We start from the raw sequence: 54,768 nt of genomic DNA on the forward strand, positions 1-54,768 counted from the left end.
ACCAGGTCGCCGTCGGCGATGCCGTGCCGGCGGGCCAGGTCGGGGTGGATCTCGGCGCGGGGTTCGGGCAGCGCGACGGTGAGCGCCTTCACCCGGCGGGTCTGGTTGCCGCTCTGGTACTGCTGCATGTTGCGGCCGGTGGTCAGCACGTACGGGTACTGCCGGTCAGGCATCTCGGCCGGGTCGCGGTGCTGCACGGGGATCAGCCGCGCCCTGCCGTCGGAGGTGGGGAAGCCGTCGGCGAACAGCCGCGGCGTGCCCGGGTGGTCCGGCGCCGGGCAGGGCCAGAACACGCCGTCCTCGGCCTCGATGCGCTCGTAGGTGATGCCCGCGTAGTCGGCGATGCCCCCCGCGCTGGCCCGGCGCAGCTCGTCGAAGACCGTGCGGGGATCGCTGCTCTCGTGCCGGCCGAGCCGCCTGCCGAGCTCGGCGAGCATCTCCAGGTCGGTCTTCACGTCCGGCGGCGGGGGCAGCGCACGCTTGCGGCGGATGACCCGGCCCTCGAGGTTGGTCATCGTGCCCTCCTCCTCGGCCCACTGGGCGGTCGGGAGGACGACGTCGGCGAGCTCGGCCGTCTCGGAGCGGAAGATGTCGGACACGACCAGGAAGTCGAGCGCCTCGAGCTTGGCCCGGACGTGGTTGCTGTGCGGGGCGCTGACGACGATGTTGCTGGCGAGCACGAGCAGCACCCGCAGCCGGTCGTCGGTGAGCATTTCGTACGCGGACTTGCCGGGCCCGGGCAGCTCGTCCGGGTCGACGCCCCACACCTTCGCGACGTGCGCCCGCGCCGCGGGGTCGTCGAGCTTGCGGTAGCCGGGAAGCTGGTCGGCCTTCTGCCCGTGCTCGCGGCCGCCCTGCCCGTTGCCCTGCCCGGTGATGGTGCCGTAGCCGGAGAACGGCCGGCCCACCAGACCCAGGGCCAGAGCGAGGTTCAGGTACGCCTGGGCCGTGTCCGTGCCGTTGCTGTGCTGCTCGGCGCCGCGGGCCGTGAGGATCATCGCCGGCCGCTCGGTGGCGAGCAGGCGCACGGTCTGGCGCAGCTTCGACTCCGGCACGCCGGTCATCCGCTCGACGCGCTCCGGCCAGTACGAGTTGGTCGCCTGCTTCACCGCCTCGAACCCCGTGGTGCGCGCGGCGACGTACTCGTCGTCCACATAGCCCTCGCGGATCGCGATGTGCAGCAACCCGTTGGCGAGCGCCAGATCCGTGCCCGGCAACGGCTGCAGGTGCAGGTACGCCCCCGCGGCGGTGTTCGTGCGGCGCGGGTCGACCACGATGTGCCGCGCGCCGTTCTCCCGCCCGGTGTCCAGGTACTGCATGCTCGGCGGCATCGCGTCCGCCGGGTTGGCGCCCACCAGCAGCACCGTCCGGGCCTGTGCCACGTCCTCGAGCGGGAACGGCAACCCGCGGTCCACACCCAGCGACCGGTTGGCCGCCGTGGCCGCGCTCGACATGCAGAACCGGCCGTTGTAGTCGATCGACGAGGAGCGCAGCGTGACCCGCGCGAACTTCCCGAGCGCGTACGCCTTCTCGTTGGTGAGCCCGCCTCCGCCGAACACGCCGACGCTGTCGCGGCCGGTGGCCCGCTGCGCGCTCGTGATCGCCGCGGCGATCAGGTCGAGTGCCTCGTCCCAGCTCGCCTCGCGCAGCGGGCTCGTGCGGTCGCCGGGCTCCTTGCGCACCAGCGGCGTGAGCAGCCGGTCCTGATGGTCGAGCAGGTCCGCGGCGGTGAAGCCCTTCGCGCACAGGCCGCCCTTGTTGACCGGGAAGTCGCGCGGCTCGAGCCGTACCCGGGGAATCTCCGGGGTCAGCGTCATGCCGCACTGCAGGGCGCAGTAGGGACAATGCGTATCGGTCGCCGTCACACCGCACATGCTCGGCGCCGTTTGTTTACCGCCGGGACCGGCGCCGTTGCGTCCGCGTACGAAAAATCCTACAAACGCCGTCGGGTGGTTGTGAGGGCCGCCTGCTCGTACCGGCTCAGGACCAGGTCCGTCACCGCCGGGTCGAGGCAGAGGGGGGCGGTCACGGCGTCGGCGCCCGCCTGGTGGAGGCGGCGGTAGAAGAGGCCGTCCGCCAGGAAGTAGGCCGCAACGGCGACGCGTCGTGCGCCGGCGCGCCGCAGATCGGCGACAACGTCGGGGACGCGCTCCCCGGGTCCCGAAACGTAGGCGACGCGGACGTTGTTACTGCAGCCGGGCACCGAGCCGACCCGCCCGCCGCGGCCCGCCGACGGGCCGGCCTGCCCACCGCGGTCGCCCCCGAGGCTTGCGCCAACCCGCTGGCCGCCGTGCGCCGACGGGCCGGCCTGCCTTCCGTGGTCGCTCACGAAGCCGGCGCCGACCCGCGCGCCGCCGCGCGCCGTCGAGCCGGCGTCCACAGGCCGATCCGCGTCGCGCACATGCCGGAAATCGTCGCCAATGCCTGTGGACAACCCCGCCCGACCCCGATCCGGCGGCGTACCGTCGCCACCCCCGACCCGGGGTGGGCGGGGGAGGTGGTGGCCCACGGTGGGCATTTCGAGTTTTTCGGACAAGAGGCGGGCCACGGATTCGACGTCGGCGCGCCAGGCGGGGTCGGAGGAGCCGGCGGCGGCGAGCACGACGGCGTCGGCGGGCGGCAGGTGCTTGAGCAGGCTGTCGAGGAGCACGTCGTCGGGGCCGAGCGGGCGGGTGACGGGGATGCCGGTGCCGGCCACGGCTTCGGCGATGTCGACGCGTACGTGGTAGCCGGCCGACAGCAGCAGCGGGACGACGACGGCGTCGGGCACGGCGGCGACTACCTCGGCGACCTTGGGCTCCTGCACGTCGACGTACGCGAGCCGGACGTCGAGGCCGGGGCGGCGGGCCGCCACGCGGGCGACCAGGTCGCGGATCTGGGCCTGGCCGGCGGGGCTGCGGGTGCCGTGCGCTACGGCGATGAGGGTGGGCATGGTGTCGGCCTTCCGGCTCGGCGTGATCGGTACGCCGCGTCGTTGCGGTCGAGGGGCGGCCGCCGCACGTCCTGGCGGCGGTAGAAGTCACGGCCGGCGAGCCACCAGGGCGGCCGGACGGTAAAAGGCGGGCGGAAGCAACGGGCGGGCAAGGACGGGCGGGCAAGGACGGGCGGGCAACTGGCGGGCGGGCATCGGGCAGACGCAAAGGCGGGCAGGCGGAAAGGCGAGCGGGCGGAAAGGCGAGCGGGCAGAGGGCGGCCAGGCAGAGGCGGGCGGAAAGAACGGGCGGGCGGAAAGGGCGAACGGTGGAGAGGCGGGCGGAGGGGCGAGCGCCCAGGAGGAGCGGGCAGCGCCGGGGCGGAGAGGTTCAGGAAGAGGGGTCGTCGAGGCGGAGGCGGTAGCCGCGCTTGATGACGGTTTCGATGTGGCGGCCGGAGCCCAGCGCGGTCCGCAGCCGCGCCACGGCGACGTCGACGGCGTGGCCGTCGTTGCCACGGGGCAGGGCGGCGATCAGCTGGTCCTTGGAGACGACGGCGCCGGGGCGGGCGGCCAGCGAGGTCAGAATGGCCATGGCGGCGGGGGCCAGGGTGTGCGGCACCGCGTCGATGAGGACGGCGTGACCCCGCAGCTCCAGGGTGGAGCCGGCCACGTTCAGCTTGACCGTACGGCGGGGAAGCTCGTCGGTGAGGGTCTTGATCAGCGCGCCCAGGCGGTAGCGCTCGGGCATGACGACCGGGATGCCGCGGTCGGTGAGCGGCGCGGCGGTGACGGGTCCGACGCAGGCGGCCAGGGTGTGGCCGGAGCCGAAGCGGTCGAGCACGGCGGGTCCGGCGTCGCCGGCCACGCGCAGGAAGGCCTTGACGGCGGGCGCGCTGGTGAACGTGACCGCGTCGATCTGGCCGCCCGCGATCTGATCGGCGAGACGGCGTACGGGGGTGACGTCCGGCGGCAGCACCCAGCGGTACACGGGCACCTCGACCACGGCCGCGCCCGCGGCGCGCAGGGCGGCGACGAACTCGGTCTGCGGCTCGCCGTGCTCCTGCACCACGATGCGGGCGCCGGCGATGCCCTCGGCGAGCAGCCGTTCGAGGATCTCGTCGGTCGACTCGGTCTTGGCGGCCCAGTCCTCGCTGAGCCCGGCCGCCCGGATGGCGCCGCACGGCTTCGGGCCGCGCGCGATGATCCGCGCCCGGCCGAGCACCTCGCGCAGCCGCTCGGCCAGCCCCCAGCCCTCGGCGGCCTCGAGCCAGCCGCGGAAGCCGAAGCCGGTCGTCGCGACGACCAGGTCGGGGCCGAGCCCGATGCAGGCGGCGGTGGCCGCGTGCAGCGCCTCGTCGTCGGCGAGCGGGACGATGGTGATCGCCGACGCGGTGACGACCCGGGCCCCGCGCCGCTCGAGCAGCGCGGTCATCTCGTCGCGCCGCCGTTCGGCGGTCACGGCGACGGTGAAACCCGTCAGCACGCCTTCGATCATCGGCACCTCCGTCCCGGAACGTTCCCCGTCAGGGTTCCGAGCCCGGGTTTCCGCCAAGGTCGTCTGCGTGTTTCCAAAGTGATAAGACGGTCAGCGCAGCGGGCCGCCGTCCGCCTCGTCCACGATCCGCCGCGCGGCGGCGAGCAGGTGGAACACCTCGATGCGCCCGTCGAGGAAGCCCATCCGGTAGTCGGCGCCGGTGTCCGGGTGCGTCGAACCCGCGTGGTCGCGGCACCCGGCTATGCCGTCGGCGCGCCCCCGGTCGTACGCCAGCAGTTGCTCGTCCACGCCCTCAGCTCTCGTCGCCCATGGCCCGGCGGATCGCGGCGAGCAGGTCCGCCTCGAACGCCTCGACCTCGCCGTCGGTCAGCCCCGCCCGGTAGTCGGGGTCGCCCGTGCGCGTCTCGTCGCGGCGCCCGGCCGCCCCGTCGGCGCGGCCCTCGCCGTACGCCCGCAGCGCGGAGTCAGCGCTGTCCATGTATCCTCCTCGAACGCCACGCCGCGCGTTCGAGCGCAGACACCGCGAACCAATCTCACACGCCGCCGCGGGGTCTCCAACCGCCCGATCCGGCCGGTCCGAAATCCTAAAGTCCCAGGTCAAGCCCGCGATCAGACATTTTGTCGGCGGCCTGCCTCACATTCGTGGCGGTCAGTTCGCCGATCGTCACCGAGAGTGAGGAAGCGTGGAGATCCTCGAGGGTCCGCAGGTCGTGGCGCTGCCGGAGCGGCACACCGCCGGCATCCGGGTGGTCACCCCGTTCCGGGGGATGTTCGCCGTCCGCGACCGGCTGATGGCGCAGCTGTACGACCGCGGCTGGTCCGGCCTCACCTTCCTGCGCCTGCACGTGGTGGACATGGACGGCGACATGGAGATCGAGGTCGGCGTGGTCACCGACGGGCCCGTCGAGGCCGACGGCCGGATCGTCCCCGGCACCCTGCCCGCGGGCGACTACGCCGTCCTGAGGTACGTCAACCACGGCCGCCGCGCGAACGGCACCCTGATCGACTGGGTGCACGCCCAGCGGCTCCGGCTCGACGTCGCCGACGACCCCGCGGGCGACCGTTTCGCCTGCCGCTACGAGGCCTACCTGACCGATCCGCGCACCGAGCGCCTGAAGACGCGCTGGCAGGTGGAGCTGGCCATCCGCCTGGCCCCGCCCGCGACGGCCGGCTGATCACAGCAGGCCGGAGCGGTTCCACAGGGGCTTGCCGGGACCGTCGACGAGGTCGAGCTCGGACAGGTACGCGACGACGCGCCCGGCCGACCAGCGCAGCGTCTCGCGGAAGTACGGGTTGGCGCGCGCGGCGGCGCGGCCCTCGGCGGGGCTCAGGCCGATCGACCGGTAGACGGCCGGGTGGATCAGGCGGGTGCCGCACAGGTACGCCGCCCGGCCGATCACCACCTTGTCGAACAGCAGCCGCCGGCGGCTCGCGGCGCGCACCTGGCGGGCCAGCTCCTCGCGGGCGTAGCGGACGTGCCGGGCCTCCTCGACCACGTGGATGCGCGACACCATCCGCACCAGCGGCTGCACCTGCGGGGACGCCATCGCCTCGCGCTGCAGGGTGTCCAGGATCTCCTCGCAGATGAGGATCGCCGCGAACATGCGCGGGCCGCTCGCCGTCGCGCCGATCCACCGGCCGAGGAACTCGTTGACGCCGTCGGGGCGGTACACCGGGGTGTCCAGCGCCGCGATCATGCGGCCGAACATGACCGAGTGTCGGCACTCGTCGGCGACCTCGGTGAGCCCGTACTGCGCGTGGGCACTGGTCGGGTCCTGGCCGTAGTACGACCGGATCAGCAGCTGCATGAGGATCGTCTCGAACCAGATGCCGAGCCCGGCGATGCTGGCCGCCTCGTACCGGGTCAGCGTGATCCGCTGCTGCTCGGTGAGCCGCTCCCAGACCGCGGTGCCGTACAGCGATGAGCGGTGCGGCGGGACGAAGTACAGGTCGGCGGCGAGCGGCGCCTCCCAGTCGATCTCGACCGACGGGTCGTACGAATGCTCGGCGGACGAGGACAGAAGCCGGGTTGCCACGCGGTCGCGGTCCATGATCAGCCTCCAACGACTTGACGTTACCTGAGGTAACAGTTACTGCTAGTACTATGAAGTCGGAGGAGACAGTGGTCAATACCGATGGCCGCCGCGGCCGCTGGGCCGGCCACCGCGAACAGCGCCGGGCCGAGCTCACCGAGGCGGCGATCGGCGCGATCCGGCAGCTGGGCCCCGAGGTGGGCATGGACGCGATCGCCGCGCACGCCGGGGTGAGCAAGCCGGTGCTCTACCGCTACTTCGCCGACAAGAGCGAGCTGTGGCTGGCGGTGGGCCAGCGCTCCGGCGAGCTGGTGCTCGACGCGATAGTCCCGGCGGTCGCGGCCGTACGGGAGGAGCGCGACGCCGTCGGCGCTGCCATCGACGCCTACCTGGCGCACATCGCGGCCGACACAAACCTCTACCAGTTCGTCGTGCACCAGCCCGACATCGCCCGGCACCGCGACGTGGTCGCCGACGTGGTCGACACGGTGGCCAGCGGGCTCGCGCGGATCTTCGGCGACCGGCTGCGCGCCCGCGGGCTCGACTCCGGCGCCGCGCTGCCGTGGGCGTACGGCGTCGTGGGTTACGTCCAGGCGGTCGGCGACTGGTGGCTGCGGCAGCAGCAGCCGATCAGCCGCGACGCGCTCGGCGAGTACCTGACGACTTTTCTGTGGAGCGGGGTATCCGGCATCAGGCACGCGGCCGACGTCCCGGGCGGACTGGCCGCATACCAGGAAGGCAGCACCAGTGATCGATGAGGAATATCGCGGGCCCGCGACGCTCACGGCCGGCGACCAGCGGCACGTGCTGCGGGTCCGCCTGTCCGCCCGGTTCGAGCCGGTCGAGGGCCGCTTCCGGTGGGCCGGGCGCACGTCGCCCGACGCCCGGCTGCTCGAGCGGACCCGGCACGGCCTGCGCGAGGCCGAGCTGAGCATCGCGGACGCGCCGCCGAGACGGGTACGGCTCAGCGAGCCCGACCCGTGGGGCGGGGTACGACTGTCGGGGACCGGCACGCCGCCGTGGTCGCGATGAGCCACTTCGACGTCCTCATCATCGGCGCGGGGCTGTCCGGCGTCGGGGCCGCGTGGCGCCTGCAGGAGTCGCTGCCGGGCAAGACGTACGCCGTGCTGGAGGCCCGCGACGCGATCGGCGGCACCTGGGACCTGTTCCGCTACCCGGGCGTCCGGTCGGACTCCGACATGTTCACGCTGAGCTACCCGTTCCGGCCGTGGACGGACACCCAGTCGCTCGCGTCCGGCGAGAAGATCCGCAAGTACATCCAGGACACCGCGGACGAGGCCGGCATCACCGCGCACATCCGGTTCGGCGCCAAGGTCGTCGCGGCGGACTGGTCGACGCCGGACTCGCGCTGGACCGTCCGGCTCGCCGACGGCAGCGAGCTGACCTGCTCCTTCCTGTACGCCTGTGCGGGCTACTACTCGTACGAGAGCGGCTACCAGCCCGACTTCCCGGGGCTGGCCGACTTCACCGGGCGGCTGGTGCATCCGCAGTCGTGGCCCGCCGACCTGGACTACCGGGGCAAGCGGGTCGTCGTCATCGGCAGCGGCGCGACCGCGGTGACGCTGGTGCCCGCGATGGCGCCGGACGCCGCGCACGTGACGATGCTGCAGCGCTCCCCCACGTACCTGACCGCGCTGCCGCCCCGCGACGTGATCGCCGACGCGCTGCGCCGGGTGCTGCCCGCCAAGCCCGCCAACACGATCGCGCGCGCCAAGAACATCCTGCTGACGCAGGGCTTCTACCAGCTCGCGCGGCGGCGCCCGCAGCGCGTGCGCAAGGTGCTGCGGGCGATGGCGGTGCGCGGGCTGGGCGACGCGGACTACGTGGACAAGCACTTCAAGCCCCGCTACGACCCGTGGGACCAGCGGCTCTGCGTGATCCCGGGCGGCGACCTGTACGAGGAGATCCGGGCCGGGCGGGCGTCGGTGGTCACCGACCACATCGACCGGTTCGTGCCCTCCGGCATCCGGCTGCGCTCCGGCGAGGTGCTCGAGGCGGACGTCGTGGTGTCGGCGACCGGGCTGCAGCTGGTGGCGATCGGCGGCATCGAGGTCTCGGTGGACGGCGAGGTCGTGAAGATCGGCGAGCGGGCCGCGTACCGGGGGCTGATGCTCAGCGGCGTGCCGAACCTCGCGTACTGCATCGGCTACGTCAACGCCTCGTGGACGCTGCGGGCCGACCTGTCGCACCGGTACGTCTGCCGGCTGCTGCGCCACATGGACCGGCACGGCTACGCGGTCGCGAGGCCGTCCGAGCCGGAGGTGCAGGGCCGCCCGCTGCTCGACCTGTCCTCCGGGTACGTGCAGCGCGCGCTCGACCTGTTCCCGCGCCAGGGCGACCGCGCGCCGTGGATCGTCCGGCAGAACTACCTGCGCGACGTCATCACGACCCCGCGCGCCGACGTCACCCGCGACATGACCTTCGAGGAGGTTCCGTCATGATCCCGTACCGGTTCCCCGGGCGCACCGCCGTGCTGACCGGCGCGGCCAGCGGCATCGGCGAGCAGCTGGCGTACGGGCTGGCCGCGCGCGGCAGCCACCTCGTGCTCGTCGACGTCGACGAGGCGCGGCTCAAGCCGGTGGTGGACCGCATCCGGGCCGCCCGTCCGGCGATCGACGTGACCCCGATCGTGGCCGATCTGGCCGACCGCGCGCAGGTGGAGGACCTCGCCGCCCGGGTGCGGGCCGGCCATCCGACGATCGGGCTGCTGATCAACAACGCGGGGATCGCGCTGGGCGGGCGCTTCGACCAGGTCACGGTCGAGGAGTTCGAGACCGTGATGAACGTGAACTTCCGCGCCCCGATGCTGCTGACCCACGCGCTGCTGCCCGCGCTGACCGCCGCGCCGGGCAGCCACCTGGTCAACGTGTCGAGCCTCTACGGGCTGATCTCCCCGTACGGGCAGAGCGCGTACGCGGCCAGCAAGTTCGCGCTGCGCGGGCTCAGCCAGGTGCTGCGCGCGGAGCTCGCCGAGAACGGCGTGGGCGTGACGACCGTGCACCCCGGCGGCATCCGTACGCGGATCGCCGAGAGCGCCCGGGTGGGCAGCGGCGTGCCCGCGGCCGACGTGGAACCGCAGCAACGCCTGTTCGCCAAGCTGCTCACGTTCCCGCCCGAGAAGGCCGCCGCGCAGATCCTCGACGCGGTGGCCCGGCGCAAGGCCCGCCTGCTGATCGCCTCCAGCGCCAAGGTGCCCGACCTGCTGGCCCGGCTGGCTCCGGTGGGCCACGCGCGGGTGGTGCAGCTGCTGGTCAACGGCCGGTCGTCGCGGTGAGCACGCTCGACGGCGTCCGCTACCGCGTGAGCGGCCCGGCGGACGCTCCGCCGGTGGTGATGCTGCACGGCATCGGGCGCAGCCTCGAGGACTGGGAACCGCAGCGCCCGCTGCTCGACGCCGACCACCGGGTGATCAACCTCGACCTGCCCGGCTTCGGCCTCTCCCGGCGCCTGAGCGGGCCCACCACCCTCGAGGGGCTCGCCGGCGCGGTGTGGGCCACGCTGGACGGGCTCGGCGTGACCCGGCCGGTGCACCTGATGGGCAACTCGCTCGGCGGCGCGGTGGCGATGCGGATGCTGACCGGCGCGCCCGCGCGGGTGTCCACGCTGACGCTGGCCAGCAGCGCCGGGTTCGGCAAGGAGGTCACGCTCGCGCTGCGCCTGCTCGCCGTGCCGGGGCTCGGCCGCCGCCTGCTGGCCCGCATCGACCCGCGCGCGGCCCGCCGCGTCGAACGGTCGCTGTTCTTCGACCGCGCCCACGTCACCGAGGAACGCGTCGCGATGGCCGTCGAGATCGCCCGGCAGCCCGACTTCGCCGCCGTCTACCTCGAGACCGCCCGCGCGCTCGGCGGCTTCCGCGGCATCGCGCCGCGCTGGCGCAGCGAGCTGCTGGCCCGCGTGGCCGAGCACCCGAAGCCCACGCTGCTCGTCTGGGGCGAGCGCGACCTGATCCTCCCGGCCGCCCACCTCGCGGCCGCGCGCGCGGCCCTGCCGTACGCGCGGTGGCACCTGTTCCCCGACACCGGGCACATGCCGCAGCTCGAGCGTCCCGAGGAGTTCGCCGCGCTGGTGCGGCCGCTACTGGCCCACGGAACGGGCGACGGCCCCGTGGAACAGCATCGTGACGTGGTTGGCGGCAATGCGCTCGGCGGTCAGCCGGGGTAGCGCGGCGCGGCCGAGCTCCAGCCCGCGCTCGCTGATGAACGGCCGCGACCCGTCGTCGGCGTCGTGCTCGGCGAGGATCGCGTGCACGGGCACGTCGAGCGCGGCGAGCAGCGGCAACGTCGGCTCGCCGGCGAGGGTGTCGACCGCGTCGTCGACGAGCCGGGCCTGGTCCACGCGGGGGCGGCCGGTGTCGTCGAGCAGGTAGCCGGCCCACTGCAGCAGCCGCGGCCGCAGGTCGGGACGGCCGGCGATCGAACGGCCCTCGACGCGGTCGGCGAAGGCTCCCGCGCCGGCGAACCGGCGCCCCAGCGGGCGCACGACGAGAGTCCACTGCGCGCGGACGACGGGTCGCCGCAACGTCCACCGCGGCTCGGGCGGCACGCCGCCGTCGAGCAGGACGATCTTCCGTACGCGGTCGCCCAGCTTCGCCGCGACCAGCGGCGCGAGGTAGCCGCCCATCGAGTGCCCGACGAGCACGACGTCGTCGAGCCCGCACTCGTCCGCCACCCGGACGACCTCGGTGGCGTGCCCGGCGAGACCCGGCGCGGCCCGGGCCGTCAGCGAGCCGCCGCGGCCCGGCAGGTCGGGCGCGATCACCGGCGACCCGGGCACCGCCTCGGCCAGCGCCCGCCACACCTCGGAGGTGTTGGTCAGCCCGTGCAGGGCCAGCACGGCCGGCCCGGCCGCGCCGGCGTTCCACTGCGCGCAGGTCAGTCCGGCGATCGTGCGGCGTTCCAGCTGAGTCACGCGGGCGAATCTACTTCGCGTCCGCTCGGACGCGGAAGCCGACCGTCCGGAATGGCTCCTAGGGTGGGGGCCATGACCGACTTTCCGTGGGAGCCGCCGATGGCCGGCACCGAGACCGAGCACCTGCTGGGCATGTGGGAACGGCTGCGCGCGACGTTCCGCTGGAAGGCCGACGGGCTGGACGCGGCCGGGCTGAACACCCGGATCGCCTCCTCGGCGCTGACGATCGGCGGGCTGCTCAAGCACCTCGCGCTGGTCGAGGACATCACGTTCGACGTCAAGTTCGGCGACGCGTCGCCGCCCGCCGACCCGTGGCAGCGGCTGACGTCGCCCGGCGCGGAGTTCACCTCGGCCGCGGACGACGACCCCGCCGACCTCTACGGCTGGTACGACGACGCCGTGGCGCGCTCGCGCGCCGCGATGGCCGCCGCGCTGGCCCGCGGCGGGCTCGACCAGCTCGCGCCGCGCGCCCTGCCGGACGGCCGCAGCCCGAGCCTGCGCCGGTACGCGTGCGACCAGATCGAGGAGTACGGCCGGCACACCGGGCACGCCGACCTGCTGCGCGAGGCGATCGACGGCCGCGTCGGCGAGGACCCGCCGGGCGACTGGCGCCCCGCGTCGGGACGGTTCTCGTTCAGACAGTGAGCCGCACGGTGACGGTGTCGCCGAGCTCGAGGCCCTCACCCCGGCGGACGGCCGTCTTGATCGGCACGAGGTAGCGCCCGTCCTTGGGCCACAGCGACGTCGTCCAGTCGGTGCGGCCGATCCGGGCGGTCACCGGGATCATCCCCCAGCCATAGCTGACCTGGGCCGAGGCCGACTCGAGCGCGGCGCACTCGTCCTCCGGCACGGTGACGAAGTGCCACGGCGCCGGTCCCCGCCAGAACCAGATCTCGCCCGCGAACTCCAACTCCATGAGCACACCCTAGGAGGCCCGTGTAAGGCAGTCAGGGATGGGTAACCGACCTCGCCCCCGGTGGGACCACGAGGAAGAGGAAGCGGTTTGCCGAAAATTGTTGACCACGACCAGCGGCGCCGAGAGATCGTCGACGCGTTCCTGACCGTGGTGGGGCGCGACGGACCGGCGGCGGCCACCAGCCGGGCCATCGCCGCCGAGCTGGGTGTGGGCGCCGGGGCCCTGTGGCACTACTTCGACAGCCTGGACGCGGTGTTCTCGGCCGCCTACCAGCGCGTGCTCGAACGCACCACCGCGCGCATCCTGGCCGCCACCGGCGACCGGCGCGGCCTGGCCGCGATCGACGCCACGATGTGCGAGATCCTGCCGCTGGTCCGCGGAACCCTCGCGGAGGCGCAGGTGGTCGTCGGCTTCTGGGGCCGGGTGGCGATCAACCGCCAGCTGCTGACCGGCCTGACCGACGTGGCCGTCCTCTGGGGCGACCAGCTGCGCCGCCACGTCGAGGAGGCCGTCGAGGACGGCGAGCTGGTGCCGCACGTGCCCACCGACAGCCTCGTCGAGGTGCTGCTCTGCCTCTCCATCGGCCACCAGGTGCACGCCGTCGTCGGCACTCCCCTGCCCGACGCCGACCGCCGCCTCGGCCTCGTCGCCGACTGCCTGGCCCCCTGGCGCGCCACCGCGGGCGTCCTTTCCGGACACCCGACCGGGCGATAGGCAATATGCCGGTAAAACGGATCCGTCATGAGAGCGGACAATAGCCGACCGGCGTCTCGCACATATGCCCTCGCGCGGGGCAGGTGTACGTTCGGCGATATTCGAGGATATCCAGCTGGCGGGGTACCGAGGGGGGACCATGACCGATCAGCAGGAGAAGAGACGCTCGCTCGACACCAAGCCCGTCGTGTTCATGTTCCAGCCGACCTCCTACGAGGTCGTCACCGGCGACCGCCTCAAGGAATGGGAACGGGACATGCGGTCCGAGGTGCTGGCCCGCCGCGGCGTGACCATCGACATCACGATCACGATCGACATCACGATCACGTCGGGCACGGCCACCTATTCGTTCAGCGGGCCGGGCGATTCGGGGCCCGACGACTGCGACGCCGACTGACGGCCGGAGCGTGTCCCATGGCGCGCCGGCATTCCGTCGCCATCCTGTCGCTGCCCGACGACCTGCACGCCCTGATGATCCAGGACCAGCTGATCAGCCGGGACGTGGACTGCGTGGTCGTCGAGACCAGCCGCCTCTGCCGGGGTGGTCTCGCCTGGTCCAACGCCGGTGACGGCAGCCCCGGCAGCCCGCCCACGATGCCCGGCAACCTCGGCGAGCTGGTCGACGTGCCGGGCCTCGACCTCGTCTGGTTCCGGCGCACGAACTATCCCCAGGAGCTGCCCGCCAACGATCTCGACCCGATACAGCTGGAAATAGTGAACAACGAATACAAGGCGACGATGTTCGGCGCCCTGGCGACCTCTTTCGGCGGCCGCTGGGTCAACGATCCCTTCGCCGGCTTCGGCGCCGAGAACAAATTGCTGCAATTGGACGCCGCGAGACGGGCGGGACTTCGCGTTCCGCGCACTCTGGTGAGCCACGATCCGGAACAGGTACGCGCATTCTGTGAATCGCTGCACGGCGAGGTCGTCGTCAAAACCGTCAAGGGCAGCGCGCGGCGCCCGCTCTACACCGTTCGCGCTTCCGCGGAACTGGTCGCCTCGGAGGAAGCGATCAGGCTCGCGCCGGCGATGTACCAGGAGTTGGTGCCGGGGCCCACGCACATCCGGGCGCATTGCTTCGGGGACCGCACGTACGCCTTCTCCATCGAGTCCGACGCGCTGGACTGGCGCGGCGACCTCAACGTGCCGATCGCGCCGGTCGACATCGACGACGACACCGCCGCCCGCCTGCGGACCGTGCTGGACATCCTCGGCCTGCGCATGGGCGTGTTCGACCTCAAACGCCTCGGCACCGGCGAGTACGTGTGGCTGGAGGTGAACCCGCAGGGCCAGTTCCTGTTCCTGGAAGGCTTGACCGGCGTGCGCCTCAGCGTCGCGTTCACCGACTTCCTCATGGCCGAGCTGGCGGCTCCCGCGCCCCCGGCGCGCCGGGCTGCTCAGGTGACGAAGATGCAGAACGGGTGGCCGGCCGGGTCGGCGTAGACGCGCAGGGGCTCGTCGGGGTCGGTGCTGCGGTCCAGCAGCAGCTCGGCGCCCAGGGAGAGGGCGCGTTCGTGCTGGCGGTCGAGCTCCTCGGTGGTCGCGACGGACGTGTCGAGGTGCAGCTGCTGGGGCACGGCGCCGTCGGGCCAGGTGGCGCGGGGCAGGGTGGGGACCTGCTGGAAGGCGAGCGCCGGGCGGCCGTCGGGGTGCCGCAGGTTCAGCCAGTCCTGGCCGCGCTCCTGCTCGTCGCCCGGGCGGTACTGCAGGCCGAGCAGCCGGCGGTAGAACTCGGCGAGCTCGCGCACGTCGACGGCGTCGAGCACCACCTGGACGAGCGTCGGATAGGTCGTCATGCCGCCCAGCCAACCACGTCAGCGGAAGATCGACGCGGCCCACTCCGGGTGATCCACGAACGGGTTCCGGTTGTGCTGGTAGGTGGCGTACACGATCTGGTTGCGGGTGCGTTCGGCGGCGTCCGGCGGGTCCGCGGCGTTCCACTGCAGCAGCGCGGAGACGCGGCCGATGCGCGGGGCGGAGCCGCCCGAGGTGGCGTCGTCGACCTCGAGGTCGGGGTGGGAGTCGCCGCCCTCGTAGCGCACCGCCATGTAGAACAGCATGCGCGCGACGTCGCCCTTGACGGCGTCGCGCGGCTCCCACGAGTCGCCGTCGGTGTAGTTGCCGGGAGCGCCGGTGGCCGCGGAGCCGCCGTCGTCGAAGTCCTTGTTGCCGCGCAGCGCGTTGACCGCGACGTCCTCGGGGCGCAGGTGGTGCAGGTCGGTGCCGGGGCCGGCCGCGGTGCCGAAGTCGCCGTGCGACTGCGCCCACACGTGCTCCCGGTTCCAGTTGCCGGCGGTGCCACCGTTCAGCGACTTGGACCGGCTCAGGCCGGAGTAGAACAGCTTCACGTTCGCCGGGTTGGCCGGGTCCTGGTCGGTGACCTTGAGGGCGGTCCAGACGGCGTCGTACGACAGCTTCGTCACGCCGGCGGAGACGATGCCGTGCAGCGCGTTCCTCAGGCTCTCGCCGGACTTGCCGAGCGCGGCGGCGTAGTAGACGTCGGTGCCGGACGAGCCGGTCGGCGTGGGCGTGGGCGCCGGGGTGGCGCCGGCGGTCATCGCGGTGGGCGACTTCAGGCCGGGGTGGGTGAAGTACGCGGTGAGCGTGCCGGCGACGGTGATCGGGTCGCCGACGAGCCCGGGGTTGCTCGCCAAGCCGAAGGCGGCCCGGTACGGGCTGGTCACCTGCACGTAGAGCATCCGGCCCGGCGAAGTCTCGGCCGCGCTGTCTGCGAGGGCGAGCGCCGTGTCGCCGGTGAAGTCGCCGAACCGTACGGTGCCGGTCGCGGTGGGCTCGCCGACGACGTAGCCGCGCACGGTGCCGGTGCCGCCCTGGCTGCTGATCGCCTGCGCGACGGTCAGCGTGGCGGCGGCGCGTGCGGGCACGGTCAGCAGGACGACGGCGAGGACCGGTGCGGCGAGCAGGGCGAGACGCTTCGTCCGGAGCATGGAGATCACTCTATGGGTGGCCGGTCGCCGCGCGGGCCATATCGAAGACGTCATACGCGCGGAGGGTCGGCCGAACGGATAATGCCTACACCGCAGATAGGATTGCTATGCTCGTGCGGTTTCCCGACCGGCCGCAACGACAGCGAGGCGCCGCGTGACAACCCTGACCGAGCGGGCCGCCGCCCTGCTGATCGCCGAGCACGCCTTCGCGCCGGCCACGCCGGGCTTCGTCGGCGCCGCCGTCGACCTGCCGCTGGCCGCGCCCGGCCTGAGCGACCCGATGCTCGCCACGCTCGCCGTGCGCCCGGCGCTGCGGCACGGCTTCCTGACCGCCCGCTCGCCGCGCGTCGCGGTCGTGAGCGGCCCGCCGTCGCCGGGCCTGGAGGCGAGCATCGCCCGGATGAGCGAGGACCTCGCGGTGCCGCTCCCCCTGCCCGCGGCCGACGAGGCGGGCGAGGGCGGCGTACGGGTGGCGCTCGAGGCGGGGCTCGACGGCGGCGGCCCGCTGGGGCTGACCCGCCGCTGGGCGCTGGCGCACACGCTCGCGCCGGTGCTGGCCGCGGCGTTCGCGAACTCGCCGCTGCGCGACGGCGAGCCGACCGGCTGGCGCAGCACCCGTCAGGCGCGCCACCGTCACCTGCCGGTGCTGCGCGCCGTCGCCGACCCGCGGGCCGCCTGGGCCGCGTACGTCCTCCAGGCGCCCGGCCTCGCGCCGCGGTTCCGCCTGACCGACCTCGCCCGGCACGTCGACGCGCTGCGGCCGCCGGTCGCCGCGCGCGGGCACCTCGAGATCGACGTGGCCGACCGGCAGCCCGGCGCCGGCTGGCGGGTCGTCGTCGCGGTGACGGCCGCGCTGCTCGACGACCCGCGGGCCGCCGCCGTGGCCGAACAGATCACCGCGCCGCTCGCCGCGGAGCCTCGGCTCTGGGAGCGGGCGGCCCGCGACGCGCTCACCGACCCGGTGCTGGCCGCCGCGGCGCGGGCGTGCTTCGTCGAGGCGTACGGCGTCCTCGCCCGGCACGGCGTGACGCGCGACCTGCGCGACGCGGTGGCGGAGTTCACCGACCGCTACGTGATGCGCGGCCGCTGCCCCGCCGACGACCTGCTCGACCGCGCGGGCGTCAGGCCCGTTCGCCGGTGATGTACTCCTCGAGGCTGTGCCGCTCGGTCTCGAGCTCGTCGATGCGGAACTTCACCACGTCGCCGATGCTCACCACGCCGCGCAGCGCCCCGTCCTCGATCACCGGCACGTGACGGAAGCGCCGCTCGGTCATCAGCCGCTCGACGTCGTGGACCGCGGCGTCGCGGGTCACCGACCGCACCTGGGCGGTGGCGATCGCCGCGACCGGCTCGGTCAGCACCGCGGCGCCCCGGTCGGCCAGCGCGCGGACGACGTCGCGCTCGCTGACGATGCCCTCGACCCGGCCGTCGCGCGCCACGACCACCGCGCCGATCCTGTGTTCGGCGAGGACGGCGAGCAGCTCCGTCACGTCCGCCTCCGGTGACACCGTCACCACTCGTTCGCCCTTGACCCGGAGAATGTCGCTGATCCGCATCGTCGCCTCTCCCGTCCGCACGCCGCTGGGGGCCTATGCCAACAAGGCGTCAATCGGGGCGTGATGTCAAGACCGGCCGGAGAGCCGGGCCGCCGCGACCTGCCCTTCACTCACCCCTCGAGGGGCTGTCCCTCGCGCGAGCTACCGCAAGTGTCCACCGGTGGGTGACGATTACGGGCCGTCGAGTCCCTAGCTTTTCTTCGCAGCTGCGGCACCCCGGCCGCGGCTGCTCGAAGGGAGTTCCATGCGGTTCGTCAAGCAGCTGCTGGCCGTGGGCGTGGTCGCCGCCGTCGGAGGGCGAGCCGTCGCCGCGGTGGACGGGAACGACTGGCTCACGCTGATCCTCGGCCTGCTCACCGCCGTGCTCGCCGTCGTGGTCTACGCGTGGGTGGTGCGGCGCACCGAACGCCGGGCGCCGGCGGAGGTCGCCCGCACGGGCGCGCCCGGCGGGTTGCTCCGGGGCGTGCTGCTCGGTGTCGGCATGGTCGCCGCGGTCATCGTCAACATCGCCCTGCTCGGCCACTACGACGTCGACGGCCTGGGCTCGGTGCCGGGCGCGCTGGGTGTGCTGGGCTTCGCTGCCGCCGCGGGCACGACCGAGGAGCTGCTGTTCCGTGGCGTTCTGTTCCGCATCGTCGAGGAGCGCACCGGCACCTGGATCGCGCTGCTGCTGACCGGCCTGGTCTTCGGCGCCATGCACCTGGCCAACCCCGACGCGACCCTGTGGGGCGCGACCGCCGTCGCCGTCGAGGCCGGGTTCATGCTCGCCGCCTGCTACGCCGCCACCCGCACCCTGTGGGTGCCGATCGGACTGCACCTGGGCTGGAACTTCGCCCTGGGCGGCGTCTTCGGCGCCCCGGTCTCCGGCACCGGCGCGCCGCAGGGCCTGCTCGACGCCACCCTGTCGGGCCCCGCCCTGGTGACCGGCGGCGCCTTCGGCCCGGAGGGCAGCCTCTATGCGCTGGGCGCCGGCATCGCGCTGACCGTGGTGTTCCTGTGGCTGGCCCACCGCCGCGGCACCCTGCTCCCCCGTCGCCGCGGGTCCGCAGCGCAGCCGCCCGCTACAGTCTTGCGGTGATCGACTTCCGGCGGATCCCGGACCGGTGGCGGCGGTGGGACGTCACCGTCCGGGATCTTCCGGCGGCGCTGTTGCTGGCGGTCGCGTCGGTGACGCCGGCGCTGGAGAAGTACGGGACGCAACTGGGCGACCTGCCACGCCGCCCCTTCGACGCGCTCGCCGTCGCGGTGATGCTGCTCGAGTGCTCCCCGCTGGTCGTGCGCCGCCGTCTGCCGGCCGTCTGCCTCCTGCTGGTGTGCCTCGGTTTCGCGATCGACCAGCTCCGCGGCTACCACCTGGTGGCGGGCACCGCGTTGCCGATCGCGCTGCTGAGCGCGGGCGCCCACCTGGAACGGCGGCGGCGGCTCGTCCTCCTGCTGATCTGCGCGGCGTACGTGCCGTTCACGCGCGGCCTGGACCGGCTCGGGTCGGGTGAGGGCGCCGCCGGGTACATGACGTTCCTGCTGGCCATGCTCCTGTTCTGGGGCGTCGGGGCGTGGCTGCGCCAGACTCGGCGGGCCGAGGAGGAACGCCGCAGGCGGCTGGCGGAGAGCACCCGTACGGCCGAGCGCGCCCGCATCGCCCGGGAGCTGCACGACGTGGTCACCCACCACGTGACGGCCATGGTGGTGCAGGCCGAGGCGGCGCGCTACCTGACCGCCGCGCCGGACCGGCTCGACCAGACCCTCACGGCCGTCACCGACACCGGCCGGCGGGCGATCTCGGACCTGAGGCAGATGCTCGACCTCCTCGACCCCGGCCACGGCACGCGGACGGGCACGCCCACGATCGACCACGTCCGGGGGCTGGTCGAGCAGACCCGGCGGGCCGGGCAGCCGGTGGAGCTCACCGAGGAGGGACAGCCGCAGGAGTCCGCGGGCAGCGCCGAGGCAGTGGCCGCGCGCGTGGTGCAGGAGGCCCTCACGAACGCGTTGAAGTACGACCACGGCGCGCGCGACCGTGGTCCACATCCGGTACGGCACAAAGGAGATCAGCGTGGAGGTCGGCAGCGACGGATCGGGGTCGGGTTCCGCGTCCCCCGGTGGCAGCGGGCGCGGCCTCGCCGGGCTCCGTGGGCGCGTCGAGGTGCTCGGCGGCGAGTTCTCCGCGGGCCGGCGGGCGGGCGGCCGCTTCGTCGTGCTGGCGCGCATCCCCACCGGGTCGTCCTCGTGACCACGCCCGTACGCGTGCTCGTCTGCGACGACCAGGCGCTGATCCGCACCGGCTTCGCCACGATCATCGACGCGCAGCCGGACCTCGAGGTGGTGGGCGAGTGCGGTGACGGCCGCGGCGCGGTGGACCTCGCCGCGCGGCTGCGGCCGGACGTCGTCGTGATGGACGTGCGGATGCCGGTGCTCGACGGCATCGAGGCGACCCGCCTGCTGGCCGGCGCCGGGGTGGACCATCCGGTCAAGGTGCTGGTGGTGACCACCTTCAACCTCGACGAGTACGTGTACGAGGCGCTGCGCGCGGGGGCGAGCGGGTTCCTGCTCAAGGACGCTCCCCCGGCGCAGCTGCTGCACGGCATCCGGACGGTGGCGAGCGGCGCCGCGCTGCTGGCGCCCGAGGTGACCCGGCAGCTCGTCGGCCGGTACGCGGCCCGGATCCGTCCCGCGGGCAACGCGTCCGCCACCGCCGCCCTCACGGCGCGCGAGCTGGAGGTGTTGCGCCTGATCGCGAACGGCCTCTCCAACAGCGAGATCGCCGCGACGCTCGTGATCAGCCACGAGACCGTGAAGACGTACGTGTCGCGCATCCTCGCCAAGCTCGACCTGCGTGACCGCGTGCAGGCGGTGGTGTACGCCTACCGCAACGGCCTGGTCGCCTGAGCACGGCTTGCGCGGCGCGCGCCGGCTCAGGGGTGCGAAGTGGCGTGGCGGGCGCGGTGGCGGCGGACGGCGGCGCGGTTGGCGCAGGCCGGGGAGCAGTACGCCTGCCTGCCGGTGCGGCTGAAGTCGGCGTACGGGCGGTGGCAGCCCTCGGCGGCGCAGCGGCCCAGGCGGTGCATGCCGCGGCCGGCCAGGTGCAGCGCGGTGCCGACGCTGATCAGCGTGCGCAGCACGGCGGCCAGCGGCTGGTCGGGGTCGCGGTAGTGCAGGTGCCAGCCGCTGCCGGCGTGGTCGGTGAGCCGGGGGTACGCGGACGCCGAGCGCAGCAGGTCGTTGAGGCGCGCGGCCCGCTGGGCTTCGGACGTGGCGTCGATCACGCCCAGCCATTCGGCCACGAACCCGGCCGTTGCCGGCACGTCGTCCGCGGTCACCGGCAGCTCGATGACCAGGTCGAACGCGTCGCACCGCGCCGCCAGGGCCTCCTCGGTGGCGGGCGGGTCGGTGACCAGCGAGAGGGCCAGCCGCACCGCGTCCTCGCCGTAAGGGTTGAGGTGCATGAAGGCATTACATCAGGATGGGCTGCGATCGGGAAGGGACGAACCCTTGGACTGGCAGCACATTCTCCTGCTCCTCACGGTGGCCGCGGCGGCGGGCTGGATCGACGCGGTCGTGGGTGGCGGCGGGCTCGTGCTCGTGCCGGCGCTCCTGCTGGGGCTGCCGGGCCTGCCGCCGGTGACCGCGCTCGGCACCAACAAGGTGGCGAGCATCTGCGGGACGACGTCGGCCGCGATCACGTACGCCCGCCGGACCACGATCGACTGGCGGATCGCGGGGCCGGCGGCAGCGCTGGCGGTGGTCTGCTCGGCCGCCGGCGCGGTGGCGGCCTCACACATCCCCGCTGCGGCCTTCCGTCCGGTCGTGATGCTGCTCCTGCTGCTGGTGCTGGCCTTCGTGGTGGCGCGCCCGTCGTTCGGCGTCGCGGCGAGCGAGCCGTCGCGGACATGGCGCCGACGGGTGGCCGCGGTCCTGCTGGCCGGCACGGTGATCGCCTTCTACGACGGCGTCTTCGGGCCAGGCACCGGCACGTTCCTCATCATCGCCTTCACCGCGCTGCTCAACCTCGACTTCGTCGCGAGCTCCGCCACTGCCAAGATCCTCAACGCCGGCACGAACCTCGGCGCGCTGCTGGTCTTCGCGGCCGGCGGCCACGTGCTGTGGAAGCTGGGGCTGGCCATGGCCGTCTGCAACATCGCGGGCGCCCGGTTCGGCGCCCGCACCGCCCTCCAGCGCGGCGCCGGCTTCGTCCGCGGCGTGCTGGTCGTGGTGGTCGTCGGGATGGTCGCCCGGCTGGCCTCGCTCTACGTCTGAGCGATGCATCTCGGCGTTTATGCCCCTTTGGTGAGAAGTGTTCGTAATAGTAGGGAGGGACAGGGGTATCGCAGGGAGACGGGGAGCGATATGAGCGTGCTGACGCTGACCGAGCCGATCGCGCAGGCGGGCACCGGCCGGCGGTCGTTCGACGACCTGAGCGTCCGGGTCAAGGTGCTGACGGCAGTCAGCATCGCGGCCCTCGTCGCCCTGATCGTCGGGATCATGAGCCTGGTCGCCCTCAGCAGCGTCAACTCCTCGGCGCAGCTCATGTACACGAGCAACGTCGCGAGCATCCGCGCGGTCGGGCAGATCCGGGCTACGGTCGCCGCCGTCCGCCTGGACACCGCCAACCAGGCGCTGTCGCTGGACGATGCGGGGACGCAGAAGTTCACCACGGCGTTCGAGACGGACACGCAGGCATTCGCCGCGGCCATGAAGGCGTACCGCGCCAGCATGCCCTCCGCCGATCCGGCCGCGATCGACCAGCTCCAGGCCGACTGGGACGACTACATGGAGGTGGCGCGCACGAAGCTGCTGCCCATCGGCGCGAGCAACAACGTCAAGCGGTGGGCGACCGTCCGCGACAACGAGGCGTTGCCGATCATCAACAAGATCGTCGCAGCGGTGGCAGCCCTGGACGAGGCGGAGACGGCGGACGCCGCGCACAACGCCGCCTCCGCCGAGTCCCGCTACAGCACCAACCGCTGGTGGGTGATCGCCGTCCTGGTGGTCGGCCTCGCGGTGGCCCTCGTCCTCGGGTTCTGGGTCGCCCGCCGGATCGTCCACTCGCTGACCAAGGTCACCGTCGTCTGCGACGGCCTCGCGGACGGCGACCTGACCCGGACGACCGGGCTGACCACCGCCGACGAGCCGGGCCGCATGGGCCGCTCGCTCGACTCCGCCATGGCCCGGCTGCGCAGCACGGTCGCGACGATCGAGGCCTCCGCGGCCTCGCTGTCGGGCGCCTCCGACCGGATGACCGACACCGCCACGCAGATCGCCGCCTCCGCCGAGGAGACCTCGGTGCAGGCGCAGGCCGTGTCCGCCGCGGCCGAGCAGGTGTCGCGCAGCGTCGACAGCGTCTCCGCCGGCGGCGAGCAGATGGGCGCGTCGATCAGGGAGATCTCGCAGAACGCGGCCGAGGCGGCCCGGGTCGCCGCCGAGGCGGTGTCGGTGACCGCGGTCACCTCGTCGACGATGGGCAAGCTGGGCGAGTCGTCCGCCGAGATCGGCAACGTCATCAAGACGATCACCGCGATCGCCGAGCAGACCAACCTGCTGGCGCTCAACGCCACGATCGAGGCCGCCCGGGCCGGCGACGCGGGCAAGGGCTTCGCGGTGGTGGCCTCCGAGGTCAAGGACCTGGCGCAGGAGACGGCCCGGGCCACCGAGGACATCTCCAAGCGGGTCGAGGCGATCCAGGCCGACACCAGCGGCGCGGTCGCCGCGATCGAGGAGATCTCGTCGGTCATCGAGCGGATCAGCGACTTCCAGACCACCATCGCCTCGGCGGTCGAGCAGCAGACGGCCACCACGGCCGAGATGAACCGCAGCGTCACCGAGGCCGCCCACGGCACCGGCGAGATCGCCGCCAACATCAGCGGCGTCGCCGAGGCGGCCCAGATGACCAGCCGCGGCGTCACCGAGACGCAGGAGGCCACGGCCGAGCTCGCCCGGATGTCCGCCGAACTGCGCAGCGTGGTCTCGGCCTTCCGCATCTGAGGCTCCGGGGAGCACAATTGCTCCGATCGCAAGGCGATCCCCGACAGTTCCCGCAGGCACTATTACGCGTTCGAGCGCGTAATAGTGCCTGCTGCAATGCGGCTTTTTCCTGCGAAGGTGCTGCGGTACCCGGAAAACGGGTGCGTCTTCGAGGGGGGAAAAGACATGAGTTCGATCGAGACCCGCCGGCGCCGGCTGCTCCGCTTCGCCACGCTCGCCGTGGCGGGGACGGCGCCGGCGCTCGTGCTGGCCGCTCCGGCGTACGCGGCAACCGGTGTCACCAGGGCCGGCGACACCATCACCGTCGACGCGCGGGCCAACCGCGCCAACGACATCCGCATCGACCGGGCGGGCAACACCTTCAGCATCCGCGACGACGGCGACGACCCGGTCGCCGGCCCGGGCTGCGTGCAGGCCGGCGCGGACGAGGTGCGGTGTTCGGCCACCGGCGTCCTCCGGCTGGTCGTCAACGCCAAGGACCGTGCGGACACCGTCTTCAACAACACGAGTACCCGCTCGGTCCTCGACGGCGGCGACGGGAACGACCTGCTGCGCGGCGGGCCCGGCAGCGACCGGATCCGGGGCGGCAACGGCGCCGACACCGAGTTCGGCAATGCCGGCAACGACCGGCTCGACGGCGGCAACGGCAACGACCGGCAGTCCGGCGGGTTCGGCAACGACGTCGTCGAGGGCGGCAACGGCTCGGACACGCAGCTCGGCGGGTTCGGCAACGACGAGCTGAGCGGCGGCAGCGGCAACGACACCCAGTCGGGCGGGTTCGGCAACGACGAGCTGCGCGGCGGCGGGGGCGCCGACGAGCAGAACGGCGAGGCGGGCTTCGACACGCTCGAGGGCGACGGGGGCAGCGACACCCAGTCCGGCGGCCCCGGCGCCGACGACCTCGACGGCGGCAACGGCTCCGACGAGCAGAACGGCGACGCGGGCGTCGACACCCTGACCGGTGGCAACGGCAACGACACCCAGCTCGGCGGCGACGGCAACGACCGGATCACCGGCAACGCCGGCGACGACCGGCAGTCCGGCGGGGCGGGCAACGACCGCGTCACCGGCGGCCAGGGCCGCGACACGCTCGCGGGCAACGCCGGCAACGACACGCTGAACAGCCGCGACGGCGTGCGCGCCAACGACCGCAACAACGGCGGAGCAGGCACGGACACGTGCTTCTCCGACCGCGGCGACCTGCGGATCAGCTGCGAGCTGCCGTAGCGGTTACGACCGGGAAGGGGTGGGCTGCCATAGGGCGTCCCACCCCTTTTCACAGTCCGGTCGCCGACAATTCCCGCGCGCATTCTTACGCGTTCGAACCCGGTCATTGTCGCTGTGGGCGGGGCCCATTCTCCTGCGAAGGTCTCCCTATCCACTTCCGAGGGGGGAAACAAATGAGCTCCACCGAGAACCGACGCCGCAGGATGCTTCGCCTCGCCACGCTGGCCGCGGCCGGCGCCGCGCCCGCGCTGATCCTCGCCGCGCCGGCGTACGCCGTCACCGGTGTCGCCAAGGCCGGCAACGCGATCGTCGTGAACTCCAGCGCCAACCGGGCCAACAACGTCTCGATCAACCGGGTGGGCGCGTTCTTCTTCGTCCGGGACACGGGCGACACCATGACAGCCGGGCCCGGCTGCGTGCTGGTCAACCCGAACCTGGTGCGGTGCACCGCCAACAACGTCGTCCGGCTCGTCGTCGACACCGGCAACCTCAACGACCGCATCGCCAACAACACGCCCACGCCCTCCACCCAGCGCGGCGGAACCGGCAATGACGTGCTGATCGGCGGCTCCGGCAACGACCGCCTCGACGGCCAGGCGGGCAACGACCGGCTCTTCGGCCTCGCCGGCGGCGACGTGCTGATCGGCGGGATCGGCAACGACCAGTCCACCGGGGGCGCCGGCAACGACGTCTTCTCCGACAGCGCCGGCAACGACGTGCAGTCGGGCAACGCCGGCAACGACAACCTCAGCGGCGGCAACGGCAACGACCGGCAGTCCGGCGACGCCGGCAACGACTTCCTCAGCGGCGGCAACGGTAACGACCGGCAGTCCGGCGGCAACGGCAACGACGTCCTCGTCGGCGGGAACGGCAACGACAACCAGTCCGGCGGCAACGGCAACGACAACCTCAGCGGCGGCAACGGCAACGACACCCAGTCGGGCGACGCCGGCAACGACATCCTGGCCGGCGGCGCGGGCAACGACCGCCAGTCCGGCGGCACGGGCAACGACCGCGAGTCCGGCGGCCCGGGCAACGACACGATCACGGGCAACCTGGGCGCGGACAACCTGTTCGGCGAGGCCGGCAACGACCTGCTCAACAGCCGCGACCTGGTGCGGGCCAACGACCGCAACTTCGGCGGCGCCGGCACCGACCGCTGCATCTCCGACCCGGGCGACCTGCGCAACAGCTGCGAGCTGTGACAGACCCTCCCTCCCTGCAGGGGTGGAGCGCCCACCGGCGCTCCACCCCGTTACTTCGCGCGGGACCGCAGCGAGTCGAGGTCGATCACCGACACCGACCGCCGGCTGGTGGCGATGACGCCCTGGCGGCGTAGCGCGCGCAACGCCTTGGTCACCGACTCGCGCGACGAGCCGGTCCACGCCGCGAGCTCGTCCTGGGTGAGCGGCAGCGTGATCCGTACGCCCTGGTCGGCGTCGGCCCCGAAGCGGTCCGCCAGCTCCGCCAGGCGCAGCGCGACCCGGCCCAGCGTGTCGTAGGTGCCGAACTCCACGCGCTTGCGGTCCGCGTCGCGCAGCCGGGACACGATCATCCGGACGATCCGCATCGCCGCCTCCGGGTGCGCGTGCAGGAACTGCAGGAAGGAGCCGACGCTGATCACGTACGTCTCCAGCGGTTCCACGGCTGACACCGACGCCGAGCGGGGAGCGCCGTCGAGCGCCGACATCTCGCCCAGCAGCGCGCCCGGCCCGCGGATCGCCAGCAGCACCTCGCCGCCCTGCGCGGTCAGCGAGAACACCTTGGCCCGGCCGCTGAGCACGAGCACCACGGTCGTCGACCGGTCGCCCTCGCTGAACAGCGTCGCCCCGGCCGGCCAGCGGCGCCGCCGCCCCATGCCGAACAGGTCCGCGCGGTCGCCGGCCGCCAGCCCGGTGAGGAACTCCCCGGGGTCCGTGCGGATCAGGAGACCATCCTCATGTGCCACGGGTCCTCCCCACTGAGGCCGTGCAGGACGTAGGCGCCGACCGGCTGCACCCGGCCCTTGACGGACAGGTCGCCCAGCGGCGTGACCAGCGCGTCCTCGCCGATCCGGTCGCGGGTGGACGCGCCGATCACCACCTGGCCCGGCGCGGCCTGGGTCTGCAGCCGGGCGGCCACGTTGACCGCGTCGCCCATCGCGTTGAAGTTGCGCAGCGCCTCTCCCCCGATGTTGCCGACCAGCGCCTCGCCGGTGTTGACGCCCACCCGGAACCGGGGCCACTGCGGGCACGTGGCCGCGATCCGGTCCACCTCGCGCTGCAGGGTCAGCGCCGCCCTTGCCGCGCGCAGCGCGTGGTCGGCCTGCCGGGCGGGCGCGTTGAACAGCGCCATCAGCGCGTCGCCGACGAACTGCACGACCGTGCCGTTCTCGCCGAGCACGGCGGCGGTGGCGACGTCGAAGTAGCGGTTGAGCATGTCGACGATCTCGCCGGGCGACGACCGCTCCGAGAACGTCGTGAACCCGCGCAGGTCGGCGAAGAGCGAGGTCACCTCGATGACGGCGCCGCCCAGCGCCGCCTGGCTCGGGTCGGCGACCAGCGCGGTCGCGACGTCGGGCGACATGTACTGCCGGAACAGCACGTCGAGCTGCCGATAGAGCCGGGCGTTCTCGAGCGCGATCGCGATCTGGGCGCCCAGCGAGGCGAGCAGCGCGGCGTCGCGGTCGGGCACGGGATCGCCGCGGCCCGCGATCAGCACCCCGGCCGGATGCCCCTTCACCACGAACGGCACGTGCAGCGCCCGCTCCGGATCGACCCGCTGGAGCTTGCCGTCGAGAGATTCCTGAGCCGTACGGACCGTGGCCGGCTGCATCGGCGCGCCCGCGTCCGGTCCCGCCGCCAGCACCGACGGGAACGCCAGGCGGTTGTCCTCGACGAGCCCGATGCGGACGGTGTAGCCGCCGAAAACCGACGCAACTCGGTGGACGGCCCCGCGCAGCAGCTCGAAGTCGGCGACCACGACCCGCGCGTCGTGTCCGATCGCGACCAGCGCCCCCAGCTTGCGGATCTGGTCGCGCTCGCTCGCGAGCGCGTCGGCGGCCCGGCTCAGCACGGCGGTCTGCCCGCCGGTGAGCTCGAAGCGCCGCCCCACCCGTTCCGCGGCGGCCGCCATCTGCTCCTCGGTGAGCGCACCCTGCTCGCGGCCGCGCAACGCGTCGGTCAGGCCCTCGAGCGCGGCGCCGTACTCGGCCCGCAGCTGCCGTGCGGTCTCCTCGGTGCCCACCGACGCGAACAGCCCGGCCGCCGCGCCCTCGTTGCGGTACTGCACCCAGGCGCTGTACGCGACGTAGCCGAACCCGGCCGCCATCAGCGCGTGCCACAGCCACCAGGAGGCGTGCCAGCTCGTCGCGGCGGCCATCGCCACGGCGGCCTCGGCGAGCAGTACGTACGCGGTGACGACCGACAGCAGCATGACCGCGCGGCGGCGGCGGTAGAGCAGGTAGTAGCGCAGGGCGGCGTACCCGAAGAGGATGACGCCGGCGGCCCCGAGCAGGATCGCCGGGGTGCTGCGCCCGGAGCCGGGCACCCGGTCGAGCGGCGCGCTGCCGGTCAGCGACACCACGGCCCACGCGGCGACGAGCAGCAACAGCAGCGTGCGCAGCGGCCCCGACCAGCGCAGCAACGTGGCACGGGACGACTCGGCGAGATCTGCCGCGCTCGCCGCCGCGAACACCGCGGCGAGCGTCAGCCCGATCGGGGAGGCGTACGCGAAGCCGGCGTTGCGGGCGTCGAGCACCACCTGGGGCGTGGCCGCGGCGTGCAGGCCGAGAAACGCGGCCGCCACCAGGAACGACAACGCCACCAGCAGCAGCCTCGTGTCCGCGCGGCGCCGCGCGGCCTGGTTCACGACGATCGCCAGCCCGAGGCTCACCACCGCGACCGCGAGGACCAGCCAGAAGTGCACCGTGTGGTGCTGCCAGTGTGCGTCGATCTCGGGCCGGGCGACGAGCAGCCACAGCCCTGCCATCGGGGCGGCCAGATGCGCCGCCCACACGGTCACCCGCGCCGTGCTGCCACGCCCTGCGACCTGCTCCATCGGCTCGTCCTCCAGACGACTCCGACCACCCACGCTAGTCGCGTGCGCGGCCGGTGACGCTGTCGGAAAAAAGCAGGCCCGATGTGTATCAGATCGCAAATCGACGCGGCTAACGACGCAACTTCAGCGATTTGGGGTTACTGTCGTCGGGAGCGGCCGGGACGACCGGCCCCGACGCGGACGTGCGGGCGACGGAGGAGCAACGATGACGATGCTGAGGACCACCCGGGAGGACACGGCGGCGGAGCTCGTCGACGCGCTGAGCCGCATGGAGGCCGGCGACCCCGCCCGGGCCGCGCTGCGGGAACGGACGATCGAGGCGTGGCTGCCGATGGCGCACCACCTGGCCCGCCGCTACACCGGCCGCGGCGAGCCGACCGACGACCTGGTGCAGGTGGCCGTCGTCGGCCTGATCAAGTCGGTGGACCGCTACGAGCCCGGCCACGGCGTGGAGTTCGCCGGCTTCGCCGTGCCGACGATCCTCGGCGAGATCAAGCGGCACTTCCGCGACCGCACCTGGTCGATCCGGGTGCCGCGCCGCCTGCAGGAGCTGCGGATGCGCATCACCGCGGCGAACACCGAGCTGACCCAGCAGATGCACCGCGCGCCCACGATGGCCGAGGTCGCCGCGCACCTGGAGGTCACCGAGGAAGAGGTGATCGAGGGCCTCGAGGGCGCCCGCGCCTACCAGGCGACGAGCCTGTCCACGCCGGTCGGCGACGAGGGCAACATGGAGCTCGGCGACACTCTCGGCGCCGAGGACAACGGGTACGAGCTGGCCGAGTTCCGGGCCGCGCTGCCGCCCGCGGTCGCCACGCTGACCCCGCGCGAACAGCAGATCATCGCGCTGCGCTTCTACGGCAACCAGACGCAGAACCAGATCGCCGAGAAGCTCGGGATCTCGCAGATGCACGTGTCACGGCTGCTGGCCGGGAGCCTCGCGAAGCTGCGCAAGCACATGGGCGGCGACGACTGAGGCCGCCCGGTCGCCCGGAAGGGGGAAAGAGAGCGGACGACGGGATTCGAACCCGCGACCCTCACCTTGGCAAGGTGATGCGCTACCAGCTGCGCTACGTCCGCGTTGAGGAGAACCATACCGGATCGGCCCGCGCCGATGCGCAACCGCCCCACCCGTCCCGCCCCTGATCGACGGCCGTGCCGCGGTGGCGGGTGGCGGGTAGCATCTGGCCAATGCCCATGGACGCCACGATCGTGCACGAACCGGCCGACGCCGACGGCCTGGTGGTCGCCTCGCTCAGCGGCGAGCTCGACCTCGACCGCGCCGACGCCGTGCGCGACCAGCTCGCCGCGATCGCGACCGACCCCGCCTGCCGTTACCTGCGCGTCGACGTGGCCGGCCTCGACTTCATCGACTCGTACGGCCTGGGCGCCCTGGTCAGCGCCCGCAACAGCGCCGCCGCGCAGGGCGTCACGCTCACGCTGGCCGAGCCCTCCCCGCCGGTCCGCAAGGCGATCGAGGTCACCGGCCTCGGCCACGTGTTCGGGCTCTGACAATCCTCAACCCGCGCCCGCGGCAACCGATCATCCGGGGGTCCTGCGCGCGCAACCACAGCGCACCGCGACGGGCACCGGCGGCGCACCCCCCGACCCGGAGTCTCTTCCCCATGCCCGGCCGACAACGGCCGGACAACCGGGGGAGATCAGATGCTTCGCAAGACCGTGCTCTCGCTGGCCGCGCTCGTCGCCGGGGCCGGCGCCGGGTTCGCGACCGGCCCGGCCACGGCCGAGGCTGCGGTCACGGCCGCGCCCGCCACCCAGAAGTGCGTGACGGACGCCAAGCTGGTGCCGAGCTGTGGAGTGCTGTGGGGCGCCGCCGCGGGCGGGTTCACCTCGCTGCCGCGCGACGTCGAGCACCGGAACTGGGAGAAGCTCAGCGGCCGCACGGCGACGATCTTCCACACGTACCACAAGGGTGACGAGAACTTCCCGACCGCGGCCGAGGTCGCCATGGTGCGCGACCCCGCCAAGCCGCGCGTGCTGCTGCTGAACTGGCGCGTCGAGTACGGCTCGACCTGGGCGAACGTGGCCGCCGGCAAGCACGACGCGCGCATCGACGCGTTCGCCGCCCGGGTCAGGGCCACGCTGCCGGAGAAGTTCTTCCTCGTGCTCAACCACGAGCCCGAGGACGACGTGCGCCCCGCCGCCGGCTCGGGCATGACCGCCAAGGACTTCGCTGCCTCGTACCGTCACGTGGTCGAGCGGCTCAAGGCGCGGGGCCTGAGCAACATGGTCAACGTGGTCGCGTACATGGGCAACGAGAAGTGGATGGCCCAGTCGTGGTGGAAGGACCTCTACCCCGGTGACGACCTGGTCGACTGGATCGGCCTGGACTCCTACGTCAGCGCCGAGCAGAGCTACTACCACTCGGGCGTCTTCGCCGACCTGCTCGACCGCCGCGCCAAGGGCGGCGAGGGCTTCTACTCGTGGGCGACCACCAAGCACCCGTCGAAGCCGCTGATGGTCGCCGAGTGGGGCGCCTACCACCGCATCGGCAAGGTCGTCGACAAGAGCAAGCAGTTCGCCAGCGTGCTGCCCGAGCTGGCCAAGCGCCCCAAGGTGAAGGCCGTCGTCTACTTCGACACGAAGAAGGACCTGTTCGGCGACCGCGACATCAGCATCGACAGCTCCCCGTCGAGCCTGACCGCGTTCCGCAAGCTCGCCGCCTCGCCGAAGTTCAACGTCACGCTGAAGCTGAAGTGACCACGGGCCGCCCTCTCCCCCGAGGGCGGCCCGTTTTATCGTATCGACGGAGTGAGTACTCACTCCGTAGGGTGAGCGCATGACGAGAGCACCCGGCATGACACCGGACCAGCGCCGAGAGACGATCGTGCGAGCCGCCCTGCCGCTGGTCGCCGAGCTCGGCTCCGCGGTGACCACGGCGAAGATCGCGCGCGCCGCCGGCATCGGCGAAGCCACGATCTTCCGCGTCTTCCCGGACAAGGACGCCGTGCTGGCCGCCTGCATCGCGGCCGCCATGGACCCTTCCCAGGTGCTGCGCGAGCTGGAGTCGATCCCGCTCGACCAACCGCTGGCCGACCGCCTGACCGAGGCCGTGGACGCCCTCGACGCCCACCTCGGCCGGATGGGCGCCGTGATCGGCGCGCTGCGGGCGTCCGGGACGCCCCGCCGGCCCGCGCTCGCCCGCTCCGAGAGCCGGGACGCCGCGCAGGCCGCCACCCGCCGGGCCGTGCTCGAGCTCTTCGAGCCCGATCAGGAGCAGCTCCGGCTCTCCGCCGAGCAGGCGACCGACACGTTCCTCGGCGTCTTCTTCAGCCGCGGCGCCGACCGCGGCCGGATCGCCGACGTGATCGACGTGTTCCTGCACGGCGCGCTCGCCCGCTGACCCGCTCCGGCCGGGCCCGTAGCCGCCCGGGGTCTGTCGGGCTAAACCGTCTTGAGGCACGGTGTGGGGATGCCGTACACGCAGCTCGACGACGTGAACACCTGGTACGCCGAGGAGGGGGCGGGCGAGCCGCTCGTGCTGCTCCACCCGGGCAGCGCCGACTCGCGGGCCTTCGAGATGACCAACCTGGCGGGGCTCGCCGAGCGGTACCGGACGTACCGCTACGACCGGCGCGGGCACGGGCGCACCGCGGACGTGGGCGGGCCGATCACCTACGAGCGGATGGCGGACGACGGGATCGCCTTCCTGGAGCGCGTGGTCGGCGGTCCCGCTTACGTGCTGGGGCACAGCGACGGGGCGCCGGTCGCGCTGCTGGTCGCGCTCAAGCGGCCCGACCTCGTCCGCAGGCTGGTCTTCGCCTCGGGAGTCTTCCACCACGAGGGGTGGCTGCCGGGCATCCTCGACCTGGCCGAGGAGGACTACACGTTCCTCAAGGACTGGTACGGCGAGGTGTCCCCGGACGGGCGCGAGCACTTCGACGACGTGTACGCCCGGCTCGACGCGACGCACCGCTCGGAGCCCACGCTCACCGTCGACGACCTGCGGGCGGTCGCGACGCCGACGCTGCTCATGTTCGCGGACGACGACGAGGTCGAGCCCGCGCACCTGCACGCGATGCACCGGGCGATGCCCGCGGCGCAGCTGGCGATCGTCCCGGGCACCACGCACGGGCTGCTGGGCGACAAGCCCGAGCTGTGCAACCGCCTCATCGTCGACTTCCTCGAAGAGCAGCCGCCTCCGCCGTGAGGGCGGACACCAGCGCGGCGGCGCGCGGCGAGCGACCGGGCGCGCTGACGGCCACGGCCGCCCGGCCGCGCCAGCCGGCGTCCTGGACGGTCACCACCCGTACGCCGGAAGGAAGACCGGGAACCGCCAGGCCGGGCAGCACCGTGAGGCCCAGGCCGGCGGCCACCAGGCCCAGGCGGGTCGGCCAGCTGCGGACGGCGTACGCGATCCGCGGCTCGCGCAGCGTGGGCCAGGCGCCGAACTGCGGGTCGCCCCGGTTGCCCTCGCCCACGATCCACGGCTCGTCCCGCAGGTCGGCGACGCCCACCGGGCCCTGCCGGCCCAGCCGGTGACCGTCCGGCACCGCGACCAGCAACACGTCCTCGCCGAGCGCGTCCTGCCGCAGCCCGCCCAGGTCCCACGCGGGCAGGCCCTGCCCCACCCCGACGACCGCCACCTCGAGCCGGCCGCCGCGCAGCCGCCGCAGCAGCGTCGGCGTCGAGGCCTCGCTCAGCGTCACCTCGACCCCGGGGTGCTCGGCGCGCATCCGGGCGACCGCCCGCGGCAGCAGGGCGGCGCACGCGGTCGGGAAGGCACCGACCGAGACCCGCCCGGCGAGGCGGTCGCGCAGACCGGCCAGCTCCGACTCGGCGGCCTCGACCCCGGCCAGCACCCCGGCCGCGTGCCGGGCGAGCACCCGCCCGGCCGCGTTCAGCGTGACGCCGCGCCGGCCGCGGTCGAACAGCGCGACGCCCGCCGCAGCCTCCACCGCCGCGATCTGCCGCGAGATCGCCGACTGGGTGTAGCCCAGCGTCTCGGCCGCGGCCGTGAACGAGCCGGTGGCGGCGACCTCCTGCAGCACCCGCAGCCCGGTCAACGTGAACTCGGCCATCCCGCGATTCTGCCATGCGTCCGGCGCATGGCTGTCGTGTCTGATCTTCGTTGGAGACCGGGTCTGCGGCGGGGCATCGTGGACGCATGAAGACTTGGCTCATCACCGGCACCTCGTCGGGTTTCGGTCGCCTGCTCACCGAACGGCTGCTCGAGCGCGGCGACCGGGTCGCCGCCACGCTGCGCCGCCCCGACGCGCTCGACGACCTGGCCGCCCGAGCGGGCGACCGGCTCCGGGTGGCGACGCTCGACGTGACCCGGCCGGACGACGTACGCAGGGTCGTCGACGAGGCCTTCGCGCACTTCGGCACCGTCGACGTGGTCGTCAACAACGCGGGGTACGGCCTGCTCGCGGCCGTGGAGGAACCCAGCCGCGAGCAGATCCTGCGGGTGCTCGACACCAACCTGGTCGGGTCGATCGACGTCATCCGCGCGGCGCTGCCGCATCTGCGCGCGCAGGGACACGGCCGGATCCTGCAGGTGTCGTCGGCGGGCGGGCAGACCACGTACCCGGGCTTCGGCTACTACCACGCGGCGAAGTGGGGCATCGAGGGCTTCTGCGAGACGCTCGCCGCCGAGGTCGCCCCGTTCGGCATCGGCGTGACGATCGTCGAGCCCGGCGCCACGCCCACCGGCTTCGGCGCCGGGCTGGACACGGCGCCGGTGATGCCCGAGTACGACCGGACGCCGGCCGGCGACACCCGGCGCGGGCTGGCCGACGGGTCGTTCCGGGTCACCAACGACCCGGCCGCCATCGCCGCCGCCATGATCGCGAGCGCCGACGGCGACGAGGCCCCGCTGCGGCTGCCGCTGGGCGACGACACGTACCGCGACGTCCGGGCCTCGTACGTGCGCCGCCTGGAACGTCTCGACGCCTCGCGCGAGGTGGCCCTGTCGGTGGCGCGCCCGGCCCGCTGATCGTCGCCGTCGACCGGCGGGGCGTCAGCTCAGCCGCCAGTCCTGGGTCTGCCCGGGCGCGCCGGGGTGGGTGCTCAGGCGGAAACGGGTGAGCTCGGCGCCGCCCTCGACCTCGAAGACGACCTCGCGCCCGGTCCACGAGGCCGGGTCGAGCCGGGTGGCTGGGTGGAGCTGGCGCGCCTCGGTCAACTCGACGTTGCGGGGGTACGCCTTGCCGGCCTTGTCGACCAGCCAGGTGTGCCTCTCGACGTCGGTCAGGAAGGGCACGCCGCCGGTGTTCTCGACCCGCACGGTGACCGAGACCAGCCGGTAGCCGAGCCGGGGCTCGAGCGCCGGCGCCGACGGGTTGTCCGGGTCGACGGGCGACGCCGGGTTGAGGATCCGCACGAGGCTCAGCGTCATCTCCGCGCCGGCGTCGCCCGGCATGATCACGCTGCCGTCCGGCGGCAGCACCCGGCCCACCGGCACCGGCGCGGGCGGGCTGGTGGGCGGCGGGGTCGTGGGCGGCGGGGTCATGGGCGTCGGGGCTGCCGTCGGGGTCCAGGCGGGCTGGGCCGGCGTCACGCCGTACGCATAGGGGTCGAAGGCCGGCACGTACGGCATCGTGGCGTCGGTCAAGCCGTCGGAGGAGCCATGAAGGTGCACCGCGACCCCGGTGACGCCGAGCACGGCGGCCACGACGCCGGCGACGACGATCAGAGGTCCGCGCGTCGACGGCGGCTTGCGCCCGGTCGCCGTCGCGGGAGCCGGGAGTTCCAGCGGTTCCGCCGCCTCCCGCCCGGCCGTGGCGCGGCCGTGGCGCACACCCCACACGGCCCCACCGGCGGCAGCAGCGGCCACCACCGCGATCACGATCCACCGGGAGCGCTTGTTCACGGCCCCCGCATCGGCACCCGGACCGCAACCCTGAGGGCATCGAGCAGGCGATCACACCGGATCGCCTGGGGTCAGAAAGGGTAGCCGGCGGCCTGGCTGCGGACGGTGATCCAGCGCGTCTCGGTGAAGGCCTCGATGTTGGCCGCGGCGCCGCCGAAGCGGGAGCCGGTGCCGGAGGCGCCGACCCCGCCGAAGGGGGCGTTGGCCTCGTCGTTGACGGTCTGGTCGTTGATGTGGGCGATGCCCGTGGGGATGCGGTCGGCCAGCTCGACACCGCGCAGGGCGTCGCGGGTGACGATGCCCAGCGACAGGCCGTACTCGGAGTCGCCGGCCAGGGCCACGGCCTCGTCGAGGCTGCCGAACCGGGCGACCGGCGCCACCGGGCCGAAGATCTCTCTCGCGAACGCGGGCGTCGACGCGGTGACGCCCGCGAGCACCGTGGGCCGGTAGAACAGCTGGTCGTACTCGCCGCCGGCGGCCAGCCGCACGCCGGGGACGCCCGCGCTGGACGTCACGATGTCGTGGATCTTGTCGCGCTGACCGGCGTCGATCACCGGGCCGAGCGCCACCTCGTCGCGCGCGGGGTCGCCGACGGGCAGCTGCGCGGCCTTGGCGGCCAGCCGCTCGACGAAGTCGTCGTACAGGCTCTCGTGCACCAGGTGGCGGCCCGTGGTCATGCAGATCTGGCCCTGGTGGAACCAGCTTCCCCACGCCGCCAGGTTGACCGCCTGGTCGACGTCGGCCTCGGCGAGCACGATCAGCGCCGAGTTGCCGCCTAGCTCGAGGTGGGCGCGCTTGAGGTGCCGGCCCGCGAGCTCGCCCACCCGCCGGCCGGCCTCGGTGGAGCCGGTGAAGGACAGCACGGCCGTACGCGGGTCGGTGACCACGGCCTCGCCCACGTCGCGGCCGCCGGGCAGCACCTGGAACAGCCCGTCGGGCAGCCCGGCCTCCTGGAAGATGCGCGCCAGCACCAGGCCGCCGGTGACCGCCGTACGCGGATCGGGCTTGAGCAGCACCGCATTGCCCAGCGCGAGCGCGGGCGCCACCGAGCGGATCGCCAGGATGATCGGCACGTTGAACGGCGCGATCACGCCCACCACCCCGACCGGGTAGCGCCGCGTCATCGACAGGCGCGGCTCGCCGGTCGGGATGAGCTCGCCGTACGGGCGGCCGGGCAGCGACGCGGCCTCCCAGCACTCCTGCTCGGCGGTCTGCACGGCGAAGCCGGCCATCCCGGGGACGGCGCCCACCTCGCGGATGTTCCACCACGAGATCTCCTCGGCGTGCTCGGCCCAGAGCGCGGCGGCCCGGCGCAGCACGGCGGCGCGCTCGACATGCGGCGCGGCGGCCCACTCCCGCTGGGCGGCGGCGGCCGTACGGGAAGCCGCCTCGACGTCGGCGGGGGTGGCCAGGTTCAGCTTGCCGAGCGTGCTGCCCGTCGCGGGTTCCAGCACGTCGACGGTCTCGCCGCTGCCCCCGCGCCACCGGCCGTCGGTGAAGATCAGATCGTTCCAGCGGTTCTCGTCGAGCAGCGCCATCGGGGGTTCCCTTCGCGGGGACGGGGGTCCGCCGAGCGTAGGCCTGCTGTTTCCGCGCGATCAACGGAAGGTTTCCGGTCGGTGGAAGGTGAACCTTGCGCGGCTGCCGCCCGTACCTCCCGTCGTGCCCGACACCCCCACGCCGGTCCGCCGCCGTCTCCGCCCGCTCGCCGGCGGCCTGCTCACCGTGGCCGCGGCCGCGCTGATCGTCGCCGCGCTCGTCGTGCCCGACTCGATCGCCAAGCCCAAGGACGGCGCCTTCCTGCCGGGCGCGTTCCTGCGGCTGCCGATCGAGGCCATCCTCGCGGGCGCGGTGGTCCTCGCCCTGCCGGTGCGGTGGCGCCGGCCGGTGGCGGCGCTGGCCGGGCTGGGCATCGGGCTGCTGGTCATCTTCAAGATCGCCAACGCCGGTTTCCGTACGGTCCTCGGGCGCAGGTTCGACCCGATCGTCGACCCGCCGCTGCTGCGCGACGGCTACAACGCGATCCTCTACACCGACGGGCGCGCGCGGGCCAACCTGGCGGTGGCCGGCGCGGTCCTGCTCGCGATCGCGATCCTCGCCGCCCTGGTGCTGGCGTCGCTGCGGCTGGCCCGGGTGGGCACCCGGCACGTGCTGCCGGCCCGCCGGGTGCTGGCCGGGCTGAGCGCCGCGTGGGTGGCGCTCGCGCTCAGCGGGGTGGCGCTCTATCCCAAGGCGCCGGTCGCGTCCGACTCGGCGATCTCGCTGCTCAAGTCGACCGCGCGGCAGGTGCCGGTGACCATCCGCGACGAGCGCCAGTTCGCCTCCGCGGTGGGCCACGACCCTTACGCGCAGACCCCCGCCGAGGACCTGGTGTCGGGCCTGCGCGGCAAGGACGTGATCATCGGGGTGGTCGAGAGCTACGGCCGCAGCTCGCTGACCGACCCCGGCATGGCGGCGATCACGGGTCCCGCGCTGGCCGCGGCGGACGCCAAGCTCGCCTCGGCCGGCATGCACAGCCGCTCCGGGTGGCTCACCTCGTCGACGTACGGCGGCGGCAGCTGGCTGGCGCACGGCTCGTTCCAGTCGGGCCTGTGGGTGACGACCCAGCAGCGGTACGACCGGGTGACCGGCGGCGACCGGCTCACGCTGACCCGCGCGTTCAAGGAGGCCGGCTGGCAGACCGCGGGCATCGAGCCGGGCAACACCAAGGACTGGCCCGAGGCGGAGTTCTACGGCTACGACCGCGTGCTCGACAAGCGCACCCTCGGCTACCGGGGGCCCAAGTTCGGCTGGAGCCCGATGCCCGACCAGTACGTGCTCGACCAGTTCCAGCGCAAGGTGTACGCCACGGCGACCCGGCCGCTGATGGCCGAGGTGACGCTGACCTCCAGCCACGAGCCGTGGACCCACGTGCCGTCCATGGTCCCGTGGGAGTCGCTCGGCGCCGGCCAGGTCTTCGAGTCCCAGGCCGCCGGCGCCCCCGACCGCCCCGCGCTGTGGTCGGACACGGTCAAGACCCAGGCCGCGTACGCCCGGACGGTCGCCTACTCCGTCGACAGCTTCGTCTCGTGGGCGCAGAAGTACGGCCGCGACGACCTGGTGCTCGTCATCTTCGGCGACCACCAGCCCATGTCCGTGATCACCGGCCCGAACGCGAGCCGCGACGTGCCCGTCTCGGTCGTCGCCAAGGACCCGGCCGTCCTCGAGCGCATCGCAGGCTGGAACTGGACGCAGGGCCTGCGCCCCGCCGCCGACGCCCCCGTGTGGCGGATGGACGAGTTCCGCGACAAGTTCTTCGCCGCGTACGGCCGCGAGGACGGGGTCGCCCTGGCCCCGCGCTGACCGCCGGCCCGGTCCGGTCAGCGTTTGCGCGCGAGCAGCCAGAGGTAGCTGACCTCGTGGCCGCCCTCCAGCTGCGCCACGATCTCGTCGCGGAGGATGTCGAAGCCCGCCCCGGTGAGCAGCCGGCGGCTGGTGCCCGGCTCGTAGGAGCTGAAGTACATCGGGGCGCCCAGCCAGTCGGCGACCACGCCCGGGGTGTCCTCGACCTCCACGCAGCACAGCAGGAGCCCCGACTCCGCCAGCCAGCCGTGCACGAGCCCGAACATCTCCGGCAGCCGCTCGCGCGGCAGGTGGTCGAAGGTGTAGAAGGCGGTCACCGCCGCGAAGGCGCCCCGCGGAAGATCCAGCGCGAGGATGTCGCCGGTGGCGAACTCGCCGGCCGGGACGTTGGCCCGGGCCAGCTCGACCTGCCGCGGCGAGACGTCCACGCCGGTCAGGCGGTGCCGGCGCACGATGCGCTCGCCGGCCGGCAGCCCGTTGCCGCAGCCGAGGTCGAGCACCCGCACCCCGCCGGGCAGCCGGGCGAGCAGGTCGTCGAGCCAGGCCAGCCGCGGCCAGGGCGCGTCCCGCTCCAGCTCGGCGTACCGCTCGGCGACAGCGTCGTATCCCCGGGCGACCATCTGTTGCGGCTGCTCCTGCATGTCGCCCCCTCGTGTCCCGGCTCCTGCCGAGCCTAGGCGGGCTGGCTAGCGGGAGCTCACCTTCTGGAGGCCGCGCTTGAGGCGGCGGCCGCGGCGGCGGAGGCGTTCGAGGGGGTTCCGGCGGGGTTCGGGCAGCTGGAGGTCGAGGTGCTCGGCGTGGCCGATCATGCCGATGATGGTCTCGATGGCGGCGTCGAGGACCTGCTCCTGGGCCAGCTGGTCGGGCGTCGCCTGCGGCTCGACGTCGACCGGGCGCAGCTCGGCCAGGTCGCCGACCACGTCGCACGGGTACTCGTCCAGCTCCTTGATCTGCTTCTCGGCCATGTCGAGCACCCACTCGGCGCGGTCGGGGCCGATGCCGAAGCGCAGCTCGTTCGTGCGCTGCTTGAGCACGGCGTCGACCAGGTGCCGCTGCACGACCCGCTGGTACGGCGCCCGGTGCGGGTACCGCTCCCCCAGCGCGCGGTTGACCCGGCGCAGCACCTCGACCTCGGCGGCGCCCAGCGAGGTGTTGGCGCCGCCGGGCACGTCGAGGTCGCAGACGCCGTCGGGGATGCCGATGACCTCCGCGAAGCGCCGCCACAGGGTCTCGCGCGGCGCGCCGGGGCCCGGCACGGTGATCAGGTGGCGGCGCTCGGCGGGCACCAGGTCGCCCCAGCGGCGCAGCATCCGGTTGGCCGTGTGGTGCTCCCAGAAGTCGTCGAACCGGCCTTGCTGCACGGCGCCGAGGAAGTCCTCGAAGCTCCACACGCCGCGGGCCCGGATGCTCTGCTGCCACATCGACGGGAAGGTCCGCCACAGGTCGCGCGCGGCGACGATGACGTGCACCTCGGCGGGCGACATGCTGCGCACCGCGCGGGCGGCCTGCGCGGCGGTGGCGGCGCCCAGCCCCTCGTTGGTGATCACCACGTCGCCGGGCCAGGCGGCGGCGGCGGTGACCATCCGCTCCCACGACCAGGCGGGGCTGGCGTGCCAGCTCAGCCCGCGCAGGTCGGCCATCGCCTCGTCGTGCGACGCGAACTTGCCGGGCAGCAGAATGCCGGCGTCCTTGAGGGACTGCAGGTTGTGCCACAACACGTTCTGCACGAAGGTGCTGCCGGTCTTGGGCGCGCCGATGTGGAGGAAAACGCGTTTCGCCATGCCGCCTCCCGAAGGTCTTTACGACAGCACAACGTGCCCGGCGACCTGAGGTGTCGGCTTTGAGTGCATTGTGCACGGAATGTGACCTTGTCTCGCAACCGCCGATCGGCGCGCCATCATGCCTGGTGGGGCGTCATCCGAGAGGGATTCGGCGCTCGCTCACCCTTCCGGGGTCATGGCGAGGATCCGCCGCGACACGATGTCCGCCTGACGGGTCGGCTCGGGTATGCGACATCGGCCGCTGAGGCGTACCGCCAGGCGCGCACCATCGTCTGTTCCGATGCGGTGCCCGGCCGACACGAAACCGGTTTCCAGCAGCGCCGGAGGCGTCGAGCGGCGGTCGATCGCGGCGCGCAGCAGCGGTACAGACAGAGGTGGCCCGGTGACCGCGGACAGTGCGGTCACCGGGCCCCTCGGCGCGCCCGGCTGGGACTCAGGCGCGGAGCACCGCCACTCCCCTGGCGGTGAGAGTGCGGCCGGCGCCACCGAGGGAGGTGAGGTCGACCGGTTCGTCGGTGCGGTTGATAACGAATCGGGTGGTGCCGCGGACCGCCAGCTCGACCCGGCCGCGCAGGTCCTCGGGCAGCTCGCTGGTCACGCCCGCGCGCTCCAGCAGGTCGCCGAGCACCGGCACGAGGCCGGCGGGGCCGAGCCGGGTGGAGACGTACGCGGCCGAGCCGGCGCCGGCGGTGCGCCGGGTGATCGCCGGGCGGCCGGCCTGGTCGCCGGTCTTGTACGAGGCGAGCACCGCGGTGTCCGGGCCGGTGACGTCGATGCGGTCGGTCCACAGCGTGCCGGTCAGGCCGTTGTCGAGCTCGGCGGTGTCGCCGTCGAGCAGCGGGCCGAGCTCCTCGATGCGGATGCCCAGCAGGTCGCGCAGCGCGCCGGGGTAGCCGCCGAGCCACGCGTGGTCGTTCTCGTCGACGATGCCCGAGAAGTACGTGGTGACCAGGTGCCCGCCGCCGGTCACGAACGCCTCCAGCCGGGCGGCCAGCTCGCCGGGCACGACGTGCAGCACGGGCGCGACCACCACGTCGTACCCGTCGAACGCGGACCCGGCCGGGATCACGTCGGCGCGCACGCCCAGCTCGAGGAACGCGGTGTACCAGTCGAGCGCCTCCCGGCGGTAGCGCAGCCGCTCGGTGGGGTGCGAGTCCTGCTCGACCGCCCACCACGAGGTCCAGTCGAACAGGATGGCGGCCCTGGCGGGCGTGCGGAGTGTGCCCGCCAGCGGCGCGAGGTCCCGCAGCGTGGCGCCCAGCGCGACCACGTCGCGGAACAGCTCGCTGTCGGTGCCGGCGTGCGGCACCATCGCCGAGTGGTACTTCTCGGCGCCGGCCCGCGACTGCCGCCACTGGAAGAAGCAGACCGCGTCGGCGCCGTGCGCGACGTGCGTGAGCGCGTCGCGCTCGAGCTCGCCGGGCTTCTTGGCCAGGTTGATCGGCTGCCAGTTGACCGCCGACGTCGAGTGCTCCATGAGGAACCACGGCCGCCCGCCGGCCAGGTTGCCGGTCAGGTTGGCCGAGAACGACAGCTCGTCGAGCTCCTGCGGGCTCGGCAGCCGGTAGTGGTCGTTGGCGATGAAGTCGACCTCGGACGCCCAGTCGGCGTAGTCCATGCCCCGGGTCTCGCCCATGACCATGAAGTTCGTGGTCACCGGGATGTCCGGGGTGATCTCCCGCAGGATCTCGCGCTCGGCGATCAGGTAGTCCTTGAGCGCGTCGGACGAGAACCGCTTGAAGTCCAGCTGCTGCGTGGGGTTGGGGTGGGTGGCCGCCTGCCGCGGGGGCAGGATCTCGTCGAACGAGCCGTACCACTGCGACCAGAACGCCGCGCCCCAGGCCTCGTTGAGGTCGTCGATCGTCGCGTACCTGGCCCGCAGCCACGTGCGGAACGCGGCCGCGGCGTCGTCCGAGTAGTCGTAGACGTTGTGGCAGCCGAGCTCGTTGCTGACGTGCCAGGCGGCGACGGCCGGGTGGTTCGCGTACCGCGTGGCCATCGTCCGCACCAGCCGCAGCGCGTGCTCGCGGAAGATCGGCGAGGTCGGCCGCCAGTGCTGGCGGCCGCCGGGCCACACGGTGTTGCCGTGCTGGTCCACCGGAAGGATCTCCGGGTGCCGGGTCGCCAGCCACGGCGGCGGCGAGGCCGTCGCCGTGGCCAGGTCGACCGAGATCCCGTTGGCGTGCAACAGGTCGATCGCCTCGTCGAGCCAGCCGAAGTCGTACGTGCCCTCGGCCGTCTCGAGCTTGGCCCACGAGAAGATGGCGAGCGAGACGATCGTGACGCCGGCCTCGCGCATGGCGCGCACGTCGTCGTCCCAGACCTCGCGCGGCCACTGCTCGGGGTTGTAGTCGGCGCCGTACTCGAGGCGGGGTTGCCCGTCCCGGCGCAGCCAACGGGGTGCTGACACAGAATCTCCCAGTTACTTGACGGTGAAGCCCTGCTCGTTGCCGTACTTCGCGGACTGGTCCTGCCAGGCCTTCAGTCCGTCGGCGAGCGGGGTGTTCGAGACGTACGCCTTGCCGGCCGTGTCGTTGAAGATGCTGTTCGAGTAGACCTGGAAGGGCAGGTAGCTCCAGCCGGTGACGACGTTCTGCGCGGACTTCGCGAAGATCTCGTTGGCCTTCTGGCCGCCGAAGTACTCGAACTCGTCGCCGAGCCACTTCGGGTCGGCCAGCGTCTTGCTGGTGGCCGGGAACGCGCCGCCGTCGACGCGGATCTGCACGCCGTCACCGTCGTTGGCGAACTTCAGGAAGCCGTACGCGAGCTCCTTGTTGGCACCCTTGTCCATGATCGCCAGCGAGCTGCCGCCGTTCTCGGCGCTGGCGGTCTGCCCGGCGGTCCACTGCGGCAGGTCGGCGACGCGCCACTTGCCCTTGCCTGCGGGCGCGCTGGTGACGAAGTTCGCGGGCATCCAGGCGCCGGTCGCGATCGTGGCGATCGAGCCGTTGCCCATGCCCTGGAACCACTGGTCGCTCCAGGAGCTGATCGGCGCGAGCAGCTTCTCGCTGATCAGCGTCTGCCACACCTTCACGAACTCCTGCGAGCCCGGGTCGTTGAAGTTGATCGTGACGTTGGTGCCGTCGACCTGGTACGGCTTGCCGCCGGCCTGCCAGATGAGGCTGGTGGTCAGGCCCGCGTCGCCGGTGTCGTTGGTGATGTAGACCTTGGGGTCGGCCTTGTGCAGCTTGCGGGCGGCCTCGAGGTACTCCTGCCAGGTCTTGGGGACCTCGATCTTGTACTTGTCGAAGACTTCCTTGTTGTAGTACAGCGCCATCGGGCCGGAGTCCATCGGCAGGCCGTAGACGCCGCCGCCGGAGTTGACCGAGTTCCACGGGCCGGGGTTGAAGTCGGCCTTGAGGCTTTCCGCGCCGTACGGCTTGAGGTCGGTCAGCGCCTTGCCGATCGCGAACTGCGGCAGCGCGTAGTACTCGATCTGGCCGACGTCCGGCACGCCCTTGCCCGCGGAGATCGCGTTCTGCAGGGCGGTGTACTGCTTGTCGCCGGTGCCGGCGTTGACCAGGTCGACCTTGACGTTCGGGTACTTCTCCTGGAACTTCGTGACGACGTCCTTGAGGGTGGGCTCCCACGCCCACACCGTCAGGGTGCCGCCCTTCTGGAGCGCGGCGTCGACCTGGGCGTCGGTGACGGTCGCGCCGCCGCCGGAGGAGCCGGACGAGGTGTCGTCCCCGCCGCCGCCACAGGCGGCGAGGGCCAGGACAGCGGCCGACGCGGCGGCCGCCACCTTGAGGAATCGGGACATGGAGGCGGGTCCTTTCGAGGGAATCATTCTTTGACGGAGCCGGCGGCCAGGCCGGACTGCCAGTACCGCTGCAGCGAGAGGAACGCTGCGAGCAGGAGCACCACGGTGATCAGCGAACCGGTGATGACGAGGTTGAAGACGGCCTCGCCGCCCGCCGTCGCGGCCTGCGCGTTCCACGAGTTGAGGCCGACCGTCAGCGGGTACCAGTCCGGGTTCTTGAGCATGATCAGCGGCAGGAAGTAGTTGTTCATCGTCGCGACCATGGTGAACAGCAGGGTCGTGATGATGCCGGGCATCAGCAGCGGCACGCTGAGGCGGAACAGCGTGCGGAACTCGCCGGCGCCGTCGACGCGGGCCGCCTCGAGCATCTCGGTGGGCACCGCCTGCGCCGCGAAGGTCCACATCAGGTACAGCCCGAACGGCGAGATCAGCGACGGAATGATGACGGCCCACGGGGTGTTGGTGAGCCCCATCTTGCTGAACATCAGGAAGGTCGGGACGGCGAGCGCGGTGGGCGGGACGGCGACCGCGCCGATGACGATCGCGAAGACCGCCTTCTTGCCGACGAAGTCGAACTTGGCGAGCCCGTAGCCGGCCAGCAGCGCGAGGAACGTCGCGCCGCCCGCCCCGACCACCACGTACAGCAGGGTGTTGCCCAGCCAGCGCAGGAAGATCCCGTCGTTGTACGTGAAGGTGTCGGCGAGGTTGCTGAACAGCGCGAACCGGCCGTCGTCGAACCAGAGCCCGAACGAGGAGAACAGCCCCTCCTGGGTCTTCGTCGCGTTGATCAGCAGCCAGGCGAGCGGGAACAGCGAGTAGATCGCCATCAGCGCGGTGAGCACGGTCAGCGTGATGCTGCCCTTGCGGCGCGGCTTTCTCGTCGACAGGGTCACGGGCTTCGCCGTACGCGGGGAGGTCTTCGCTACCGACGTCGTGGTCATCAGAGGTCCTTCGTCCCGCGCAGCTGCACCACGTAGGCGACGACCATGGTGAGCACGGCCATCACGACCGCGACGGCCGCGGAGTAGTTGATCTGCTGGCCGGCGAAGGTCAGCGAGTAGGCGTAGAAGTTCGGCGTGAAGTACGTGGTGATCGCGTTCGGCGCGAGGTTCCGCAGGATGGCCGGCTCGTTGAACAGCTGGAAGCTGCCGATGATCGAGAAGATCGTGGCGATGACCAGCGCGCCGCGGATGGCGGGCAGCTTGATCGAGCGGATGATCCGGAACTGGCCGGCGCCGTCGATCGCGGCCGACTCGTAGAGCGACCTCGGCACGACCTGCAGCGCCGAATAGAAGATCAGCATGTTGTAGCCGACGTACTCCCAGGTGTTGATGTTGCCGATCGAGGCGAGGATGAGGCTCGGCCGCAGCGGATCGGGCAGCGTGATCCCGAGGGCGTCGTTGAGGTTGCCGATCAGGCCGAACTGCGAGCCGTAGATGAAGCCCCACATCAGCGCGGCGACGACGGCCGGCACCGCGTACGGCAGGAAGATCGAGACCCGGAAGAAGCTCTTGCCGTACAGCCGGCCGCTGTCCAGGGCGAGCGCCACCAGCAGCGCCAGGAACAGCATGATCGGCACCTGGACCACCAGGAACAGCGCGACCCGGCCGACCCCGGACCAGAAGTTGGGGTCCTGCAGCGCCTGCGTGTAGTTGTCGAGGCCGACGAACGAGTTGCCGCCGATGAGCCGGTTGCGGTACAGGCTCAGGTAGATCGAGTAGACGATCGGGGCCAGGAACACCAGCGCGAAGACGATCATGAACGGGCCGACGAACTGCCAGCCCTTGTACGAACGGCGCGTGCGCGTCGCCCTGGGCGGCGCCGCAACCTGGGGAACTGCCATCTGCCCTCATCCTGTCTTGCCCGACACCCGGATGTTTACGCAAACATGACACCGGCCGACGGTGTTCGACCATGTTTCTTTACGATCACTGCTGTGATGTTTGCGTAAACATGCGGGTGATAGTTTCACCACGTGCAACGAACGTCAAGCAACCGTCGCCGAGGCGTCTCGATGGCCGACGTGGCGCGTCTGGCAGGGGTCTCCTCCCAGACGGTCAGCCGCGTCTCGACCGGGCACCCCGGAGTGCTCGAGTCGACCCGGCGCGAGGTTCTGAACGCGATGCAACAGCTGGGCTACCGGCCCAATAGTGCCGCGCGCGCCCTGAAACGGGGCGAATTTCGTACGATCGGCGTCATTTTGTTCACCTTGTCGACCACCGGCAACAGCCGGACGGTCGAGGCGATCGCCGCGCAGGCCGCCCAGGAGGGCTACGCGATCACGCTGATCCCGGTGGCGATGCCCACCCAGGACGGCGTGCTGGGCGCCTTCACCCGCCTCGGCGAGCTCGCGGTCGACGGCGTCATTGTGATCATGGAAGTGCACCTGCTCGACGCCGCGAACCTCACCCTGCCGCCCGGCGTGCAGGTCGTGGTCGTCGACTCCGACGCCGGCGACCGCTACCCCGTGGTCGACACCGACCAGGCCGACGGCGCCCGCCAGGCCGTGCGCCACCTGCTCGGGCTCGGCCACGAGACCGTCTGGCACGTCACCGGCCCCGCCGAGTCCTTCGCGAGCGAGCGCCGCGCGGCCGCCTGGCGCGACGTGCTCACCTCGGCCGGCCGTCCCGTGCCGCCCGTCGAGCGCGGCGACTGGTCGGCGCTCTCCGGCTACCGCGCCGGCCTGCGGCTGGCCGACGAGCCCGGCTGCACCGCCATCTTCGTCGCGAACGACCAGATGGCCCTCGGCGTGCTGCGCGCCCTGCACGAACGCGGCCGCCGCGTGCCCCAGGACGTCAGCGTGGTGGGCTTCGACGACATCCCCGACGCCGTCGCCTACCTGCCCCCGCTGACCACCGTGCACCAGGACTTCGCCGAGGTGGGGCGGCGGTGCGTCCAGCTCCTGCTCGACCAGATCCAGCGCCGGGTCGTCGAACCCGGCACCGTCCTCGTCCCCACCACGCTGACCGAACGCGACAGCACCGCTCCCCCACCCTGACCGGCGCTCCGCTCACGCACGCCTGCGGAGAGCCCTTGCGAGACGACACGGTCTCCCCGGACCCTACGGGACCCGGACACCGACGCCCGTCTGAAGCTGCGACGGTGGATGACAGGCCGTTGTCACTGGCCGTCTCGCGAAGCCGCGCAGATCAACGCCGGCAGAGCGTGTCGTCGATCAGCTTCTGCGCAAGCTGACGCATGGACTGCTCCTTCGCCTGATCAGCGAGCTGGGACGACATCGAGAGCACGACGACGCGCTTGCCGTCCGGGCTGACGCCGTTGAGGGTGGTCCAGCCGAGTTCACCGCCGGCGTGCGCCCAGTAGCCGCCGCAGCTGTCCGGGATCGACGTGATGCCGAGGCCGTACCGGGCGCCCGGGAACACCTGCGCCGGGCCGGACTCCGGCACCGTCTCGTGCATCTGCGCCATCTGGGCCGGAGCGAGCAGCCGCCCGCCTTGCAGCGCCTGCCAGAATCGGGCGAGGTCGGCGAGCGTAGTGATCATCGCCCCGGCGGCATCGGCAGCGGTCGGGTTGTAGAGGGTCGTGTCGACGAGCGGCCCGCCGGCCTCGGCCTGGGTGTAGCTGTCGGCGTGCGGATCACGCAGCGCCGGCTCGTCGTCCGGCACGTACGTGTGGTCCAGATGCAGCGGCGCGAGGATCCGGTCGTGGACCTCCAGCGCCCACGAGTGCCCCGTCACCCGGCCGACGATCATCCCGGCCAGCACGTAGTTGGTGTTGGAGTAACTCCACGACGTGCCCGGCGCGAACAGCGGCGGTGTCCTCATCGCCAGCGCCACCAGGCCGCCGGCGTCGTAATGGTCGAACCGGTGCGCCTGGAAGCCATCCGCGGACGCGAGCAGCGGCAGCCCGTCGGTGTAGTCGGCCATGCCGCTGGTGTGCTGCATCAGCTCCCGTACGGTGATCTTCCGCCCGTCGTTCCCGTTGCCCGTCACCACGCCGGGAAGCCAGCGCTCCACCGAGTCGTCGAGCGACAGCCGCCCCTCGCCGACGAGTTGCAGCAGCACCACCGACACGAAGGTCTTGGTGTTGCTGCCCATCCGGAAGTATCCGCCGGCCGGCACCGGCGCCCCGGTGGCGAGGCTCGCGACCCCGGCCCGCGCCGTGGTCACCCGCCCGTCGACGTCGGTCAGTCCTTGCACGCCGGTGATGCCGTACCCGTGCAGTTCCTCGACGGCGGCCTGCAGCCGCCCTTCGCCGCCGCCGGAAGCGTCCGAGGCGGTCCCGGCCATCACCAGAACGCCGGCCAGCGTCGCGGCGACGGTCACCCGCACGGACCGAGCTCCTCGCATGGTGCGTCCCCCCATGGCAATGCCAAGACAACCGCCGACCACCGCAAAGATTCAGTATCGAAGATCCTTACCGAACATGTCTCACCCATCAGCACCGATACCGCCGGCGCGCGAGCAGATGCCCCGGGCCAAGGGTGGGCGACGCCCGGACGCGGCAGATCCGCGCACCGGATTCAAGCCGTGCATCCCCGGTCGTGCAGACGATGTGCAGGAACTTTCAGGTCGGCGGACGCTCGGTAGCGCGGAGCCAGCTGTCTTCTGCCGCGTAGTCGAACCACGACGTGGCGGTCTCCGGTTCGATGCCTGGCGGCTTCCAGGTGGGTTCTTGGGCAACCTCGTCGATCATCCAGTCGATCTCGTCGGTGACCGTGGTGGCGTAGTCGCCGACCGGCCGGTATCCCAGCGCCTGTGCGGCGCTGGTGTCCAGAACTATCGGCGGGATCCGGTGCCACGGGTGCTTGCCGAGCTGTGGCGGCGCGTTCTCGTCGAGAAGCACCTCGTTCCAAGCGTGACCAGTCACGGCGGCGATCAGGCGGGAGATCGTCAACCCGTCGGGGGCGTCCGGGTCCGCCGCATTGAGTATGCGGCGCCCCGGCCGTTGCGCCACGACCTCGACGAGAGCGGCGATGTTGACAGCTGCCGATGGATGGTCGGTGCCCTGACCATGACCGGCAAGCAAGAGCGCCGGCCGGCGGTCGAGAGCTCGCTTGACGAAGTACCACTCCCGCGGTGGTGCAGCGCCTTCGCCGTGCACCTTCGAGGGACGCAGGACGGTTACCGGCAGGCCGCTGTCGAGCAGGACCTGCTCGGCGGCGACCTTGTTGGCGCCGTACCCCTGCGGTGAGTCATACGGCATATCGCCGGGCTTCATGGTGGGTTGCCGCTCGGTCACCGCTCCGGCGAACCGGGGAGGTGACGGCGAGTTGACGTGGTTGCCCTCCGCGTCGACGTATACCGCCTTGCTGGAGATCATCACGGTGGAGCCGACATTGCGGATCAAGGGGAGCAGCAGGCGGGCCTGGGCGGCCGTATAGCAGGCGCAATCGACGACAAGATCACGCCCATCCCCCACGGCCACCCCGAGTCCAGCCGGATCGTCGCGATCGATCAACGACAGCTCGACACCGGCAGCTGCCAGGTCGGCAGGCAGGCGACGCGGATCACGGCCAGTGACGGTGACCCGCCAACCGGCTGAGAGCAAACGACGCGCCACGGCACGGCCGATCAAGCCGGTACCACCGACGACCAGAGCAGACTGCACCACCGACCCCCAACCGGCGCGGCACCGACCTCTCGCACCACTGTCCGGTCAGCATCCTCTTCGGGCTGCCGCCGTCGGAGAGCTGAGCAGAATCGGGTCCGAAACTTGATCCGGTGCTGGTGCCCGGGGCCTGTACCAGGTGGTCAGGCGACCGGTGCCTGCTCCAGGGCCGCCGCGAGGGATTCGGCGTTTCTGCGGTCGACCCGCGGGAAGGTCAGCGACACACCGTCGCCGGCTGCGAACCCGAGGCGCAGCAGGCTGACCAGACCGAGCTTCTTCTCGGCCAGCGTCACCTGGTCGCGCGGGACCTCGCCGAGCAGGTTCCTGCCCGGACCGCCGAGGAAGGTCTGTGGCAGGAACAGCACCCGCCGGTCGGTCACCACCACGAACTGCTTACGGTTCTTCGTGAGCGCCGCCGCGAGCGCCCCGCCGGCCTCCAGCGCGATGCCCTGCTTCACGACTGTTCCGAGCCGGCTGGCCGAGAACTTGCCCACCACGGCCCGCGCGGCCGCGACGGGCTGCTCACCCGCCTGCAGGTATGACGCGACGTACTCGAAAGCGCGGGCTTCCAGTTTCTGCTGCACGACATCTCCATTCAAGATCAACCGTCCGACATCGTAGAGAGCGCCGGACCGGGTGGAGATCGTACGAACGGCCATCGATGCCGGTGCCCACCGCAGTGTTCAGTCGAGGTCGACCATGCCGTTGTCCTCGATGTGATCCACGTCGGGGTCCCGTCTCAGGGCCTGGATCTGGGCGTCCGTCATGGCACCGCCGAAGACGTTGATGCCATCGAGTACGCACTGGGGCGACACCCCCGCGCGTGCAGCCACGGTGAGCGGGTCACCGCTGCCGCGAACGCTGACCAGATACTCACCGTGGACGCGCCGCTCCGGTGGCGTCCGGAAATGCGGCGCGAGCCGGTCGTGGTCGAACTCGATGCGTTCGACATCGGGATCCTCGGGAAGTGCCGGGCCCCCGGTCGCCGCCGCCCGCTCCAGCTGGTAGCCGGTCAGCGGGACGGCGAAACCCCAGGAGCCGAGGCGGTACAGGTCAACGGGATCGATGCGATGGCGGCTGAGCACCTGGTACGGGTCGGGAACGCCAGGCTTGCAGATCACGAGGTAGTCGTTGCGGGCAGCGCGCCTGGCGAACAGCACCTGCAACGCGTCCGGCTCGGGTTCCGGCTCGTGCCCGGCATTGTTCAGCTTCTCACCGAGGTCGTAGCCGAACTCGCGAGCCTTGGCGACGAGGTGCGCCGGGGGGCGGCCGCACTGCCGCGCAGCTGCGGCGAGCGTCGTTGCGGACTCGTGCACGCTACGGACGACCGGTTCGACATGATCGTCCCAGGGCAGGTAGGCGTTGGGATACTCGGCGCGCACCGAGTCGTGATCGGCGGGCAGCTCCTGCACCGTGACTCGGGCCGAACGAACCGAGCGCGTCGGGATGTTCTCGAACCCTCCGGCCGGATCACGAACGAAGACGAAATCCGGTGTCAGGGTCACAAAATGCGCCGGGTACGCCCGCGTCTCGCCATCGTCCCGTTCGATCTCCACGACGTACGGCAGATGCACCGTGGAGTCGGGCCAATCCGTCACCGTTGCCCCCTGCGCGGATCGTAAATCATGAATGGTAGGGGGACGCCGTGCCAGCGGGTGACGACGACCCCCGTCGGCTGGGAACGCCACGGCGGGGCGGGTGGCCGCCCCGCCGTGCCCGGCGTCGCGGTGACCTCAGCGGGCCGGCGGGGCCGTCAGCTCGGCGTGCCGCACCTTGTAGTCGCCGCGCGTCACGAGAGCGAAGGGCGCCGGCGCGAGGCAGGTGCCGATCCGCGACGGTCCCCATTCGCCGGCCTCGTTCTGGTCGATGCTGGCGTCCCAGGTGAACCCGACCCGGTCGCGGCGGGGGCCGCCGTCCTGAATGCTGAAGCCGACCCGCTTGCCGACGAAGTCGGCGGCCGGCTCGTCGGCGCGGGTCACGATCGCGGTCAGCGTGGCGTGTCCGGGACTGGTCATCAAGCAGTCGACGGCGGCCTCGAACCGCACGGTGAGGTTCTTCGCGGCGACCCAGTGCGAGACCCGGACGGTGCCGGTCGCATCGGCGGGGCCGCCGTGCTCGCCGCCCTCGACGGGGATCGGCCGGCTCCACGGGACCGAGCGGGCGTCGAAAGAGAACGAGCGCACGTCCGCGTCCTGCCCGTACGGCAGCACGAACTCCGCCGAACCGATCACCCGTGCCCCACCGCGGTCGGCCGCTCCCGCGGGGGCCGACGCCACCGCCACGACCACCGCTGCCGCCGCGGCGCCCCACCCGAGTGTCCTTCGCATGATGTCTCCCTCCGATCCGGCCGCGGTGCCGCGGCCTGCCTGGCGTCCACGATCGCCGAGGAACGACCGCAATCGATCCCCCTGGGGAGGGAGAGGGCTCCCTCCGGGGCGGGAGAACGGCGGGAAACGGCGGGCCGCGGCAAGGGGGGAAACAGCCGGAACGGATGGGCCGAAGCGACGGTTCTTCGGATGCGCCGGGTCCGCTTCGATGGGCGCATGATGTCCGGGAGCGTGACGGCGGGAGTGGCCGGCGAACTCGAGCTCGTGGTCGCCGCCTGCCTGGCGGCGGACGACTCCGCGGGGGCGCTGACCCCGCGGGTGGCGGCGCTGCGCCGGGCCGCGGTCGTGCACGAGATCCGCGAGCCGACCCCCGACCGGGGGCTGGTGCGGCTCGCGGCCTGGGTGAGCCTGCTGCGCTTCGACGCGTGCGACATCACCGCGGACCGGGCCGGGGCCGAGCGGGAGTTCGCGCACGCGCTGCGGCTGTTCCTGCTGGTCCGGGCGGTGCGGCCGGAGCTGGTCGCGGCGCCGTTCCGAGCGCTGTTCGAGCGGACCACCGATCCGGGTGACGAGCGCGCCCTCGCGTACGTGCTGATCGAGGACGACGACGCGGACGCCGACGAGCTCGAGATGGCGGCCCGCCTGCTGGAGACCTGTAATCTGCCGGGGTGAGAGCGGCCGTCCGCAGCCTGCCCGCGACGCCCGGCGTCTACCGGTTCCGCGACGAGGGCGGCCGGGTGCTCTACATCGGGCGCGCCACGCAGCTGCGCAGCCGGGTCGGCTCCTACTGGGGTGACCTTCGTGACCGCCGGCACCTGCGGCGGATGGTGCCGCTGATCGCGCGTGTCGAGGCGGTGGCGTGTGACTCGGTGCACGAGGCGGCGTGGCTGGAGCGCAACCTGCTCGAGCGCTCCAAGCCGCGCTGGAACCGGATCCGCGGCGGCATGGAGGCCGCGGTCTGCATCCGGGTGAGCGAGGACGCCGGGATCACGCTCGTGCACTGGCCCGCGCCGGGCGACGACGCGCACACGTTCGGGCCGTACCTCGGCGGCGCGCAGGGGCGGCTCGCCGTGTCCGCGCTGGACCGGGTGCTGCCGCTGCGCTACACCCGCGAGCGTCTTGACGGCGGCCTGCGCGACCTGGCCAGGATCCGCGGGGTCGACCCGTCGCAGCGCGCGGAGCTGCTGGCGGCCGTTCTCGCGGTGCTCCGGCGGGAGGAAGAGGCACTGGAGGCCGTACGGGGGAAGCTCGTCGTCCTTCGCGACCGGGCGTCGGCGAACCTGGCCTTCGAGCTGGCGGCCCGCATCCACGAGGAGATCGACGCGGTCGACTGGATCGCGGCGGAGCAGAAGGTCACGCGGCTGCGGTCCGTCGGGGACCAGGACGTGTACGGGTGGTCGGACGGGCTGCTCGTGCGTTTCCGCATCCGGGGCGGGCGCCTCGACGGCTGGGAGCAGCGCACGACCTCGCAGCGCAACGCCCGCCGCTACCTCGACCTGACCCCGCCGGCGTGGGTCGCGTTCGCCGCGCGCAACGCCGAGCTGGCCCGCGAGATTGCCGCAAGTCACGTGCCGTGATGGAGTGAGCACGCGCGGACATCGAGGGGGATCCATGGACAAGCCCTGGGCGGCGGGAACGTTCCTGGGCAGCCTGCCGGCGGAGGTGGCCACGGCCCTGGTGCGCGACAGCGTGCGGCGCAGCTTTGCGGCGGGCCGCACGCTCCTGCGCGAGGGCGCCCGCGACTCGCACGTGTTCCTGCTGGTGGCGGGCTTCGTCAAGGTGACCACGTCGGCCGAGGGCGTCGAGACGCTGCTGGGCATCCGGCTGCCCGGCGAGGTGGTGGGCGAGATCGGCGCGCTGACCGGGGAGCCGCGCAACGCCACGGTCGTCGCGTGCGGCCCGCTCACGGTCGGGCAGGTGAGCCGTGCCCAGTTCGAGGCGTTCCTGAGACAGCGCCCGGACGCGGCGGCGCTGATCGCGGCGGCGGTCGCCCGGCAGCTGCGCTGGGCCAACCGGCGGCGCACGGACTTCGCGGCCTTCCCGGCGCACCTCCGGCTGGCCCGCCTGCTGGCCGAGGTGGCCGAGGTGTGCGGCCGGCCGAGCCCGGACGGCGCGGTCGAGCTGCTGGTGCCGCTGAGCCAGACCGACCTGGCCGCGATGATCGCGATCGCCCCGGCCACCATCCAGAAGGCCTTGCACGAGCTGCGCGACGACGGGCTGATCAGCACCGGCTACCGGCGCATCACCGTCCTCGACCCGGCGCGGCTGCGCAAGACCGCGGAGCTGTAAGAGTCGGAAAAGCGCGATCCCCTACCAGTAGGCGATCTCCCGCGGCGAACCCACCCACCATCGGGCGTACGGATTTCCGACCCGGGGAGGGACGATGGTGCCACGGATCGC

At 72.6% G+C, this 54,768-nt stretch carries 58 protein-coding genes, 1 tRNA gene and 1 pseudogene (1 of these 60 only partly in view); 30 read left to right on the forward strand and 30 right to left on the reverse strand.

The features are described 5' to 3' along the window. From ACSNN8_RS38850 to ACSNN8_RS38870, 5 genes are all read right to left on the reverse strand, one after another. A partial coding sequence (locus tag ACSNN8_RS38850; protein WP_436655626.1) for a molybdopterin oxidoreductase family protein occupies positions 1-1,874 on the reverse strand: 1,874 nt, incomplete at its 3' end. A gap of 59 nt (positions 1,875-1,933) precedes the next feature. Then, on the reverse strand, positions 1,934-2,932 hold the full coding sequence (locus ACSNN8_RS38855) for a CbiX/SirB N-terminal domain-containing protein (protein ID WP_436655628.1): 999 nt from the start codon (positions 2,930-2,932) through the stop codon (positions 1,934-1,936). Between the two features lie 370 nt (positions 2,933-3,302). Beyond that, a complete protein-coding gene (locus ACSNN8_RS38860) occupies positions 3,303-4,409 on the reverse strand; it encodes a uroporphyrinogen-III synthase (RefSeq protein ID WP_436655630.1) in 1,107 nt (368 codons plus the stop codon). A gap of 90 nt (positions 4,410-4,499) precedes the next feature. Then, positions 4,500-4,697, reverse strand: coding sequence for a hypothetical protein (locus ACSNN8_RS38865; protein WP_436655632.1), 198 nt, complete (start codon positions 4,695-4,697; stop codon positions 4,500-4,502). Between the two features lie 4 nt (positions 4,698-4,701). Further along, on the reverse strand, positions 4,702-4,887 hold the full coding sequence (locus tag ACSNN8_RS38870) for a hypothetical protein (RefSeq protein WP_436655634.1): 186 nt from the start codon (positions 4,885-4,887) through the stop codon (positions 4,702-4,704). Between the two features lie 205 nt (positions 4,888-5,092). On the opposite strand from ACSNN8_RS38870, the gene ACSNN8_RS38875 reads away from it, so the two are divergent. Then, a complete protein-coding gene (locus ACSNN8_RS38875; RefSeq protein ID WP_436655636.1) occupies positions 5,093-5,584 on the forward strand; it encodes a GyrI-like domain-containing protein in 492 nt (163 codons plus the stop codon). Here the strand turns inward: ACSNN8_RS38875 and ACSNN8_RS38880 are convergent, their stop codons facing one another. After that, positions 5,585-6,460 carry an AurF N-oxygenase family protein gene (locus tag ACSNN8_RS38880; RefSeq protein ID WP_436655638.1) on the reverse strand — a complete coding sequence of 292 codons (876 nt, stop codon included), beginning with the start codon at positions 6,458-6,460 and terminating at the stop codon, positions 5,585-5,587. It abuts the gene before it with no gap. 53 nt (positions 6,461-6,513) lie between these two features. On the opposite strand from ACSNN8_RS38880, the gene ACSNN8_RS38885 reads away from it, so the two are divergent. From ACSNN8_RS38885 to ACSNN8_RS38905, 5 genes are read left to right on the forward strand one after another with little or no spacing between them, the layout of a single operon-like run. Then, positions 6,514-7,200, forward strand: coding sequence for a TetR/AcrR family transcriptional regulator (locus ACSNN8_RS38885; protein WP_436655640.1), 687 nt, complete (start codon positions 6,514-6,516; stop codon positions 7,198-7,200). Beyond that, the gene (locus tag ACSNN8_RS38890) at positions 7,190-7,474 is read left to right on the forward strand and encodes a DUF4873 domain-containing protein (protein ID WP_436655642.1); all 285 of its coding nucleotides are present in this window, start codon (positions 7,190-7,192) and stop codon (positions 7,472-7,474) included. Before ACSNN8_RS38885 ends, ACSNN8_RS38890 begins: the two co-directional genes overlap by 11 nt. Further along, positions 7,462-8,904, forward strand: a complete 1,443-nt coding sequence (locus tag ACSNN8_RS38895) for a flavin-containing monooxygenase (protein ID WP_436656729.1) — start codon at positions 7,462-7,464, stop codon at positions 8,902-8,904. The genes ACSNN8_RS38890 and ACSNN8_RS38895 overlap by 13 nt, the downstream gene beginning before the upstream one ends. Beyond that, positions 8,901-9,737 carry an SDR family NAD(P)-dependent oxidoreductase gene (locus ACSNN8_RS38900; protein ID WP_436655644.1) on the forward strand — a complete coding sequence of 279 codons (837 nt, stop codon included), beginning with the start codon at positions 8,901-8,903 and terminating at the stop codon, positions 9,735-9,737. The genes ACSNN8_RS38895 and ACSNN8_RS38900 overlap by 4 nt, the downstream gene beginning before the upstream one ends. After that, complete coding sequence (locus tag ACSNN8_RS38905; RefSeq protein ID WP_436655646.1) at positions 9,734-10,624, forward strand: alpha/beta fold hydrolase; 891 nt, start codon at positions 9,734-9,736, stop codon at positions 10,622-10,624. Before ACSNN8_RS38900 ends, ACSNN8_RS38905 begins: the two co-directional genes overlap by 4 nt. On the opposite strand, the gene ACSNN8_RS38910 is transcribed toward ACSNN8_RS38905, so the two are convergent. After that, positions 10,538-11,371 carry an alpha/beta hydrolase gene (locus ACSNN8_RS38910; protein WP_436655648.1) on the reverse strand — a complete coding sequence of 278 codons (834 nt, stop codon included), beginning with the start codon at positions 11,369-11,371 and terminating at the stop codon, positions 10,538-10,540. The two genes, ACSNN8_RS38905 and ACSNN8_RS38910, sit on opposite strands and share 87 nt — an antisense overlap. A 72-nt stretch (positions 11,372-11,443) precedes the next feature. Between ACSNN8_RS38910 and ACSNN8_RS38915 the strand changes: the two genes are divergently transcribed. Continuing rightward, positions 11,444-12,016: a mycothiol transferase gene (locus ACSNN8_RS38915; RefSeq protein ID WP_436655650.1), complete on the forward strand. Its 573-nt coding sequence runs from the start codon at positions 11,444-11,446 to the stop codon at positions 12,014-12,016. Here ACSNN8_RS38915 and ACSNN8_RS38920 read toward each other — a convergent pair. Continuing rightward, a complete protein-coding gene (locus ACSNN8_RS38920) occupies positions 12,006-12,287 on the reverse strand; it encodes a DUF1905 domain-containing protein (protein ID WP_436655652.1) in 282 nt (93 codons plus the stop codon). The genes ACSNN8_RS38915 and ACSNN8_RS38920 overlap by 11 nt on opposite strands. 87 nt (positions 12,288-12,374) lie before the next feature. Here ACSNN8_RS38920 and ACSNN8_RS38925 point away from each other — a divergent pair, with 87 nt between their 5' ends. The 3 genes from ACSNN8_RS38925 to ACSNN8_RS38935 all read left to right on the forward strand — a co-directional run bounded on the left by ACSNN8_RS38925 (position 12,375) and on the right by ACSNN8_RS38935 (position 14,444). Continuing rightward, a complete protein-coding gene (locus tag ACSNN8_RS38925) occupies positions 12,375-13,001 on the forward strand; it encodes a TetR/AcrR family transcriptional regulator (protein WP_436655654.1) in 627 nt (208 codons plus the stop codon). Between the two features lie 139 nt (positions 13,002-13,140). Then, the gene (locus tag ACSNN8_RS38930; protein WP_436655656.1) at positions 13,141-13,398 is read left to right on the forward strand and encodes a hypothetical protein; all 258 of its coding nucleotides are present in this window, start codon (positions 13,141-13,143) and stop codon (positions 13,396-13,398) included. Between the two features lie 113 nt (positions 13,399-13,511). After that, positions 13,512-14,444 (forward strand): ATP-grasp domain-containing protein, encoded by a 933-nt coding sequence (locus ACSNN8_RS38935; RefSeq protein WP_436655658.1) that lies wholly within the window; start codon positions 13,512-13,514, stop codon positions 14,442-14,444. Here ACSNN8_RS38935 and ACSNN8_RS38940 read toward each other — a convergent pair. Continuing rightward, complete coding sequence (locus ACSNN8_RS38940) at positions 14,399-14,797, reverse strand: VOC family protein (protein ID WP_436655660.1); 399 nt, start codon at positions 14,795-14,797, stop codon at positions 14,399-14,401. The genes ACSNN8_RS38935 and ACSNN8_RS38940 overlap by 46 nt on opposite strands. Positions 14,798-14,815: 18 nt before the next feature. Further along, the gene (locus ACSNN8_RS38945; RefSeq protein WP_436655662.1) at positions 14,816-15,949 is read right to left on the reverse strand and encodes an endonuclease; all 1,134 of its coding nucleotides are present in this window, start codon (positions 15,947-15,949) and stop codon (positions 14,816-14,818) included. A 154-nt stretch (positions 15,950-16,103) separates the two neighbouring features. Between ACSNN8_RS38945 and ACSNN8_RS38950 the strand changes: the two genes are divergently transcribed. Next, positions 16,104-17,090, forward strand: a complete 987-nt coding sequence (locus ACSNN8_RS38950; protein WP_436655664.1) for a glutamate-cysteine ligase family protein — start codon at positions 16,104-16,106, stop codon at positions 17,088-17,090. On the opposite strand, the gene ACSNN8_RS38955 is transcribed toward ACSNN8_RS38950, so the two are convergent. Beyond that, positions 17,071-17,505, reverse strand: coding sequence for a CBS domain-containing protein (locus ACSNN8_RS38955; protein WP_436655666.1), 435 nt, complete (start codon positions 17,503-17,505; stop codon positions 17,071-17,073). The genes ACSNN8_RS38950 and ACSNN8_RS38955 overlap by 20 nt on opposite strands. A 244-nt stretch (positions 17,506-17,749) precedes the next feature. Between ACSNN8_RS38955 and ACSNN8_RS38960 the strand changes: the two genes are divergently transcribed. The 3 genes and pseudogenes from ACSNN8_RS38960 to ACSNN8_RS38970 all read left to right on the forward strand — a co-directional run bounded on the left by ACSNN8_RS38960 (position 17,750) and on the right by ACSNN8_RS38970 (position 20,391). Next, on the forward strand, positions 17,750-18,583 hold the full coding sequence (locus tag ACSNN8_RS38960; RefSeq protein ID WP_436655668.1) for a CPBP family intramembrane glutamic endopeptidase: 834 nt from the start codon (positions 17,750-17,752) through the stop codon (positions 18,581-18,583). Further along, a pseudogene (locus ACSNN8_RS38965) lies at positions 18,580-19,735 on the forward strand (sensor histidine kinase). The gene ACSNN8_RS38960 and the pseudogene ACSNN8_RS38965 overlap by 4 nt, the downstream one beginning before the upstream one ends. Beyond that, complete coding sequence (locus tag ACSNN8_RS38970; RefSeq protein ID WP_436655670.1) at positions 19,732-20,391, forward strand: response regulator; 660 nt, start codon at positions 19,732-19,734, stop codon at positions 20,389-20,391. The pseudogene ACSNN8_RS38965 and the gene ACSNN8_RS38970 overlap by 4 nt, the downstream one beginning before the upstream one ends. Positions 20,392-20,417: 26 nt before the next feature. On the opposite strand, the gene ACSNN8_RS38975 is transcribed toward ACSNN8_RS38970, so the two are convergent. Continuing rightward, positions 20,418-20,948, reverse strand: coding sequence for a CGNR zinc finger domain-containing protein (locus ACSNN8_RS38975; protein WP_436655672.1), 531 nt, complete (start codon positions 20,946-20,948; stop codon positions 20,418-20,420). Between the two features lie 46 nt (positions 20,949-20,994). Between ACSNN8_RS38975 and ACSNN8_RS38980 the strand changes: the two genes are divergently transcribed. The 4 genes from ACSNN8_RS38980 to ACSNN8_RS38995 all read left to right on the forward strand — a co-directional run bounded on the left by ACSNN8_RS38980 (position 20,995) and on the right by ACSNN8_RS38995 (position 25,916). Then, positions 20,995-21,759, forward strand: coding sequence for a TSUP family transporter (locus ACSNN8_RS38980; protein ID WP_436655674.1), 765 nt, complete (start codon positions 20,995-20,997; stop codon positions 21,757-21,759). Between the two features lie 90 nt (positions 21,760-21,849). Continuing rightward, positions 21,850-23,484 (forward strand): methyl-accepting chemotaxis protein, encoded by a 1,635-nt coding sequence (locus ACSNN8_RS38985; protein ID WP_436655676.1) that lies wholly within the window; start codon positions 21,850-21,852, stop codon positions 23,482-23,484. Positions 23,485-23,649: 165 nt separating this feature from the next. Next, positions 23,650-24,711 (forward strand): calcium-binding protein, encoded by a 1,062-nt coding sequence (locus ACSNN8_RS38990; protein ID WP_436655678.1) that lies wholly within the window; start codon positions 23,650-23,652, stop codon positions 24,709-24,711. A 173-nt stretch (positions 24,712-24,884) separates the two neighbouring features. Beyond that, positions 24,885-25,916 (forward strand): calcium-binding protein, encoded by a 1,032-nt coding sequence (locus ACSNN8_RS38995; protein ID WP_436655680.1) that lies wholly within the window; start codon positions 24,885-24,887, stop codon positions 25,914-25,916. 50 nt (positions 25,917-25,966) lie between these two features. Here ACSNN8_RS38995 and ACSNN8_RS39000 read toward each other — a convergent pair whose 3' ends face one another. Together ACSNN8_RS39000 and ACSNN8_RS39005 are read right to left on the reverse strand one after the other, a co-directional pair. Further along, positions 25,967-26,659 (reverse strand): Crp/Fnr family transcriptional regulator, encoded by a 693-nt coding sequence (locus ACSNN8_RS39000; RefSeq protein WP_436655682.1) that lies wholly within the window; start codon positions 26,657-26,659, stop codon positions 25,967-25,969. After that, the gene (locus tag ACSNN8_RS39005) at positions 26,635-28,749 is read right to left on the reverse strand and encodes an adenylate/guanylate cyclase domain-containing protein (RefSeq protein ID WP_436655684.1); all 2,115 of its coding nucleotides are present in this window, start codon (positions 28,747-28,749) and stop codon (positions 26,635-26,637) included. The genes ACSNN8_RS39000 and ACSNN8_RS39005 overlap by 25 nt, the downstream gene beginning before the upstream one ends. Before the next feature lie 205 nt (positions 28,750-28,954). Here ACSNN8_RS39005 and ACSNN8_RS39010 point away from each other — a divergent pair, with 205 nt between their 5' ends. Beyond that, complete coding sequence (locus tag ACSNN8_RS39010) at positions 28,955-29,725, forward strand: RNA polymerase sigma factor SigF (RefSeq protein WP_436655686.1); 771 nt, start codon at positions 28,955-28,957, stop codon at positions 29,723-29,725. Positions 29,726-29,756: 31 nt separating this feature from the next. Here the strand turns inward: ACSNN8_RS39010 and ACSNN8_RS39015 are convergent. Next, positions 29,757-29,829 (reverse strand) — tRNA-Gly (locus ACSNN8_RS39015). 111 nt (positions 29,830-29,940) lie between these two features. On the opposite strand from ACSNN8_RS39015, the gene ACSNN8_RS39020 reads away from it, so the two are divergent. The 4 genes from ACSNN8_RS39020 (at position 29,941) to ACSNN8_RS39035 (ending at position 32,920) form a co-directional block, all read left to right on the forward strand. Beyond that, positions 29,941-30,261 (forward strand): STAS domain-containing protein, encoded by a 321-nt coding sequence (locus ACSNN8_RS39020; RefSeq protein ID WP_436655688.1) that lies wholly within the window; start codon positions 29,941-29,943, stop codon positions 30,259-30,261. Between the two features lie 153 nt (positions 30,262-30,414). Beyond that, positions 30,415-31,470 carry a glycosyl hydrolase gene (locus tag ACSNN8_RS39025; protein ID WP_436655690.1) on the forward strand — a complete coding sequence of 352 codons (1,056 nt, stop codon included), beginning with the start codon at positions 30,415-30,417 and terminating at the stop codon, positions 31,468-31,470. A 79-nt stretch (positions 31,471-31,549) separates the two neighbouring features. Next, positions 31,550-32,113 carry a TetR/AcrR family transcriptional regulator gene (locus tag ACSNN8_RS39030; protein WP_436655692.1) on the forward strand — a complete coding sequence of 188 codons (564 nt, stop codon included), beginning with the start codon at positions 31,550-31,552 and terminating at the stop codon, positions 32,111-32,113. Positions 32,114-32,182: 69 nt separating this feature from the next. Further along, on the forward strand, positions 32,183-32,920 hold the full coding sequence (locus ACSNN8_RS39035; protein ID WP_436655694.1) for an alpha/beta fold hydrolase: 738 nt from the start codon (positions 32,183-32,185) through the stop codon (positions 32,918-32,920). On the opposite strand, the gene ACSNN8_RS39040 is transcribed toward ACSNN8_RS39035, so the two are convergent. Next, positions 32,880-33,791 carry a LysR family transcriptional regulator gene (locus tag ACSNN8_RS39040; RefSeq protein ID WP_436655696.1) on the reverse strand — a complete coding sequence of 304 codons (912 nt, stop codon included), beginning with the start codon at positions 33,789-33,791 and terminating at the stop codon, positions 32,880-32,882. The two genes, ACSNN8_RS39035 and ACSNN8_RS39040, sit on opposite strands and share 41 nt — an antisense overlap. An 86-nt stretch (positions 33,792-33,877) precedes the next feature. Between ACSNN8_RS39040 and ACSNN8_RS39045 the strand changes: the two genes are divergently transcribed. Next, entirely contained in the window at positions 33,878-34,708 is an 831-nt protein-coding gene (locus ACSNN8_RS39045) for an SDR family oxidoreductase (RefSeq protein WP_436655698.1), read from the forward strand. Between the two features lie 24 nt (positions 34,709-34,732). Here the strand turns inward: ACSNN8_RS39045 and ACSNN8_RS39050 are convergent, their stop codons facing one another. Next, the gene (locus ACSNN8_RS39050) at positions 34,733-35,584 is read right to left on the reverse strand and encodes a hypothetical protein (RefSeq protein WP_436655700.1); all 852 of its coding nucleotides are present in this window, start codon (positions 35,582-35,584) and stop codon (positions 34,733-34,735) included. Between the two features lie 71 nt (positions 35,585-35,655). Then, positions 35,656-37,122: an aldehyde dehydrogenase family protein gene (locus ACSNN8_RS39055; protein WP_436655702.1), complete on the reverse strand. Its 1,467-nt coding sequence runs from the start codon at positions 37,120-37,122 to the stop codon at positions 35,656-35,658. A gap of 88 nt (positions 37,123-37,210) precedes the next feature. On the opposite strand from ACSNN8_RS39055, the gene ACSNN8_RS39060 reads away from it, so the two are divergent. Further along, on the forward strand, positions 37,211-38,926 hold the full coding sequence (locus ACSNN8_RS39060) for a sulfatase-like hydrolase/transferase (RefSeq protein WP_436655704.1): 1,716 nt from the start codon (positions 37,211-37,213) through the stop codon (positions 38,924-38,926). Positions 38,927-38,943: 17 nt separating this feature from the next. On the opposite strand, the gene ACSNN8_RS39065 is transcribed toward ACSNN8_RS39060, so the two are convergent. From ACSNN8_RS39065 to ACSNN8_RS39095, 7 genes are all read right to left on the reverse strand, one after another. Beyond that, positions 38,944-39,567 carry a class I SAM-dependent DNA methyltransferase gene (locus tag ACSNN8_RS39065; RefSeq protein ID WP_436655706.1) on the reverse strand — a complete coding sequence of 208 codons (624 nt, stop codon included), beginning with the start codon at positions 39,565-39,567 and terminating at the stop codon, positions 38,944-38,946. Positions 39,568-39,612: 45 nt separating this feature from the next. Beyond that, positions 39,613-40,707, reverse strand: a complete 1,095-nt coding sequence (locus ACSNN8_RS39070) for a hypothetical protein (protein ID WP_436655708.1) — start codon at positions 40,705-40,707, stop codon at positions 39,613-39,615. A 159-nt stretch (positions 40,708-40,866) separates the two neighbouring features. After that, positions 40,867-41,112, reverse strand: coding sequence for an endonuclease V (locus tag ACSNN8_RS39075; protein ID WP_436655710.1), 246 nt, complete (start codon positions 41,110-41,112; stop codon positions 40,867-40,869). A gap of 28 nt (positions 41,113-41,140) precedes the next feature. Beyond that, a complete protein-coding gene (locus ACSNN8_RS39080; protein WP_436655712.1) occupies positions 41,141-43,117 on the reverse strand; it encodes a beta-galactosidase in 1,977 nt (658 codons plus the stop codon). Between the two features lie 12 nt (positions 43,118-43,129). Then, complete coding sequence (locus ACSNN8_RS39085; protein ID WP_436655714.1) at positions 43,130-44,470, reverse strand: ABC transporter substrate-binding protein; 1,341 nt, start codon at positions 44,468-44,470, stop codon at positions 43,130-43,132. Positions 44,471-44,493: 23 nt separating this feature from the next. Continuing rightward, positions 44,494-45,411 carry a carbohydrate ABC transporter permease gene (locus ACSNN8_RS39090; RefSeq protein WP_436655716.1) on the reverse strand — a complete coding sequence of 306 codons (918 nt, stop codon included), beginning with the start codon at positions 45,409-45,411 and terminating at the stop codon, positions 44,494-44,496. Further along, complete coding sequence (locus tag ACSNN8_RS39095) at positions 45,411-46,313, reverse strand: carbohydrate ABC transporter permease (RefSeq protein WP_436655718.1); 903 nt, start codon at positions 46,311-46,313, stop codon at positions 45,411-45,413. The genes ACSNN8_RS39090 and ACSNN8_RS39095 overlap by 1 nt, the downstream gene beginning before the upstream one ends. A gap of 132 nt (positions 46,314-46,445) precedes the next feature. On the opposite strand from ACSNN8_RS39095, the gene ACSNN8_RS39100 reads away from it, so the two are divergent. Next, positions 46,446-47,468 (forward strand): LacI family DNA-binding transcriptional regulator, encoded by a 1,023-nt coding sequence (locus ACSNN8_RS39100; RefSeq protein ID WP_436655720.1) that lies wholly within the window; start codon positions 46,446-46,448, stop codon positions 47,466-47,468. Positions 47,469-47,619: 151 nt separating this feature from the next. On the opposite strand, the gene ACSNN8_RS39105 is transcribed toward ACSNN8_RS39100, so the two are convergent. From ACSNN8_RS39105 to ACSNN8_RS39125, 5 genes are all read right to left on the reverse strand, one after another. Continuing rightward, positions 47,620-48,762 carry a serine hydrolase domain-containing protein gene (locus ACSNN8_RS39105; RefSeq protein ID WP_436655722.1) on the reverse strand — a complete coding sequence of 381 codons (1,143 nt, stop codon included), beginning with the start codon at positions 48,760-48,762 and terminating at the stop codon, positions 47,620-47,622. 235 nt (positions 48,763-48,997) lie between these two features. Next, positions 48,998-50,041 carry an NAD-dependent epimerase/dehydratase family protein gene (locus tag ACSNN8_RS39110; RefSeq protein WP_436655724.1) on the reverse strand — a complete coding sequence of 348 codons (1,044 nt, stop codon included), beginning with the start codon at positions 50,039-50,041 and terminating at the stop codon, positions 48,998-49,000. A gap of 143 nt (positions 50,042-50,184) precedes the next feature. Further along, positions 50,185-50,700: a hypothetical protein gene (locus tag ACSNN8_RS39115; protein WP_436655726.1), complete on the reverse strand. Its 516-nt coding sequence runs from the start codon at positions 50,698-50,700 to the stop codon at positions 50,185-50,187. A gap of 24 nt (positions 50,701-50,724) precedes the next feature. Beyond that, positions 50,725-51,639: a hypothetical protein gene (locus ACSNN8_RS39120; RefSeq protein WP_436655728.1), complete on the reverse strand. Its 915-nt coding sequence runs from the start codon at positions 51,637-51,639 to the stop codon at positions 50,725-50,727. Between the two features lie 135 nt (positions 51,640-51,774). Further along, positions 51,775-52,368, reverse strand: coding sequence for a hypothetical protein (locus tag ACSNN8_RS39125; protein ID WP_436655730.1), 594 nt, complete (start codon positions 52,366-52,368; stop codon positions 51,775-51,777). 231 nt (positions 52,369-52,599) lie between these two features. On the opposite strand from ACSNN8_RS39125, the gene ACSNN8_RS39130 reads away from it, so the two are divergent. From ACSNN8_RS39130 to ACSNN8_RS39145, 4 genes are all read left to right on the forward strand, one after another. Continuing rightward, a complete protein-coding gene (locus tag ACSNN8_RS39130; RefSeq protein ID WP_436655732.1) occupies positions 52,600-53,040 on the forward strand; it encodes a hypothetical protein in 441 nt (146 codons plus the stop codon). Next, positions 53,037-53,945 carry a GIY-YIG nuclease family protein gene (locus tag ACSNN8_RS39135; RefSeq protein ID WP_436655734.1) on the forward strand — a complete coding sequence of 303 codons (909 nt, stop codon included), beginning with the start codon at positions 53,037-53,039 and terminating at the stop codon, positions 53,943-53,945. The genes ACSNN8_RS39130 and ACSNN8_RS39135 overlap by 4 nt, the downstream gene beginning before the upstream one ends. 34 nt (positions 53,946-53,979) lie before the next feature. Next, positions 53,980-54,657: a Crp/Fnr family transcriptional regulator gene (locus ACSNN8_RS39140; protein WP_436655736.1), complete on the forward strand. Its 678-nt coding sequence runs from the start codon at positions 53,980-53,982 to the stop codon at positions 54,655-54,657. A gap of 94 nt (positions 54,658-54,751) precedes the next feature. Next, positions 54,752-54,768 carry the start of a helix-turn-helix transcriptional regulator gene (locus tag ACSNN8_RS39145; RefSeq protein ID WP_436655738.1) on the forward strand. It continues 1,153 nt past the right edge of the window, so the window shows 17 of its 1,170 coding nt (coding positions 1-17); its start codon is at positions 54,752-54,754; its stop codon lies beyond the right edge, outside the window.

The organism is Actinoplanes sp. URMC 104 (assembly GCF_051386375.1).
Taxonomy (GTDB): Bacteria; Actinomycetota; Actinomycetes; order Mycobacteriales; family Micromonosporaceae; genus Actinoplanes.

Bases quoted from the DNA above. Each gene is read 5' to 3' on its own strand.
- ACSNN8_RS38855 (WP_436655628.1), bottom strand. From the start codon at position 2,932: ATGCCCACCCTCATCGCCGTAGCGCACGGCACCCGCAGCCCCGCCGGC.
- ACSNN8_RS38860 (WP_436655630.1), bottom strand. From the start codon at position 4,409: ATGATCGAAGGCGTGCTGACGGGTTTCACCGTCGCCGTGACCGCCGAA.
- ACSNN8_RS38870 (WP_436655634.1), bottom strand. From the start codon at position 4,887: ATGGACAGCGCTGACTCCGCGCTGCGGGCGTACGGCGAGGGCCGCGCC.
- ACSNN8_RS38880 (WP_436655638.1), bottom strand. From the start codon at position 6,460: ATGGACCGCGACCGCGTGGCAACCCGGCTTCTGTCCTCGTCCGCCGAG.
- ACSNN8_RS38885 (WP_436655640.1), top strand. From the start codon at position 6,514: ATGAAGTCGGAGGAGACAGTGGTCAATACCGATGGCCGCCGCGGCCGC.
- ACSNN8_RS38900 (WP_436655644.1), top strand. From the start codon at position 8,901: ATGATCCCGTACCGGTTCCCCGGGCGCACCGCCGTGCTGACCGGCGCG.
- ACSNN8_RS38915 (WP_436655650.1), top strand. From the start codon at position 11,444: ATGACCGACTTTCCGTGGGAGCCGCCGATGGCCGGCACCGAGACCGAG.
- ACSNN8_RS38920 (WP_436655652.1), bottom strand. From the start codon at position 12,287: ATGGAGTTGGAGTTCGCGGGCGAGATCTGGTTCTGGCGGGGACCGGCG.
- ACSNN8_RS38930 (WP_436655656.1), top strand. From the start codon at position 13,141: ATGACCGATCAGCAGGAGAAGAGACGCTCGCTCGACACCAAGCCCGTC.
- ACSNN8_RS38940 (WP_436655660.1), bottom strand. From the start codon at position 14,797: ATGACGACCTATCCGACGCTCGTCCAGGTGGTGCTCGACGCCGTCGAC.
- ACSNN8_RS38945 (WP_436655662.1), bottom strand. From the start codon at position 15,949: ATGCTCCGGACGAAGCGTCTCGCCCTGCTCGCCGCACCGGTCCTCGCC.
- ACSNN8_RS38955 (WP_436655666.1), bottom strand. From the start codon at position 17,505: ATGCGGATCAGCGACATTCTCCGGGTCAAGGGCGAACGAGTGGTGACG.
- ACSNN8_RS38960 (WP_436655668.1), top strand. From the start codon at position 17,750: ATGCGGTTCGTCAAGCAGCTGCTGGCCGTGGGCGTGGTCGCCGCCGTC.
- ACSNN8_RS38975 (WP_436655672.1), bottom strand. From the start codon at position 20,948: ATGCACCTCAACCCTTACGGCGAGGACGCGGTGCGGCTGGCCCTCTCG.
- ACSNN8_RS38985 (WP_436655676.1), top strand. From the start codon at position 21,850: ATGAGCGTGCTGACGCTGACCGAGCCGATCGCGCAGGCGGGCACCGGC.
- ACSNN8_RS38990 (WP_436655678.1), top strand. From the start codon at position 23,650: ATGAGTTCGATCGAGACCCGCCGGCGCCGGCTGCTCCGCTTCGCCACG.
- ACSNN8_RS38995 (WP_436655680.1), top strand. From the start codon at position 24,885: ATGAGCTCCACCGAGAACCGACGCCGCAGGATGCTTCGCCTCGCCACG.
- ACSNN8_RS39005 (WP_436655684.1), bottom strand. From the start codon at position 28,749: ATGGAGCAGGTCGCAGGGCGTGGCAGCACGGCGCGGGTGACCGTGTGG.
- ACSNN8_RS39010 (WP_436655686.1), top strand. From the start codon at position 28,955: ATGACGATGCTGAGGACCACCCGGGAGGACACGGCGGCGGAGCTCGTC.
- ACSNN8_RS39020 (WP_436655688.1), top strand. From the start codon at position 29,941: ATGCCCATGGACGCCACGATCGTGCACGAACCGGCCGACGCCGACGGC.
- ACSNN8_RS39025 (WP_436655690.1), top strand. From the start codon at position 30,415: ATGCTTCGCAAGACCGTGCTCTCGCTGGCCGCGCTCGTCGCCGGGGCC.
- ACSNN8_RS39030 (WP_436655692.1), top strand. From the start codon at position 31,550: ATGACGAGAGCACCCGGCATGACACCGGACCAGCGCCGAGAGACGATC.
- ACSNN8_RS39035 (WP_436655694.1), top strand. From the start codon at position 32,183: ATGCCGTACACGCAGCTCGACGACGTGAACACCTGGTACGCCGAGGAG.
- ACSNN8_RS39040 (WP_436655696.1), bottom strand. From the start codon at position 33,791: ATGGCCGAGTTCACGTTGACCGGGCTGCGGGTGCTGCAGGAGGTCGCC.
- ACSNN8_RS39045 (WP_436655698.1), top strand. From the start codon at position 33,878: ATGAAGACTTGGCTCATCACCGGCACCTCGTCGGGTTTCGGTCGCCTG.
- ACSNN8_RS39055 (WP_436655702.1), bottom strand. From the start codon at position 37,122: ATGGCGCTGCTCGACGAGAACCGCTGGAACGATCTGATCTTCACCGAC.
- ACSNN8_RS39065 (WP_436655706.1), bottom strand. From the start codon at position 39,567: ATGCAGGAGCAGCCGCAACAGATGGTCGCCCGGGGATACGACGCTGTC.
- ACSNN8_RS39070 (WP_436655708.1), bottom strand. From the start codon at position 40,707: ATGGCGAAACGCGTTTTCCTCCACATCGGCGCGCCCAAGACCGGCAGC.
- ACSNN8_RS39085 (WP_436655714.1), bottom strand. From the start codon at position 44,470: ATGTCCCGATTCCTCAAGGTGGCGGCCGCCGCGTCGGCCGCTGTCCTG.
- ACSNN8_RS39090 (WP_436655716.1), bottom strand. From the start codon at position 45,411: ATGACCACGACGTCGGTAGCGAAGACCTCCCCGCGTACGGCGAAGCCC.
- ACSNN8_RS39095 (WP_436655718.1), bottom strand. From the start codon at position 46,313: ATGGCAGTTCCCCAGGTTGCGGCGCCGCCCAGGGCGACGCGCACGCGC.
- ACSNN8_RS39115 (WP_436655726.1), bottom strand. From the start codon at position 50,700: ATGGCCGTTCGTACGATCTCCACCCGGTCCGGCGCTCTCTACGATGTC.
- ACSNN8_RS39125 (WP_436655730.1), bottom strand. From the start codon at position 52,368: ATGCGAAGGACACTCGGGTGGGGCGCCGCGGCGGCAGCGGTGGTCGTG.
- ACSNN8_RS39140 (WP_436655736.1), top strand. From the start codon at position 53,980: ATGGACAAGCCCTGGGCGGCGGGAACGTTCCTGGGCAGCCTGCCGGCG.